Annotated in this window: 62 protein-coding genes, 4 tRNA genes and 1 riboswitch (1 of these 67 only partly in view); of the genes, 37 read left to right on the top strand and 29 right to left on the bottom strand. The window is 71.8% G+C overall.

The genetic code is table 11. The features are described from left to right. On the bottom strand, positions 1-1,640 hold a 1,640-nt coding region (gene treY, locus ACTHM3_RS02020), incomplete at its 3' end, for a malto-oligosyltrehalose synthase (RefSeq protein ID WP_440404419.1). Further along, positions 1,640-3,829 (bottom strand): glycogen debranching protein GlgX, encoded by a 2,190-nt coding sequence (glgX, locus tag ACTHM3_RS02025; protein WP_440404420.1) that lies wholly within the window; start codon positions 3,827-3,829, stop codon positions 1,640-1,642. The genes treY and glgX, both read right to left, overlap by 1 nt. A gap of 271 nt (positions 3,830-4,100) precedes the next feature. On the opposite strand from glgX, the gene ACTHM3_RS02030 reads away from it, so the two are divergent. The 7 genes from ACTHM3_RS02030 (at position 4,101) to ACTHM3_RS02060 (ending at position 9,727) form a co-directional block, all read left to right on the top strand. Further along, a complete protein-coding gene (locus tag ACTHM3_RS02030) occupies positions 4,101-4,763 on the top strand; it encodes a M23 family metallopeptidase (protein ID WP_440404421.1) in 663 nt (220 codons plus the stop codon). A gap of 58 nt (positions 4,764-4,821) precedes the next feature. Then, positions 4,822-5,658 carry a glycosyltransferase gene (locus ACTHM3_RS02035; protein ID WP_440404422.1) on the top strand — a complete coding sequence of 279 codons (837 nt, stop codon included), beginning with the start codon at positions 4,822-4,824 and terminating at the stop codon, positions 5,656-5,658. Between the two features lie 21 nt (positions 5,659-5,679). Continuing rightward, positions 5,680-6,093, top strand: coding sequence for a hypothetical protein (locus tag ACTHM3_RS02040; protein ID WP_440404423.1), 414 nt, complete (start codon positions 5,680-5,682; stop codon positions 6,091-6,093). A 118-nt stretch (positions 6,094-6,211) separates the two neighbouring features. After that, positions 6,212-6,313, top strand: a riboswitch (TPP riboswitch). A gap of 23 nt (positions 6,314-6,336) precedes the next feature. After that, positions 6,337-6,948: an ECF transporter S component gene (locus tag ACTHM3_RS02045; RefSeq protein WP_440404424.1), complete on the top strand. Its 612-nt coding sequence runs from the start codon at positions 6,337-6,339 to the stop codon at positions 6,946-6,948. After that, positions 6,938-8,428 carry an ABC transporter ATP-binding protein gene (locus ACTHM3_RS02050; RefSeq protein ID WP_440404482.1) on the top strand — a complete coding sequence of 497 codons (1,491 nt, stop codon included), beginning with the start codon at positions 6,938-6,940 and terminating at the stop codon, positions 8,426-8,428. Before ACTHM3_RS02045 ends, ACTHM3_RS02050 begins: the two co-directional genes overlap by 11 nt. Then, positions 8,425-9,222, top strand: coding sequence for an energy-coupling factor transporter transmembrane component T family protein (locus tag ACTHM3_RS02055; RefSeq protein WP_440404425.1), 798 nt, complete (start codon positions 8,425-8,427; stop codon positions 9,220-9,222). The genes ACTHM3_RS02050 and ACTHM3_RS02055 overlap by 4 nt, the downstream gene beginning before the upstream one ends. Then, positions 9,212-9,727, top strand: a complete 516-nt coding sequence (locus ACTHM3_RS02060; RefSeq protein WP_440404426.1) for a hypothetical protein — start codon at positions 9,212-9,214, stop codon at positions 9,725-9,727. The genes ACTHM3_RS02055 and ACTHM3_RS02060 overlap by 11 nt, the downstream gene beginning before the upstream one ends. Position 9,728: 1 nt before the next feature. On the opposite strand, the gene ACTHM3_RS02065 is transcribed toward ACTHM3_RS02060, so the two are convergent. The 8 genes from ACTHM3_RS02065 to ACTHM3_RS02100 form a co-directional block, all read right to left on the bottom strand. Next, on the bottom strand, positions 9,729-10,073 hold the full coding sequence (locus tag ACTHM3_RS02065) for a metallopeptidase family protein (RefSeq protein ID WP_440404483.1): 345 nt from the start codon (positions 10,071-10,073) through the stop codon (positions 9,729-9,731). A 16-nt stretch (positions 10,074-10,089) separates the two neighbouring features. Next, positions 10,090-10,545: a DUF2017 family protein gene (locus tag ACTHM3_RS02070; RefSeq protein ID WP_440404427.1), complete on the bottom strand. Its 456-nt coding sequence runs from the start codon at positions 10,543-10,545 to the stop codon at positions 10,090-10,092. Further along, the gene (gene clpS / locus ACTHM3_RS02075) at positions 10,542-10,826 is read right to left on the bottom strand and encodes an ATP-dependent Clp protease adapter ClpS (protein WP_440404428.1); all 285 of its coding nucleotides are present in this window, start codon (positions 10,824-10,826) and stop codon (positions 10,542-10,544) included. Before clpS ends, ACTHM3_RS02070 begins: the two co-directional genes overlap by 4 nt. Before the next feature lie 11 nt (positions 10,827-10,837). Continuing rightward, positions 10,838-10,913, bottom strand: a tRNA-His gene (locus ACTHM3_RS02080). Between the two features lie 79 nt (positions 10,914-10,992). Next, on the bottom strand, positions 10,993-11,649 hold the full coding sequence (gene orn, locus ACTHM3_RS02085; protein ID WP_440404429.1) for an oligoribonuclease: 657 nt from the start codon (positions 11,647-11,649) through the stop codon (positions 10,993-10,995). Positions 11,650-11,659: 10 nt separating this feature from the next. Continuing rightward, on the bottom strand, positions 11,660-12,517 hold the full coding sequence (locus tag ACTHM3_RS02090) for an SGNH/GDSL hydrolase family protein (RefSeq protein ID WP_440404484.1): 858 nt from the start codon (positions 12,515-12,517) through the stop codon (positions 11,660-11,662). A 93-nt stretch (positions 12,518-12,610) separates the two neighbouring features. Beyond that, positions 12,611-13,882 (bottom strand): MFS transporter, encoded by a 1,272-nt coding sequence (locus tag ACTHM3_RS02095; protein ID WP_440404430.1) that lies wholly within the window; start codon positions 13,880-13,882, stop codon positions 12,611-12,613. Next, the gene (locus tag ACTHM3_RS02100) at positions 13,879-14,319 is read right to left on the bottom strand and encodes a MarR family winged helix-turn-helix transcriptional regulator (protein ID WP_440404431.1); all 441 of its coding nucleotides are present in this window, start codon (positions 14,317-14,319) and stop codon (positions 13,879-13,881) included. The genes ACTHM3_RS02095 and ACTHM3_RS02100 overlap by 4 nt, the downstream gene beginning before the upstream one ends. Positions 14,320-14,395: 76 nt before the next feature. Here ACTHM3_RS02100 and ACTHM3_RS02105 point away from each other — a divergent pair, with 76 nt between their 5' ends. Together ACTHM3_RS02105 and ACTHM3_RS02110 are read left to right on the top strand one after the other, a co-directional pair. Continuing rightward, positions 14,396-14,656: a thioredoxin family protein gene (locus tag ACTHM3_RS02105; protein WP_440404432.1), complete on the top strand. Its 261-nt coding sequence runs from the start codon at positions 14,396-14,398 to the stop codon at positions 14,654-14,656. Between the two features lie 28 nt (positions 14,657-14,684). Next, positions 14,685-14,903, top strand: a complete 219-nt coding sequence (locus ACTHM3_RS02110; RefSeq protein WP_440404433.1) for an SCO4848 family membrane protein — start codon at positions 14,685-14,687, stop codon at positions 14,901-14,903. A gap of 3 nt (positions 14,904-14,906) precedes the next feature. Here ACTHM3_RS02110 and ACTHM3_RS02115 read toward each other — a convergent pair. The 3 genes from ACTHM3_RS02115 to ACTHM3_RS02125 all read right to left on the bottom strand — a co-directional run bounded on the left by ACTHM3_RS02115 (position 14,907) and on the right by ACTHM3_RS02125 (position 15,969). Next, a tRNA-Arg gene (locus ACTHM3_RS02115) sits at positions 14,907-14,979 on the bottom strand. 26 nt (positions 14,980-15,005) lie between these two features. After that, a complete protein-coding gene (locus ACTHM3_RS02120; RefSeq protein WP_440404434.1) occupies positions 15,006-15,659 on the bottom strand; it encodes a hypothetical protein in 654 nt (217 codons plus the stop codon). Positions 15,660-15,714: 55 nt separating this feature from the next. Further along, on the bottom strand, positions 15,715-15,969 hold the full coding sequence (locus tag ACTHM3_RS02125) for a hypothetical protein (protein ID WP_440404435.1): 255 nt from the start codon (positions 15,967-15,969) through the stop codon (positions 15,715-15,717). Between the two features lie 128 nt (positions 15,970-16,097). Between ACTHM3_RS02125 and ACTHM3_RS02130 the strand changes: the two genes are divergently transcribed. From ACTHM3_RS02130 to ACTHM3_RS02140, 3 genes are all read left to right on the top strand, one after another. Further along, on the top strand, positions 16,098-16,313 hold the full coding sequence (locus ACTHM3_RS02130) for a methyltransferase (RefSeq protein WP_440404436.1): 216 nt from the start codon (positions 16,098-16,100) through the stop codon (positions 16,311-16,313). Positions 16,314-16,479: 166 nt separating this feature from the next. Next, on the top strand, positions 16,480-16,986 hold the full coding sequence (ssb, locus tag ACTHM3_RS02135; protein ID WP_440404437.1) for a single-stranded DNA-binding protein: 507 nt from the start codon (positions 16,480-16,482) through the stop codon (positions 16,984-16,986). Between the two features lie 117 nt (positions 16,987-17,103). Further along, positions 17,104-17,520, top strand: a complete 417-nt coding sequence (locus tag ACTHM3_RS02140) for a DUF6993 domain-containing protein (protein WP_440404438.1) — start codon at positions 17,104-17,106, stop codon at positions 17,518-17,520. Here the strand turns inward: ACTHM3_RS02140 and ACTHM3_RS02145 are convergent, their stop codons facing one another. Then, the gene (locus tag ACTHM3_RS02145) at positions 17,521-17,895 is read right to left on the bottom strand and encodes a DUF5655 domain-containing protein (RefSeq protein ID WP_440404439.1); all 375 of its coding nucleotides are present in this window, start codon (positions 17,893-17,895) and stop codon (positions 17,521-17,523) included. It abuts the gene before it with no gap. 66 nt (positions 17,896-17,961) lie between these two features. On the opposite strand from ACTHM3_RS02145, the gene ettA reads away from it, so the two are divergent. Together ettA and ACTHM3_RS02155 are read left to right on the top strand one after the other, a co-directional pair. Then, positions 17,962-19,644: an energy-dependent translational throttle protein EttA gene (ettA, locus tag ACTHM3_RS02150; protein WP_440404440.1), complete on the top strand. Its 1,683-nt coding sequence runs from the start codon at positions 17,962-17,964 to the stop codon at positions 19,642-19,644. Between the two features lie 4 nt (positions 19,645-19,648). Next, positions 19,649-20,095: an acyl-CoA thioesterase gene (locus ACTHM3_RS02155; RefSeq protein ID WP_440404441.1), complete on the top strand. Its 447-nt coding sequence runs from the start codon at positions 19,649-19,651 to the stop codon at positions 20,093-20,095. A gap of 16 nt (positions 20,096-20,111) precedes the next feature. Here the strand turns inward: ACTHM3_RS02155 and ACTHM3_RS02160 are convergent, their stop codons facing one another. Further along, positions 20,112-20,996 carry an acyl-CoA thioesterase gene (locus ACTHM3_RS02160; protein WP_440404442.1) on the bottom strand — a complete coding sequence of 295 codons (885 nt, stop codon included), beginning with the start codon at positions 20,994-20,996 and terminating at the stop codon, positions 20,112-20,114. A 21-nt stretch (positions 20,997-21,017) separates the two neighbouring features. On the opposite strand from ACTHM3_RS02160, the gene ACTHM3_RS02165 reads away from it, so the two are divergent. After that, positions 21,018-21,731: a hypothetical protein gene (locus ACTHM3_RS02165; protein ID WP_440404443.1), complete on the top strand. Its 714-nt coding sequence runs from the start codon at positions 21,018-21,020 to the stop codon at positions 21,729-21,731. Positions 21,732-21,737: 6 nt separating this feature from the next. Here ACTHM3_RS02165 and ACTHM3_RS02170 read toward each other — a convergent pair whose 3' ends face one another. Further along, complete coding sequence (locus tag ACTHM3_RS02170) at positions 21,738-23,402, bottom strand: FAD-binding dehydrogenase (RefSeq protein ID WP_440404444.1); 1,665 nt, start codon at positions 23,400-23,402, stop codon at positions 21,738-21,740. Between the two features lie 133 nt (positions 23,403-23,535). Here ACTHM3_RS02170 and ACTHM3_RS02175 point away from each other — a divergent pair, with 133 nt between their 5' ends. The 5 genes from ACTHM3_RS02175 to ACTHM3_RS02195 all read left to right on the top strand — a co-directional run bounded on the left by ACTHM3_RS02175 (position 23,536) and on the right by ACTHM3_RS02195 (position 28,605). Then, positions 23,536-24,762, top strand: coding sequence for a branched-chain amino acid ABC transporter substrate-binding protein (locus tag ACTHM3_RS02175; RefSeq protein ID WP_440404445.1), 1,227 nt, complete (start codon positions 23,536-23,538; stop codon positions 24,760-24,762). Positions 24,763-24,829: 67 nt separating this feature from the next. Next, entirely contained in the window at positions 24,830-25,837 is a 1,008-nt protein-coding gene (locus tag ACTHM3_RS02180) for a branched-chain amino acid ABC transporter permease (protein WP_440404446.1), read from the top strand. After that, positions 25,834-27,039, top strand: a complete 1,206-nt coding sequence (locus tag ACTHM3_RS02185; protein WP_440404447.1) for a branched-chain amino acid ABC transporter permease — start codon at positions 25,834-25,836, stop codon at positions 27,037-27,039. The genes ACTHM3_RS02180 and ACTHM3_RS02185 overlap by 4 nt, the downstream gene beginning before the upstream one ends. After that, the gene (locus tag ACTHM3_RS02190; protein ID WP_440404448.1) at positions 27,036-27,905 is read left to right on the top strand and encodes an ABC transporter ATP-binding protein; all 870 of its coding nucleotides are present in this window, start codon (positions 27,036-27,038) and stop codon (positions 27,903-27,905) included. Before ACTHM3_RS02185 ends, ACTHM3_RS02190 begins: the two co-directional genes overlap by 4 nt. Further along, entirely contained in the window at positions 27,892-28,605 is a 714-nt protein-coding gene (locus ACTHM3_RS02195) for an ABC transporter ATP-binding protein (RefSeq protein WP_440404449.1), read from the top strand. The genes ACTHM3_RS02190 and ACTHM3_RS02195 overlap by 14 nt, the downstream gene beginning before the upstream one ends. A 78-nt stretch (positions 28,606-28,683) precedes the next feature. Here the strand turns inward: ACTHM3_RS02195 and ACTHM3_RS02200 are convergent, their stop codons facing one another. From ACTHM3_RS02200 to ACTHM3_RS02225, 6 genes are read right to left on the bottom strand one after another with little or no spacing between them, the layout of a single operon-like run. Further along, a complete protein-coding gene (locus tag ACTHM3_RS02200) occupies positions 28,684-29,115 on the bottom strand; it encodes a globin (RefSeq protein ID WP_440404450.1) in 432 nt (143 codons plus the stop codon). Then, positions 29,112-30,119, bottom strand: a complete 1,008-nt coding sequence (locus tag ACTHM3_RS02205) for a mechanosensitive ion channel family protein (protein WP_440404451.1) — start codon at positions 30,117-30,119, stop codon at positions 29,112-29,114. The genes ACTHM3_RS02200 and ACTHM3_RS02205 overlap by 4 nt, the downstream gene beginning before the upstream one ends. 42 nt (positions 30,120-30,161) lie before the next feature. Then, entirely contained in the window at positions 30,162-31,028 is an 867-nt protein-coding gene (locus tag ACTHM3_RS02210; RefSeq protein ID WP_440404452.1) for an ABC transporter permease subunit, read from the bottom strand. Further along, on the bottom strand, positions 31,025-32,005 hold the full coding sequence (locus ACTHM3_RS02215; protein ID WP_440404453.1) for an ABC transporter ATP-binding protein: 981 nt from the start codon (positions 32,003-32,005) through the stop codon (positions 31,025-31,027). Before ACTHM3_RS02215 ends, ACTHM3_RS02210 begins: the two co-directional genes overlap by 4 nt. Positions 32,006-32,063: 58 nt before the next feature. After that, a complete protein-coding gene (gene pepN / locus ACTHM3_RS02220) occupies positions 32,064-34,616 on the bottom strand; it encodes an aminopeptidase N (protein ID WP_440404454.1) in 2,553 nt (850 codons plus the stop codon). A 53-nt stretch (positions 34,617-34,669) separates the two neighbouring features. Further along, on the bottom strand, positions 34,670-35,362 hold the full coding sequence (locus ACTHM3_RS02225) for a hypothetical protein (RefSeq protein WP_440404455.1): 693 nt from the start codon (positions 35,360-35,362) through the stop codon (positions 34,670-34,672). A gap of 86 nt (positions 35,363-35,448) precedes the next feature. Here ACTHM3_RS02225 and ACTHM3_RS02230 point away from each other — a divergent pair, with 86 nt between their 5' ends. Genes ACTHM3_RS02230 through ACTHM3_RS02245 form a run of 4 tightly spaced genes read left to right on the top strand, consistent with a single transcriptional unit; the run spans position 35,449 to position 38,165 of the window. Continuing rightward, the gene (locus ACTHM3_RS02230; protein ID WP_440404456.1) at positions 35,449-36,042 is read left to right on the top strand and encodes a hypothetical protein; all 594 of its coding nucleotides are present in this window, start codon (positions 35,449-35,451) and stop codon (positions 36,040-36,042) included. Positions 36,043-36,074: 32 nt separating this feature from the next. Further along, positions 36,075-36,572 (top strand): ribose-5-phosphate isomerase, encoded by a 498-nt coding sequence (locus ACTHM3_RS02235; protein WP_440404457.1) that lies wholly within the window; start codon positions 36,075-36,077, stop codon positions 36,570-36,572. A gap of 8 nt (positions 36,573-36,580) precedes the next feature. After that, positions 36,581-37,552, top strand: coding sequence for an Fpg/Nei family DNA glycosylase (locus ACTHM3_RS02240; protein WP_440404458.1), 972 nt, complete (start codon positions 36,581-36,583; stop codon positions 37,550-37,552). 4 nt (positions 37,553-37,556) lie between these two features. Then, entirely contained in the window at positions 37,557-38,165 is a 609-nt protein-coding gene (locus ACTHM3_RS02245; protein WP_440404459.1) for an FMN-binding negative transcriptional regulator, read from the top strand. A 38-nt stretch (positions 38,166-38,203) separates the two neighbouring features. Here ACTHM3_RS02245 and ACTHM3_RS02250 read toward each other — a convergent pair whose 3' ends face one another. Next, positions 38,204-38,689 carry a Dps family protein gene (locus ACTHM3_RS02250; protein WP_440404460.1) on the bottom strand — a complete coding sequence of 162 codons (486 nt, stop codon included), beginning with the start codon at positions 38,687-38,689 and terminating at the stop codon, positions 38,204-38,206. A 135-nt stretch (positions 38,690-38,824) separates the two neighbouring features. Here ACTHM3_RS02250 and ACTHM3_RS02255 point away from each other — a divergent pair, with 135 nt between their 5' ends. The 3 genes from ACTHM3_RS02255 to ACTHM3_RS02265 all read left to right on the top strand — a co-directional run bounded on the left by ACTHM3_RS02255 (position 38,825) and on the right by ACTHM3_RS02265 (position 42,131). Next, the gene (locus ACTHM3_RS02255) at positions 38,825-39,994 is read left to right on the top strand and encodes a hypothetical protein (protein ID WP_440404485.1); all 1,170 of its coding nucleotides are present in this window, start codon (positions 38,825-38,827) and stop codon (positions 39,992-39,994) included. Between the two features lie 93 nt (positions 39,995-40,087). Continuing rightward, entirely contained in the window at positions 40,088-41,452 is a 1,365-nt protein-coding gene (locus ACTHM3_RS02260) for a sensor histidine kinase (protein WP_440404461.1), read from the top strand. Between the two features lie 28 nt (positions 41,453-41,480). Then, complete coding sequence (locus tag ACTHM3_RS02265) at positions 41,481-42,131, top strand: response regulator (RefSeq protein WP_440404462.1); 651 nt, start codon at positions 41,481-41,483, stop codon at positions 42,129-42,131. On the opposite strand, the gene ACTHM3_RS02270 is transcribed toward ACTHM3_RS02265, so the two are convergent. Next, positions 42,128-42,559, bottom strand: a complete 432-nt coding sequence (locus ACTHM3_RS02270; RefSeq protein WP_440404463.1) for an SRPBCC family protein — start codon at positions 42,557-42,559, stop codon at positions 42,128-42,130. The genes ACTHM3_RS02265 and ACTHM3_RS02270 overlap by 4 nt on opposite strands. 75 nt (positions 42,560-42,634) lie before the next feature. Between ACTHM3_RS02270 and ACTHM3_RS02275 the strand changes: the two genes are divergently transcribed. Further along, positions 42,635-43,045, top strand: coding sequence for a nitroreductase family deazaflavin-dependent oxidoreductase (locus ACTHM3_RS02275; protein WP_440404464.1), 411 nt, complete (start codon positions 42,635-42,637; stop codon positions 43,043-43,045). A 172-nt stretch (positions 43,046-43,217) separates the two neighbouring features. Here the strand turns inward: ACTHM3_RS02275 and ACTHM3_RS02280 are convergent. Together ACTHM3_RS02280 and ACTHM3_RS02285 are read right to left on the bottom strand one after the other, a co-directional pair. Further along, positions 43,218-43,288 (bottom strand) — tRNA-Gly (locus ACTHM3_RS02280). Between the two features lie 107 nt (positions 43,289-43,395). Further along, a complete protein-coding gene (locus tag ACTHM3_RS02285) occupies positions 43,396-43,569 on the bottom strand; it encodes a hypothetical protein (protein WP_440404465.1) in 174 nt (57 codons plus the stop codon). A 122-nt stretch (positions 43,570-43,691) separates the two neighbouring features. On the opposite strand from ACTHM3_RS02285, the gene ACTHM3_RS02290 reads away from it, so the two are divergent. The 6 genes from ACTHM3_RS02290 (at position 43,692) to ACTHM3_RS02315 (ending at position 48,062) form a co-directional block, all read left to right on the top strand. Then, positions 43,692-43,765, top strand: a tRNA-Pro gene (locus ACTHM3_RS02290). A 36-nt stretch (positions 43,766-43,801) separates the two neighbouring features. After that, positions 43,802-45,169 (top strand): trigger factor, encoded by a 1,368-nt coding sequence (tig, locus tag ACTHM3_RS02295; RefSeq protein ID WP_440404466.1) that lies wholly within the window; start codon positions 43,802-43,804, stop codon positions 45,167-45,169. A gap of 112 nt (positions 45,170-45,281) precedes the next feature. Next, positions 45,282-45,797 carry a DUF1697 domain-containing protein gene (locus ACTHM3_RS02300; protein ID WP_440404467.1) on the top strand — a complete coding sequence of 172 codons (516 nt, stop codon included), beginning with the start codon at positions 45,282-45,284 and terminating at the stop codon, positions 45,795-45,797. A 98-nt stretch (positions 45,798-45,895) separates the two neighbouring features. Then, complete coding sequence (locus tag ACTHM3_RS02305; protein WP_440404468.1) at positions 45,896-46,501, top strand: ATP-dependent Clp protease proteolytic subunit; 606 nt, start codon at positions 45,896-45,898, stop codon at positions 46,499-46,501. A gap of 11 nt (positions 46,502-46,512) precedes the next feature. Continuing rightward, positions 46,513-47,187: an ATP-dependent Clp protease proteolytic subunit gene (locus ACTHM3_RS02310; RefSeq protein ID WP_440404469.1), complete on the top strand. Its 675-nt coding sequence runs from the start codon at positions 46,513-46,515 to the stop codon at positions 47,185-47,187. Between the two features lie 68 nt (positions 47,188-47,255). Further along, entirely contained in the window at positions 47,256-48,062 is an 807-nt protein-coding gene (locus ACTHM3_RS02315; RefSeq protein ID WP_440404470.1) for a DUF1206 domain-containing protein, read from the top strand. Here the strand turns inward: ACTHM3_RS02315 and ACTHM3_RS02320 are convergent. Genes ACTHM3_RS02320 through ACTHM3_RS02330 form a run of 3 tightly spaced genes read right to left on the bottom strand, consistent with a single transcriptional unit; the run spans position 48,026 to position 50,025 of the window. Further along, positions 48,026-48,661 (bottom strand): copper resistance CopC family protein, encoded by a 636-nt coding sequence (locus ACTHM3_RS02320; protein WP_440404471.1) that lies wholly within the window; start codon positions 48,659-48,661, stop codon positions 48,026-48,028. The two genes, ACTHM3_RS02315 and ACTHM3_RS02320, sit on opposite strands and share 37 nt — an antisense overlap. Next, a complete protein-coding gene (locus ACTHM3_RS02325; protein WP_440404472.1) occupies positions 48,658-49,386 on the bottom strand; it encodes a YcnI family copper-binding membrane protein in 729 nt (242 codons plus the stop codon). Before ACTHM3_RS02325 ends, ACTHM3_RS02320 begins: the two co-directional genes overlap by 4 nt. Before the next feature lie 54 nt (positions 49,387-49,440). Beyond that, positions 49,441-50,025 carry a hypothetical protein gene (locus tag ACTHM3_RS02330; RefSeq protein ID WP_440404473.1) on the bottom strand — a complete coding sequence of 195 codons (585 nt, stop codon included), beginning with the start codon at positions 50,023-50,025 and terminating at the stop codon, positions 49,441-49,443. A gap of 125 nt (positions 50,026-50,150) precedes the next feature. Here ACTHM3_RS02330 and clpX point away from each other — a divergent pair, with 125 nt between their 5' ends. The 3 genes in view from clpX to ACTHM3_RS02345 are tightly spaced (at most 46 nt apart) and all read left to right on the top strand, a layout consistent with a single transcriptional unit that may run on beyond the window. Beyond that, positions 50,151-51,428: an ATP-dependent Clp protease ATP-binding subunit ClpX gene (clpX, locus tag ACTHM3_RS02335; protein WP_440404474.1), complete on the top strand. Its 1,278-nt coding sequence runs from the start codon at positions 50,151-50,153 to the stop codon at positions 51,426-51,428. A 46-nt stretch (positions 51,429-51,474) separates the two neighbouring features. After that, positions 51,475-52,746, top strand: coding sequence for an MFS transporter (locus tag ACTHM3_RS02340; protein WP_440404475.1), 1,272 nt, complete (start codon positions 51,475-51,477; stop codon positions 52,744-52,746). Further along, on the top strand, positions 52,746-53,145 hold the 5' end (the start) of the coding sequence (locus ACTHM3_RS02345) for an MFS transporter (RefSeq protein WP_440404476.1). Its footprint extends 920 nt past the window's final position; only the first 400 of its 1,320 coding nucleotides appear in the window; its start codon is at positions 52,746-52,748; the stop codon falls past the right edge of the window. The genes ACTHM3_RS02340 and ACTHM3_RS02345 overlap by 1 nt, the downstream gene beginning before the upstream one ends.

The following is a 53,145-nucleotide window of genomic DNA, read 5'->3' on the forward strand; positions in this document are numbered from 1 at the left end:
GGCTCGCCGCGCCCCCGCCCTCGAGGACGCCGCACCCCCCCCACGACACGACCCGCGGCTTGCACCCCCGGGCCCGCCGCCCGGCGATCGCGGGGGCGCCCGCGGAGGGGCGGGCGTCCGTGCGCGGGGGGCTGCAACGCCATCCACTCCGCGGGCGCCTCGGCGATCGCCGTGATGCGGGCCCGGGTGTCCTCGCCGCGCTTCGTGTCGTGCGTGGAGAGCGTGGTCATCGAGTGCGGGTGCTCGGCGAGCCGCTGCTGCTGGCGGGCGTGGAACTCGCCCACCCGGAGCGCGAACTCGTCGGGGTCGGCGCCCACCTCGGTGAGACTCGCGAGGCGCGAGACACGGTAGAAGGCGCTGTCCTCGACGCCCTTCGCCATGACCATGCCGCTCGTCTGCTGGAAGCGCACCGCGACCGGGTGGTCGGGGTCGGCGAGGAGCGGGCGCAGGTCGGCGATCGCATCCGTGAGGTCCGGGCGGCGGGCCGCCGCGTCCACGACCGCGGCGTCGAGGTGCTCGGCGCCGAACGGGAGGTAGCTGCGGTACACGGGGAAGCAGGCGAGGAGCTCGGCGATCGCGTCCTCCACCTCGGCGCCGCGGTCGGTGTCGAAGGCGGTCTCGCGGGCCAGCCGGGCGACCTCGGAGCGGAGGATGCCGTCCGCCACCGCGCGCTTCGTGTCGTGCGTGAGGTCGACCCAGGGCTCCGGCGGGTCGAGCCGGTCGAGCTCGGCGCGGCCGGCCGGGTCGACGAAGACGCGGTCGAGCTCGGCGAGGGCGTCGTACCCCGTCGTGCCCGCGGAGGCCCAGAACGGCGGCAGGGTCTCGCCGTGCTCGAGGATCTTCTCGACGAGCACGTAGGCGCCGCCCGTCGCCTCGGCGAGGACGTCGAGGTAGCCGCCCGGGTCGGCGAGGCCGTCGGGGTGGTCGACCCGGAGCCCGTCGACCAGGCCGTCCGCGATCCAGCGGACGATCTCGCGGTGCGAGGCGTCGAACACCTCCGGGTCCTCGACGCGGATGGCGGCGAGGTCGCTCACGGCGAAGAAGCGCCGGTAGTTCAGCTCCGAATCCGCGCGGCGCCAGTGGACGAGCTCGTAGTGCTGGTACCCGTGCGCGTGGAGCGCGTCGCCCGCGGGGGAGTCCTCGCGCAGCGGGTAGCGGTGCTCGTGGTAGCGCAGCTCGCCGTCCTCGACGCGGAGCGCGCCGCTCGCGGCCGCCTCCTCGAGCGTCTCGCCGAGCACCGGAACGCGCACCTTGCCGCCGCCGAAGTCCCAGTCGACGTCGAACCAGCGGGCGAAGATGGAGTCGCGGCCGCGCCGGAGCAGGTCCCACCAGGCCGCGTTCACCTCGGGGCGCGCGACGCCCATGTGGTTCGGCACGATGTCCGCGAGGACGAAGAGGCCGGCACCGTGCGCCGCGCCGGCGAGCTCGTCGAGCCCCTCGGCGCCGCCGCGCTCGCGGTCAACGGTCCCGTGGTCGACGACGTCGTAGCCGTGTCCCGACCCCGGCGTCGCCTGGAGGAGCGGCGACAGGTAGACGCCGTCCGCGCCGAGGTCCCGCAGGTAGCCCACGAGCCCCGCCGCGTCGCCGAGCGTCAGGTCCGCCGTGATCTGCAGCCGGTAGGTGGAGCGCGGCGTGCGCATCACGCGGTCCGGGTGGACGAGGCGATCGCCGCGAGCTCCGGGCTCACCGCGTCGTCGGTAGGCGCATCCGGGCGGTGCTCGCACAGGACGAGGATCGAGTGCGCGCCGACGTCGCAGGGCGCGCCCGCCATGAAGGTGTCGCCGCCGAGACGCTCGCCGGAGGTGTCGACCATGACGTCCCACTCCGCCGCGTAATCGGCGTCCGGCAGCGTCAGCTGCACGTCCTCGTCGTGCGCGGAGAAGTAGACGAGGAAGTGCCGGTCGACGATCCGCTGACCGCGCGCGTCCTTGCCGCGGATGCCCTGACCGTTCAGATAGACGCCGATCGTCCGGCCGAAGCCGGCCTCCCAGTCCTCCGGGGTCATGGGATCCGCGTCCGGCTTCAGCCAGACGATGTCCGGCACCGGCTCGCCCTCGCCGCGGCGCACCGGCCGCCCGTCGAAGAAGCGGCTGCGCCGGAAGGTCGGGTGCTCGCGCCGGAGCCCGACGAGCGCCGCCGTGAACTCGATGAGCGATTGGTCGGCCTGGTCCCAGTGCACCCAGGTGATCTCGCTGTCCTGCGCGTAGCCGTTGTTGTTGCCGTTCTGCGTGCGGCCGAGCTCGTCGCCGTGCAGGATCATCGGCACGCCCTGGCTGAGCAGCAGGGTGGCGAGGAAGTCGCGCTGCTGGCGGGCACGGAGCGCGTTGACTGCGGGGTCGTCGGTCGGGCCCTCGGCGCCGCTGTTCCACGAGCGGTTGTCGTCGGCGCCGTCCTTGCCGTCCTCGCCGTTCGCCTCGTTGTGCTTCTCGTTGTAGGAGACGAGGTCGCGCAGCGTGAACCCGTCGTGCGCGGTGACGAAGTTGATCGAGGCGACGGGGCGGCGCCCCGTCTGCTCGTAGAGGTCGCTCGAGCCGGTGATGCGGGAGGCGAACTCGCCGAGCGTGCCCGGCTCGCCGCGCCAGAAGTCGCGCACCGTGTCGCGGTACTTGCCGTTCCACTCCGCCCACTGGGGCGGGAAGTTGCCGACCTGGTAGCCGCCGGGGCCGACGTCCCACGGCTCGGCGATGAGCTTCACCTGCGAGACGATCGGATCCTGCTGCACGAGCTCGAAGAACGCCGACAGGCGGTCGACCTCGTAGAACTCGCGGGCGAGGGTGGCGGCGAGGTCGAAGCGGAAGCCGTCGACGTGCATCTCGGTCACCCAGTAGCGGAGGGAGTCCATGATCAGCTGCAGCGTGTGCGGGTCGCCCGCGTTGAGCGAGTTGCCGGTGCCCGTGTAGTCCATGTAGTACTCGGGCTGGTCGTCGACGAGGCGGTAGTAGGCCGCGTTGTCGATGCCCTTCATCGAGATGGTCGGCCCCAGGTGGTTGCCCTCCGCCGTGTGGTTGTAGACCACGTCGAGGATCACCTCGATGCCCGCGGTGTGGAGCGCCCGCACCATCCCCTTGAACTCCTGCACCTGCTGCCCGAGCCGCCCGGACGCCGCGTATCCGGCGTGCGGGGCGAAGAAGCCGATGGTGTTGTAGCCCCAGTAGTTGTGCAGGCCCTTCTGCTGGAGGCCGTCGTCGTCGACGAACTGGTGCACCGGCATGAGCTCGACGGCGGTGATGCCGAGCTTCTTCAGGTGCGCGATGACGCTCGGGTGCGCGAGCGCGTCGTAGGTGCCGCGCAGCTCCTCCGGAACGTCGGGGTGCAGCTTCGTCAGGCCCTTGACGTGGGCCTCGTAGATGACCGACTCGGCCAGCGGGGTGCGCGGGGCGCGGTCGCCGGTCCAGTCGAAGAACGGGTTGATGACGACGCCGTACATCGTGTCGGCGAGGTTGTCGCTGTCGTCGCGCTCGTCCTCCTTGCCGAAGGTGTACGAGAACATCGACTGGCCCCAGCGGATGTCGCCGGTGGTCGCCTTCGCGTAGGGGTCGAGCAGCAGCTTGTTCGGGTTGCAGCGCTGGCCGGCCGCCGGATCCCACGGCCCGGTCACCCGGTAGCCGTAGCGCTGACCGGGCTGCACCCCGGGCAGGTAGCCGTGCCAGACGTAGCCGTCGACCTCGGTGAGCGGGACGCGCGTCTCCGTGCCGTCGTCGTCGACGAGGCACAGCTCCACCTTCTCGGCGATCTCACTGAAGAGGGCGAAGTTGGTGCCGTTGCCGTCGAATGTCGCACCGAGGGGATACGCGGTGCCGGGCCAGACCTGAGGGGCGGATGCCTGCATTCCGGTCACGCTAGCCGCCGCACATGTCGCGAGCCGGGGACTTGTGCGAACGGGCCGGTGCTGCCAGGGACCGCTCAGAAACATCGTTTTACATGGATTGAGGCCCCGAAGGCTCCGGTGCGGTCCTGGATCGTGCTGTGCGCTGCCTCCTCGTGAGGGCCCGAACCCGACGCGTCGAACCCGAAGCACTACACGACGCACCCACCCGACGGCGCGCTCCGATGCGCGCGTCCGTGCCGCCGCGCACCCGACACCCGAAGGCTCTCCCCCCATGCCGCCCTTGCGCCTGCCCTCCGTCCGTCTGAGCATCGTCGCCGGATCCGCCGCTCTCGCCCTCGCGGGTGCGGGTGCCGCGATCGCCGTCCCCGCCTACGCGTCCGCCCTCCAGCAGGAGCGGTACGACGCCGCCTCTCAACACCTCGACCTGACGGCACGGACCGCGCCGATCACCATCGCGCCGCGCGACGGCGTCACCGTCACCCAGCTCACGCCGGTCCAGTGGCCCATCGACCCGGCCAGTCCGATCAGCAGCCCGTTCGGCCACCGCGTCGCGCCGTGCGGCGGATGCTCGACCGCGCACCAGGGCGTCGACCTCACGCCGGGCGCCGGCACGCCGGTCGCGGCGATCGCCGACGGCACCGTCGTCGAGGCCGGCGTCTACGGCGAGCTCGGCGAGCACGTCACGATCCGGAACGACGCGGACGGCGAGGTCGTCACGAGCGTCTACGGCCACCTCATCGCCGGGACGATGCCGCTCCACCCGGGCGACACGGTCGCGCGCGGCCAGATCCTCGGCCGGGTCGGCTCGACCGGCGAGAGCACCGGCACGCACCTGCACTTCGGCATCCTCGACGCCGGCGGCACCGCGATCGACCCGCTCGGCTGGATGCGCGCGCACGTGACGCAGACCTGGGGCGCGCCCGCCGCCGGTTGATCCACCGGCCCCGCCGCGTCCGGGCGTGTCCTGGGAACCAGCCGGATAGGGTGTGGCCATGGTCAGCGTCGGGCCGTCGGTCTCGATCGTCATCCCCGCCTTCAACGAGGAGAGCCGCATCCGCGCGTGCGTCGTCGCGGCCCTCGAGCAGACGGAGCCGGCCGACGAGATCCTCGTCGTCGACAACCGGTCCACCGACGCCACGGTCGCGGTCGTCGAGTCGCTCCGGCGCGAGTACCCGGAGGCGCCGCTGCGGATCCTCCGGCAGGACGAGGAGCAGGGCCTCGTGCCGACGCGGAACCTCGGCCTCGACAGCGCGATCGGCGAGGTGATCGGCCGGATCGACGCCGACACGGTCATCGAGCCGGGCTGGGTCCAGGAGGTCCGGCGCCTGTTCCGCGACGACGCGGTCGGCGCGGCCACCGGCCCGATGATCTACTACGACATGCCGCTGCGACGCTTCGGGGCGCAGGCCGACGACCGGCTGCGCCGCGCGATCCTGAAGCTCGCCCGCGACTACCACTTCGTCTTCGGCAGCAACATGGCGATCCGCGCGAGCGCCTGGCGCGACATCCGTCCGGTCGTGTGCCGCGATCTCGCCGACGAGATGCACGAGGACATCGACCTCAGCATCCACCTGCAGCGGCGCGGCCACCACGTGGTCTACAGCTCGGCGATGGTGGCCGGGATGAGCGCCCGCCGCATCGACGACAACCCCAAGGACTACACGAACTACGTCCTGCGCTGGGACCGCACCTACGACGCGCACGGGATCGCGAATCCGGCGCTCCGGGCGCCCATGGTGGTGTTCGCGGCGATCTACCCGATCGCCAAGGGCATGCGCTGGAGCGGGCGGGTGCGCCGACTCGGGGGATCTCTCGGCTTAGCCCGATAGAGGTCTGGCACAGTGATCCTCATGCCCGGTTTCGTCCTCACCCGACTCGACCTCGGACCCGCCGAGCTCGAGTCCGCGCTGCCCCTGCGTGCCGACGCCCTCCGCGTGATGCCCGGTTCCGACCGTCCCGACTACCTGCTCGCCCGGTTCGAGCGTCCGCTGAAGTACCGGACGCCCGTCGGCTTCGACATGGCGCGCGCCGATCCCGCGCTCCGCGGGCGCGACGAGCACGGCGACTTCGTGATCGTGCAGGGCATCGTCGTGTGCGCCCGCTTCGTCGGCCAGGGGTTCACCTCCGGCATGCGCGACCTCGCGATCAACATCGCCTACGTCATCGACAACTCCCTCGCGAACGACGCGAGCGTCGACTTCACGAAGCTGGAATACGTGGCGGTCGGGTTCATCGACGACGCCGAGGTCGCCGCCCCGGCCTGAGCCCGCGCCGACGACCGGGCCCGAAGAGTCGCCATGAGGGCTGAGGACCGCGCGGACCGACCGTCATGCGACTCCTCGCGGTTCCTGCGGCGTACCGGACGGTAAGGTGGGCGACGAACACGGGAGTCCGGTGTGCCGGGCTGAGAGGGAGCTGATCCAAGCTCCGACCGTCGAACCTGATCCGGATCATGCCGGCGCAGGGAGGCATCTCGAAACCCGTGCCGATCCGTTCCGGAGGCACGTATGACCGCAGTCCCCCTTTCCCGCCCTCGTCCCGTCCTGCGCTGGCGGGTCGTCGACATCGTCGTGGCCGCCGTGTTCGCGGTCGCGGGCGGTGTCGTCTTCTGGGCCTGGAACATCGGCTACCAGGTGCCGTCCGCGGCCCTCGAGGCCGCCGTCCCGGGTCTCGGCGCGCTCACCGGCGGCCTCTGGATGATGCCCGGCGTGCTGGCCGGGCTCGTGATCCGCAAGCCCGGCGCGGCGCTGTTCGTCGAGATCGTCGCGGCTTTCGTCTCGATGCTCATCGGCGCGCAGTGGGGAGCGGACACGCTGCTCTCCGGGCTGTTCCAGGGCATCGGCGCGGAGCTGGCGTTCGCGATCCTGCTCTACCGCCGCTTCGGCATCGCGGTGGCGGTCCTGTCCGGGGCGCTCGCGGCGCTCGCCGAGGTGCCGCACGAACTCATCGTCTACTACCCCGGGGTGTCGGCCTCCTACGTCGCGGTGTTCGTCGTCGCGCTGACCCTGTCGGGGGCCGTCCTCGCCGGGGTCCTCGGGTGGGTGCTCGCCCGGGGGCTCGCCGCGACCGGGGTGCTGAGCCGGTTCGCCGCGGGCCGGGAGCGTCGCGCTGAGGTCTGATCCGTCGTCGCCCGGCGGCGCACCGGTCGTCGCCCGCGGGTGGGGCTGGCGCCACGCCGGTCGGCGCGCGTGGGCGCTCGACGGGGTCGACCTCCGGATCGATCCGGGGGAGCGCGTGCTGCTGCTCGGGTCATCGGGGTCGGGCAAGTCGACGCTGCTGGCGGGGCTCGCCGGGGTGCTGGGGGACGCCGACGAGGGCGAGGAGCACGGCGAGCTGCTCGTCGACGGCGCCCCGGCCCAGCGGGCGCGCGGGCGCGTCGGACTCGTGCTCCAGGACCCGGAGTCGCAGGTCGTCATGAGCCGCGTCGGCGACGAGGTCGCCTTCGGCTGCGAGAACCTCGGCGTCGCGCGCGACGAGATCTGGCGCCGGGTGCCCGAGGCGCTCGCCGCCGTCGGCCTCGCGCTGCCGCTCGACCACCCGACGAAGCGGCTCTCGGGAGGGCAGAAGCAGCGGCTCGCGCTCGCCTGCGTGCTCGCGATGCGACCCCGGCTGATCCTCCTCGACGAGCCGACGGCCAACCTCGATCCCGACGGCGTGATCGAGGTCCGCGACGCGGTCGCCCGGCTCGCCGAGCACAGCGCCGCGACGCTCGTGGTCGTCGAGCACCGGGTCGCGGTGTGGCGCGACCTCGCGTCCCGGGTCCTCGTGCTCGAGGCGGGCGGCGGCATGCTCGCCGACGGCGCACCCGAGGAGGTGCTCGGCCGCGAGGGCGCGCGACTCGCGGAACTGGGCGTCTGGGTGCCGGGCTACGAGCCCGGGATCGCTCCGCCGACGACGACGACGGGCGCTCCCCTCCTCGGCGCGCGGGGGCTCTCCATCGCGCGCGACGGTCGACGCACCCGCGACGGCGGTGTGCGCGGCGGCACTCCGATCCGCTCCGGCCTCGAGCTGCAGGTCGCCGCGGGGGAGGCGCTCGCGATCCAGGGGGCGAACGGCACCGGCAAGTCGACGCTCGCGCTGACGCTCGCCGGGCTGCTCCCGCCCGCGGGCGGCGAGCTGCGGGCCGATCCGGCGCTCGCCGACGGACTCGGCGCCGCGCCGATCCGCTGGCGGAGCCGGGAGCTGCTCCCGCGCATTGGCACGGTCTTCCAGTCGCCCGAGCACCAGTTCGTCGCGCCGACGGTGCGCGAGGAGCTGCTCGTCGGACCGCGCGCGCTGCGCGACCCCCGGGCCGACGCGACCGTCGACGAGCTGCTCGAGGTGCTCGGACTGACCGCGGTGGCCGGCGCGAATCCGTTCACCCTCTCCGGCGGCCAGCAGCGGAGGCTGTCGGTCGGCACCGCGCTCGCGACCGCGCCGCGGCTCCTCGTGCTCGACGAGCCGACCTTCGGGCAGGACGCGCGCACCTGGCGCGGTCTCGTCGGGCTGCTCGGCCGCACGCGCGAGCGGGGGAGCGGGCTCGTCGTCGTCACGCACGACCCGCTCCTCCCGTCGGCGCTCGGCGCCGGGCGGCTCGTGCTGGACGGGGTCGCCGCGTGAGCGCCGGATCCGTCGTCGCCCCCGCCGCCCGCGGAGACGCGCACACGGCGCCCCGGATCAACCCGGTCGCCCGCATCGCGGCCGCGCTCGTCATCGCGATCGGGCTGGCGTGGTCGGTGGACACCGTGTCGGCCGGGGTCGCGCTCGTGCTGGAGCTCGCGCTGCTGCCGCTGCTGCGGATCCCGTGGCGGCGCTTCTGGGTCCGCACCGCCGCGGTGTGGATCGCCGCCCCGCTCGGGGCGCTCACGCTCGCGCTCTACGGTCGCCCGTCGGGGCACGTCTGGGCGCACTGGCTGCTCGTCGAGGTGAGCGACGGGTCGCTGCAGCTGGCGGCGGCGGCCGGCCTCCGCGTGCTCGCGATCGCGCTCCCGGCCGTCGCTCTGCTCGTCGGCGTCGACGCGACCGAACTCGCGGACGGGCTCGCGCAGGTCGCCCGCCTGCCCGCGCGGTTCGTGATCGGGTCGCTCGCCGCGTTCCGGATGCTGGGGGTGCTCGGTGCGGACCTCCGCAGCCTCGAGCTCGCCCGCCGCGCCCGCGGGATCGGCGACCGCGGCCGCGTCCGGCAGGTCTTCGGGCTGCTGTTCGCGACGCTCGTGCTCGCCGTCCGGCGGGGGAGCGCGCTCGCGACCGCGATGGAGGCGCGCGGCTTCGGCGCCCCTGGCGCGCGCACCTGGGCGCGCCCCTCGCCGTTCGGCCGGCGCGAGGTGCTCGTCGTCGCCGTCGCCGTCGCCGTCGTCGCGGTGGCCGTCGGCGCGGCCGTCGTCACGGGATGGTGGCACCCCGTTGTCGGCTGAGCTCAGGGATCTCCTCGACCGGATCCGGGCGGGCGCCGGCCGCCCGGTCGTGCTCGTCGACGGCGGCTCCGGCGCGGGCAAGACGAGCCTCGGACGGCTGCTCGCGCCCGCGCTCGACGCGCAGCTCGTGAGCCTCGACGCGCTCTACCCCGGATGGGACGGGCTGGAGGCGGGCAGCGCCGCGGTCGTGAGCGACGTGCTGCGCCCGCACGATCCCGGCTGGCGGGCGTGGGACTGGCGGGCCGAGCGGCCGGCGGAGTGGCACGCCCTCGATCCCGCGCGCCCGCTCGTCGTCGAGGGCTGCGGGGCGCTCAGCCGAGCCGCGCGCGGGCTCGCGACGTTCGGGGTCTGGGTCGAACTCGACGCGGCCGAGCGCAAGCGCCGCGCCCTCGCGCGCGACGGCGACGAATACGCGCCGCACTGGGACCGCTGGGCGCGCCAGGAGGCGGCGTTCTGGGCGCGCGACCACCCGTGGGAGCAGGCCGACGCGGTGTGGCGGGGTTGAGTCACGCCCAGCCGAGCCGGTGCAGCTCCTCGTCGTCGATCCCGTAGTAGTGGCCGATCTCGTGCACGAGGGTGATGTGCACCTCGTCGCGGAGCTCCTCCTCGTCGGCGCAGAGCCGCAGCAGCGGCTCGCGGAAGACGACGATCCGGTCCGGGAGCTCGCCGAAGCCGTAGCGGTCGCGCTCCGTGAGGGCGACGCCCTGGTACTCGCCGAGGATGTCGGATCCGTCCTCCGGCGCGTCCTCGCAGACGAAGGCGACGTTCTCGAGGCCGTCGACCATCTCGTCGGGGAGCGCGTCGAGCTCGTCGATCACCAGCCGCTCGAAGGCGTCGGCCTCCATCCGCATCGGCACGGCGGCCTCCTCAGCGCTCGAGGGCCTGGACGAGCCGCTCCTGCAGCTCGCCGAGCCACCAGTACACCGCACCGAGCTGATCGTCCGGCACCGGGTCGTCGTCGGACCGGATGCCGAGCCGCTCGGCCACCACGAGCCGGAGGTCGGTGAGCGCGGGCAGCCAGGCGTCGACCGATTCGCGGTCGAGCGGGATCCTCCCGTCGCGCGAGGCGGAGACGGCGGCCGCGACCCGTCCCGCGTTCGCGCTCTTGCGGTCCACGAGCCCCTCCGTCGTGTACCGGCGGAACTCGGCGTCGGCCTCCTCGTCGTCGCGGTACGCGGTGGGGAAGAGCCGCAGGTGGACGGGGTCGTCGCCGTCGTCGTCGTGCACGATGTCCTGGAACTGGGTGGTCAGCGACACGAGCAGGTCGCGCTCGGTGCCGTCGAGCGATACCAGGATCTCGCCGCGCCGGCGCTGCACCTTCACTGCTTCTCCACCGTGGCCCAGAGACCGAACTCGTGCATCGCCTCGGTGTGGCGCTCCATCTCCTCGCGCGGGCCGGAGGCGACGGTCGCGCGCCCCTCGCGATGCACCTGGAGCATGAGGCGCTCGGCCTCCGGCTTCGAGTAGCCGAAGTAGCTGCGGAAGACGTGCGTCACGTACGACATGAGGTTGACGGGATCGTTCCAGACGACCGTCGACCAGCCGCGGTCGAGTTCGACGACCTCGCGTTCCCGCAGGTCCTCGTCGGGTTGTGTGAGAGACATGCTGTTCACCGTGGGGTGGATGACGGGGCTCGAACCCGCGACCACCGGCACCACAAGCCAGTGCTCTACCAACTGAGCTACATCCACCATGCGCCCTTCCGGATGCGGCTGGGCAACTTGACGATTGTAGGGCACGACGCGCGCCTCGCGTGCGCGCGCCCGCGTTCTAGGAGACGGTGCCGTCCGTGGGGTGCGCGGCCATCGGCGGCATGCGGTCCGCCCACGCCGCGACGATCGCTGCCGAGGCCTCCTGCGCCTGCTCGCTCGACGGGCCGGGCTCCGCCGGGAAGAGTGCGCGGCGGTAGTAGTCCAGCTCGCGGATCGACTCGAGGATGTCGGCCAGCGCACGGTGGCCGCCGTTCTTGGCCGGCGCCTGGAAGTAGGCGCGCGGGTACCAGCGCCGGGCGAGCTCCTTGATCGACGACACGTCGACCGAGCGATAGTGCAGGTGCTGGTCGACGCGCGGCATGTACTTCGCGAGGAAGGAGCGGTCGGTGCCGATCGTGTTGCCCGCGAGCGGTGCGGTCTGCGCGTCCGGCGCGAACTTCAGGATGTACTCGAGGACCTCGTACTCGGCCTCGCCGAGGCTGGTGCCCTGCGGGATCTCGTCGATGAGGCCGCTCGTGGTGTGCATGGTGACGACGAACTCGCTCATGTGGGCGAAGGCCTCGGGGTCGGGCTTGATGACGATGTCGAAGCCGGGGTCGAGCGGCTTCAGGTCGTAGTCGGTGACGACCACCGCCACCTCGACGAGCTCGTCGATCGACAGATCGAGACCGGTCATCTCGCAGTCGATCCAGACGAGGACGTCGTGCGCAGCCATGCCCTCGACTCTACTGCCGCACCTCCGACGCCCGGCCCGACGCGGCGTCGGCGTGCAGCGGGGCCCCGATGGTGCCGACCTCGCGCGGCTCCGGGGACTTCGGGCCGCGTCCGTCGCCGCTGGAGACGCCGCGGACGCGCCGCGCCACCCAGGGGAGGGCGTGCTCCCGCAGCCAGACGACGGTCGGCAGCGCCGGTGCCGGTGCCGGGATCGCGTCGAGCTCGGGGGAGCCCGGAATGCCGAGCGCAGCGGCCGCCGCCTTCGTGATCACCAGGTGTCCGCGCGTCGACGGGTGCAGCCGGTCGGCCGACCAGGAGTCGAGGTGCCGCAGGTCGCCGATGCCCCACAGGTCGAGCGGGATGCAGCCGCGCCGGTGCGCGATCGACGCCAGGTTCGCGCTCAAGGTCGCCGCGCGGCCGCGGAAGGTCCGCAGGAACCGGAACGGGGTCATCCCGGGGTCGAAGCCGGTGGCGAGGAGGACGTCGGCTCCGCTCGCGCGGAGGGCCGCGATCCCGGCATCCAATCGGCTCGCGAGCTCGTCGGGATCCACGCGGAGCGACATGAGGTCGTTGCCGCCGACCATGACGGAGACGAGGTCGGCGCGCATCGCGATCGCGGCGGGGATCTGGTCCTCGACCACATGCCGGACGCACCGGCCGCGCACGGCGAGGTTCGCGAACTCGAGGTGTCGGCGCTGGGCGCCCGCCGCGGTCCGGCGGGCGTTCTGGTGCTCGTCGATGAGGACGGCGAGGCGGTCGGCCCAACCGAACCAGGGTTCGGCCGGATCGCCGGCGAGGTCGGTCATGACGGGGTCGCACCACCCCTCGGTGATCGAGTCGCCGAGGGCCGCGAACCGCATCCAGCGCATTGCGCTCACGGCCTCACCGTCGTGACGGCGGGTGTCGCGACGGTGACACGCGCGTGACGTGTCGCGGAGGAACCGGTGACGGGAGCCGACGGGTCAGGCCGCGTCGGCGACCGTCACGTCCTCGGCCTCCTCGCGCGGCGACTCCGCGCCCCCGTCGATCCGCCGCAGCTGCTTGCGGCCGGCGACGACGAGCACCGTCGCGACGAGCACCGAGATCCCGCCGACGTAGAAGGCGATCGACGGCTGCCCGGTCGCGGCGGCGATGGCCGCGGCGAGGGGCGGGGCCGCCGCGCCCCCGATGAAGCGCACGAACGAGTACGCCGACGACGCGACCGACCGCGGGAGGTCCGTGGCCTCCATGACCGACTCGGTGAGCACCGTGTTGAGCACGCCGAGGAACAGGCCGCCGACGACGATGCCGACGATCACGCCGACGGTGCTCGCGACGAAGACGCCGACGAGGATGAGGTCGAGCGCCAGGAGCGGCAGCACGATCGCGAGAACGGTGGAGCGGGGCAGCCGCGCCGTGAGGAGCGGCGCCGCCCAGACGCTCGTGATCGCGACCGCGAGACCCCAGCCGAAGAAGACGAACCCGAGGTTCAGGGCGCTGAACCCGTTGAGCCCGGGCGCGAACGGCGAGAACGCGAGCAGCGTGAAGAAGCCGATGTTGTAGAAGAGCGCCGCGACGGCGAGCACCAGCAGGGTGCGGTTCCCGAGGGCCCGCAGCGGGGCGCTCAGGCGCGTCTTCTCCCGCGCCGTGCCCTTCGGCTCGCGCGGCAGGAGGATCAGGATCGCGACGAACGCGATCGCCATGAGCACCGAGACGCCGTAGAACGGGCCCTGCCACGCGATCGAGCCGAGCAGACCCCCGACGAGCGGGCCGACGGCAATGCCGAGGCCGAGCGCGGCCTCGTACAGGATGATGGCCGAGCTCGTGCCGCCCGACGCCGCGCCCACGATCGTCGCGAGGGCCGTGGAGATGAAGAGCGCGTTGCCGAAGCCCCAGCCGGCGCGGAATCCGATGATCGCCTCCACCGACGGGCTGAGCGCCGCGAGCAGGGCGAAGACGACGATGAACGCGAGACCGATGAGGAGCGTCATCCGGGCCCCGATACGACTGGAGACGAAGCTCGTCACCAGCATCATGAGGCCGGTGATTGCCAGGTAGCTGGTGAACAGCAGCTCGGTCTCGGTCGCGGTCGCGTGCAGTTCGGTCGCGATGCCCTTGAGGATCGGATCCACGAGCCCGATGCCCATGAACGCGATGACGCACGCGAACGCGATCGCCCACACCGTGCGCGGCTGCTTGAGGATGCTGGCGGTCTCGCCCGCCGCGGCGCCGTGGCCGCTCTTGTCGTGAGTCACGACACCTTCTCCTTCTCGGCCGTCGTCCGGACGGCCATCAGTTGGGACGCGCGCTCGAGGACCCGCCAGTCGGCGTCGTCGAGGTCGCGGAAATAGGGCTCGAGCGCCGCGCCGATCTCGACCCGGTAGGCCTCGAGGGCGGCGGCGCCGCGCTCGGTGATGCGGATCAGCCATGCACGCGAGTCGGCGGTGTCGGCGATGCGCGACACCAGCTCCTCCTCGACCATCTGGCCGAGCGCCCGGGTCATCCCCGGCTGGGTCACGCGGACCGCCGCGGCGAGCTCGCCGACGCGCATCGGGCCCTCGGACTCGAGCACACCGAGCGCCCGCCAGACGGCGGAGGGGGTGCGGTTGCCGGTCGCCTGCGCCGCGATCCGCACCAGCCGGCTGCTCGCGACCAGGAGCGCGGACAGGGCCGCGCGTCGCTCTGAGGTCATATACCTAGTTTATATAACTTTGGTATGTATTGCATGCGCGCGGAATGGTCGACGGGCGCGGAGGGTTGGCCCTGTCGTGATCGTCGACCTCTACAGCTCGAGCTTCTGCGGGGCGTGCTCGGCGACGCGTGCGGTGCTCGACGAGGCGGCACGCCTCGTGCCCGCGGCGCGGGTCGTGGAGTGGAACGTCGCGCTCGATCCCGAGGCGGCCGAGGCGGAGCGCATCGCGTCGACGCCCACCGTGATCGTGCGCCGCGAGGACGGCACAGAGGTGTTCCGCGCGGAGGGTGTGCCGACGATCCAGCGAGTCCTCGGGGCCCTCGCGCTCGCCGTGTGATCAGGCGGGCTCTGCGAGGCTGGATCTCGTGACCATCCTCGCGGCGATCCTGCTGTTCGCGAACGCCCTGTTCAACCTCGTGGCCTGGCCGCGCTTCTACCCGCGCATCGCCGCGGATCCGCGCGCCCGCGACGCGAACGGCGCCCGCACGACGTTCTACCGGGTGCACCTCGTGCTGATCGTCATCGCCATCGTGCTGGGCGCGCTGTCGGCGATCGGCGGCGTCGCGCTGCTCGTCGTGGGCTGACAGCCCCCCCGGAGAGATTCGAACTCCCGACCAGCCGGGTAGAAACCGGATGCTCTATCCACTGAGCTACGGGGGGCGGCGAGCCCAGGGTAGCCGGAGCGCCTAACGCGCGGCGCTCTCCGCTGCCGGAAGCGCGGTCGTCGCGGGCTCGCCGTGACCGACGGGGAGCGAGGGCGCGTGCTCCGGCGCCTGGTGGTTGGTCGCCGTGACCTGCTCCTCGGCCCACTTCTGCTGCTCGACGACGAGCGGGTCGGGCCCGTTGTCGTCGTACTTCCAGCGCTGGAGGTCGGTCGCGAACAGCTTCTTGGCCTTGCCCGGCTTGTGCAGCCAGAGCACCAGGCGGTCGCGGTACTCGGCGAAGGTCTGGTCGGCCGCGTAGCTGTAGCTCACGGAGTTGGTGCGCATCTCGGCGAGCTGGTGCGTCGCCCAGTCGGCGGCGAGACCGGCCCCGGAGATCGGGAGCAGGCGGACCATGACGTCCGCCTCGCTCGCGAGGTGCGCGGCGTGCTCCTTCGCCGCGGCGGACTGGCTGTGCCACTTGGCGGCGTCCTGACCGGCCTGGATGAGTGCGGTCACGGCGGAGGCCCGCGTCTCGTGGTCGCGCTGGCCGACCAGGCGGCGCACCGCGCTGCGGCCGATCACGGCGCCGATGATCGCGCCGACGATGATCGCGACGAACGGGATGATCGCGCCGAGGATCAGCGTCCTCCCGCCCTCGGACCGGGCCCAGTCGATGAGGTCGTTCCACCACGTCATGCGCGCACGATAACCCCGCGGCCGTCCGGATCCGGGGTGACCCGCCGGGGGAGACTCAGGCGAAGCGGAGGGCGTCGAGTGCCTCGTCGGCGCTCCAAAACTCTCCGACGATCCGGAATCCGGCCGCCCGGGGGAGCATCCGCTTCGCCCGGAACCGCGTGCCCCCCTGCTCGTCCAGGGTCTCGACGTAGCCGATCACGCCGCCGTCGCTCTGGAGGACGCGGGTGAGCCCGCCGTGCAGCGCGACGAGCCGGAGGCCGGCGCGCGGCCGGACGACGGGGAGCGGAGCGCTGCGCGGAAGGAGGTCCATGGCTCGATGGTGCCGTGCACGACCGACATCCGTTCTCACTGGACGGTTGCCCGGAATCGGTGCCCGGCCGGCCCCTCCGGCGTAGCGTCGCGACCAGCTGACGACGGCTATCCGAAGGGAGTTCGACGATGAACGATCAGGAGACGCAGCAGCGCTGGGTGGCGTTCGGCCCGAACGGCGCGATCGGCTCGATCCTCCGATCCGACGACGGGTACACGGTGCGGGTGATCGACGACCCGGACGCCATGGACCGCGGCACCTTCGCGTCGCTCGACGTCGCGAAGAGCGCGCTCCACGCGGCGATGGGCCCGGGCGCGGAGTGGCCGGAGTTCCGGGAGCACTGACCCCACCCCAGCCCGCGCGCGAGGTCCGGTCTCCCCATTCCGAGAGGCGGGCTCTCGAGGTGGCGTGCGCTCTGGCGAGCATGGAGCCATCGGATGCCGGGCCGCGTCTCCCGGCACGAACCGCGGTCCGGCATCCGAGCCCACCATCCCGAAGGAGGAGCTCGCCATGTCCGACACCATCACCCTCACCGGCCTCGTGGCCACGACCCCGCGCCACCTCGTGACGAGCGAGGGGCTGCCGATCACCTCGTTCCGACTCGCCAGCACCGCTCGCCGCTACGACCGCGGCGAGGGCCGCTGGGTCGATGGCGACACGAACTGGTTCACGGTGACGGCGTTCCGGCACCTCGCGACCAACGCGGTGGGTTCGATCGCCAAGGGCCAACGCGTGCTCGTCACCGGACGGCTCCGGGTGCGCGAGTGGCAGACCGACGACAAGCGGGGCACGAACGTCGAGATCGACGCCGAGGCGCTCGGGCACGACCTGTCCTGGGGCACGGCGGTCTTCACGCGCACCATCGCCTCGTCGCTGGCCGAGCGGAGCACGGGCTCGTCCGACGCCGAGCCGAGCCCCGAGGGGTTCCCGGAGACGCCTGCTCCGGATGAGGCGCCCGCGGACGAGCTCGCCGCGGCCCGGGCCCAGCGCGCGGCGGAGCCGGCGCTGCCGTTCTGAGCGGAGGGGCGGTGCGACCCCCCTAGACTCGGCGCGACGAGGGGAGTCGACGTGTCGTCAGGATCGAGACGAGGCGCGGGCGTTGCCGCGGTGCTCGCGGCCGCTGCGATCGCTGTCGTGACGCTGCTGTCGGGCTGCACCCCGGCTCCCGCCGCGTCGCCGGCCCGCACCGCGACGGTCGCCCCCACGCCGACGCCGTCGGCGAGCGCGACCATCGACCCGACCGGCAACGCATCCGAGAACAAGCCGTACTTCGACGAGGTCAACAAGAAGCTCATCGCGCAGGGCGGCACCCTCGACGGGCGCGCGTTCATCGACAACCTCGTGGCAGCGGGCTACGCCAAGTCGGCGATGGAGGTCACCCCCGACAAGACCTCGGTCGGCCTCGACGCCGACAACATCGAGTTCTCCGTCCGGTTCGGCACCACCTGCCTCATCGGCGAGTACGGCAACATCGGCTACGCGAGCACCGCGCAGCGGGTGTTCTCGACCGGCCGGTGCCTCGCCGGCAAGACCCGCGCGATCGACTGGTAGTCAGCGGCCCTCGGCCGCGCGCGCGCCGGGACCGACAGTGTCCGCGGCCTCGCGGATCAGCTCGCGGATCCGCTCGTCGAAGTCCTCGAGTCGACGCAGGCTGTAGCGGTGCATCATGACCGTCTTCGAGGTCGGGAAGCTGGTGCGCGGCGCCGGCGTCGTGACGGTCCGCCGAAGCTCGATGCCGAGCTCGAGGTAGTGGCTCTTGACGTACGCGGAGGCGAACGACCGAGCGCGGGCGAAGGTGATGTCCGCCGAGTGGATGCGTTCCTCCATGTCGGGCAGGGCGCGACAGAACTCGCGGAAGGCGGTGAGCTTCGCGAGGTCGTCCTCGTCCAGCCCGTCGGTCAGCTCCTGCCAGGTCCCCGCGGCCATGCGCCGACCCTAGCGGGGTCCTCGCGGCGGCGGGCGGGGCTCGGAGCCGCTCCCTAGACTGGAGCCATGGCCGAGTACATCTATTCCATGGTGCGTGCCCGGAAGGCGGTGGGCGAGAAGCTCATCCTCGACGACGTCACGATGTCGTTCCTCCCCGGCGCGAAGATCGGCATGGTCGGCCCGAACGGCGCCGGCAAGTCGACGATCATCAAGATCATGGCGGGGCTCGACCAGCCCTCCAACGGCGAGGCCAAGCTCACCCCCGGCTACAGCGTCGGCATCCTCATGCAGGAGCCCGAGCTCGACGAGACGAAGACCGTCCTCGAGAACATCCAGGAGGGCGTCGCGATCAAGGCGAAGCTCGACCGCTTCAACGAGATCTCGGCGCTCATGGCCGAGCCCGACGCCGACTTCGACACGCTCCTCGCCGAGATGGGCACGCTTCAGGAGGAGATCGACGCCGCTGACGGCTGGGATCTCGACTCCCAGCTCGAGCAGGCCATGGACGCGCTGCGCACCCCGCCGGGCGACGCGCAGATCGCGCCGCTGTCCGGTGGGGAGAAGCGCCGCGTCGCGCTGGCGAAGCTGCTGCTGCAGAAGCCGGACCTGCTCCTGCTCGACGAGCCGACCAACCACCTCGACGCCGAGAGCGTGCTGTGGCTCGAGCAGCACCTGAGCTCCTACAAGGGCGCCGTCATCGCGATCACCCACGACCGGTACTTCCTCGACAACGTCGCGGAGTGGATCGCCGAGGTCGACCGCGGCCACCTCTACCCGTACGAGGGCAACTACTCCACCTACCTCGCCAAGAAGGCCGAGCGCCTGGAGGTGCAGGGCAAGAAGGACGCGAAGCTCGCGAAGCGCCTCGCCGACGAGCTCGACTGGGTCCGCAGCAACTCCAAGGGCCGGCAGGCGAAGTCGAAGGTGCGCCTCGCCCGCTACGAGGAGATGGCGGCGGAGGCGGACCGCACGAGGAAGCTGGACTTCGACGAGATCCAGATCCCGCCGGGCCCGCGTCTCGGCAACATCGTGATCGAGGCGAAGAAGCTGCAGAAGGGATTCGACGAGCGCGGGCAGCTCATCGACGGCCTCAGCTTCACGCTCCCGCCGAACGGCATCGTCGGGGTCATCGGCCCGAACGGTGTCGGCAAGACGACCCTGTTCAAGACGATCGTCGGGCTCGAGCCGCTCGACGGCGGGGAGCTCAAGGTCGGCGAGACGGTCAAGATCAGCTACGTCGACCAGACCCGCGCCAACATCGACCCGAACAAGACGCTCTGGGAGGTCGTCTCCGAGGGGCTCGACATCATCACGGTCGGCAAGACCGAGATCCCGAGCCGCGCCTACGTCAGCAAGTTCGGGTTCAAGGGGCCGGACCAGCAGAAGAAGGCGGGGGTGCTCTCCGGCGGCGAGCGCAACCGTCTGAACCTCGCGCTCACCCTCAAGGAGGGCGGCAACCTGCTGCTCCTCGACGAGCCGACCAACGACCTCGACGTCGAGACGCTGCAGTCGCTCGAGAACGCGCTCCTCGAGTTCCCGGGCTGCGCCGTCGTGATCACCCACGACCGGTGGTTCCTCGACCGGATCGCGACGCACATCCTCGCCTACGAGGGCACCGACGAGAACCCGGCGAGCTGGTACTGGTTCGAGGGCAACTTCGAGGCCTACGAGGCCAACAAGATCCAGCGCCTCGGCCCGGAGGCCGCGGCGCCGCACGCGAGCGTCCACCGTCGCCTGACGCGGAGCTGAGCGCGTGACCCGCCTCCACGTGCCGGTGCGCACGCGCTGGAACGACCTCGACGCCTACGGCCACGTGAACAACGCGGCCATGCTCGTGCTCCTCGAGGAGGCGCGCGTCCAGGGCTTCTGGGGCGCCGAGATCATCGCCTCGATCACCGACCCGACGACGCTGTGGCTCGTCGCCCGGCAGGAGGTCGAGTACGTGGCGCCGGTGCCGTACCTCTCGGAGCCTCTCGACGTGCAGATGTGGATCGGGCGCCTCGGCGGCGCGAGTCTCGAGATCTGCTACGAGGTCTGCTCCCCGGTCGGTGCCGCGCCCTTCACGCAGTACGCGCGCGCGGCGTCGACGATCGTGCTGGTCGACGCGGCGACGCAGCGCCCGCGCAAGATCACCGACGAGGAGCGCGCGAACTGGTCGGCGTGGACCGACGAGCCGCTCGTCTTCACCCGCCGCCCCTAGGCCCGGCAGCCGGCGCTCACGCGTCGAATGAAGCCGGATCCGGGACCCGGACCATGCCCTCCTGCGCCACGCTCGCGACGAGCGCGCCGTCGCGCCGGTAGATCCGGCCGAGCGCCAGCCCGCGCCCGCCCACGGCGGTCGGCGACTCCTGCACGTAGAGGAGCCACTCGTCGACCCGCGCGGGACGGTGCCACCACATCGCGTGGTCGAGGCTGGCCACCGAGAGGCGCGGCGTGGCCCACGAGACGCCGTGCGCCCGGAGGATCGGCTCGAGGATCGCGTAGTCGCTCGCGTAGGCGAGCGCGGCCCGGTGCAGGTCCGGGTCGTCCGGCATCGGGCCGATGGTCCGCATCCACATGGCCTGTCGCGATCGCCGGTCCGGGTCGGCGGCGGTGTACACGGGGCTGTCGATGTGCCGGATGTCGAACGCGCGCTGGTTCGCCCAGAACCGCGCACTCGGGTGGTCGATGCCGCTCAGCACGTCGGCGGCGCTCGGCAGGGTCTCGGGATCGGGCACGTCGGCGGGCATCGGCGCCTCGTGGTCGAGGCCGTCGTCCTCCGTCTGGAACGACGCGATCATCGAGAGGATCGGCCGGCCGGTCTGGTACGCCTGCGTGCGGCGGGTGCTGAAGGAGCGCCCGTCGTGGATGCGGTCGACCGAGAACGTGATCGGCAGCTCGATGTCGCCGGGCCGCAGGAAGTACCCGTGGATCGAGTGCACGGCGCGGTCGTCGGGCACCGTGCGCATGGCCGCGACGAGCGACTGGGCGAGCACCTGACCGCCGAACACACGGCCGGTCGGCATGAACAGGCTCGGGCCGGTGAAGATGTCCTCCGACGTGCGGGCACCGGTGTCGGCGAGGTCGAGGGCGGCCAGCAGGCCCGCCAGGGGGTCGCTCACCGATGTAGTCTAGGTCGCCGGATGAGCGGCTCCTTCACTCTCGGCGACGTCGCCTCCCTCGGCGATCTGCGCGTGTTCCTCGGTCGGGCGGCGCGCATCGAGGACGGCTCCGTGCGTCTCATCGCCGGCAGCGGCGTGCTGGCGGTGTACGCCGCCGTGCTGTACCCGGCGGGCCTGCTCGACGAGACGCCGACGGTGCTGGCGCTGCGCACCTTCGCGCTCGTGACGCCCGAGCTCGGCGAGCCCGACGCGTTCGACGAGGTCGTGCCGATCGCGTCGCTCGCGAGCCGACTCGACCGCGCCCGGGAGGGCCTCGGCGACATCGCCTCGGATGTCGAGCCGGGCGCGTCCCGGCCGGTCACCATCAGCCTCCCGATGTCGGTGGCGAGTGCGACCTGGGCGGCCATCTCGCCGCCGCGCGGCGGCTGGCGCGCGCACCCGTCGACGGAGGCGGCGCTCCTCGACGCCGCGGCACGCGCCGGCATCGACGAGATCGCGGCCGCCGTCCCGGAGGCGGTGGGGGAGTCGATCGTGCGCCGGGTGCGGACCGAGGTGTGGAGCCGGCCGATCCCGGGACTCGAGCACGTCCCCGCGGGCGCGGGGTTCGCCGCGCTCAGCATGGGGTTCCTCGGCGACGACGCCGTGCGCATCCTCGAGACCGGTCCGTGGACGCGGCTCACCACGGTGCGCGGGCACGTGCTCGTGCGCCGCAAGGCGTGGACCCTCGCCCGCTGAAGCGGATCAGAGGGCGGCGGCGATCGCGCGGCCCGCGGTGCGCCCGGTGAAGAGGCAGCCGCCGAGGAAGGTGCCCTCCAGTGCGCGGTAGCCGTGGATGCCGCCGCCGCCGAATCCCGCCGCCTCGCCGACCGCGTAGAGCCCCGGCACCGGCGCGCCGTCGGCCCCGAGCGCGCGGCCGCTCAGGTCGGTCTGGATGCCGCCGAGGCTCTTGCGGGTGAGGACGTGCAGCTTCACCGCGATGAGCGGACCGCGGCGGGGGTCGAGGATCCGGTGCGGCCACGCGACCCGGATGAGTTTGTCGCCGAGATAGCGCCGCGCCCCGCGGAGCGCGCTCACCTGCAGGTCCTTGCTGAAGGGATTGCGGATCTCGCGGTCGCGCGCCGCTAGTTCGTACGCGATCCCCGCGGTGTCGAGCTCGATCCCGTCGTTGCGCTCCCGCATCCCGGCGAGCAGCTCGTCGAGGTGCGACGCGACGACGAAGTCCGGCCCCTGCACCTTGAAGGCCTCGACCGCGTCGGTGGCGCCGTTGCCGAGACGCTGCCGGAGGAGCTCGCGCACGCTGCGGCCGGTGAGGTCCGGGTTCTGCTCGCTGCCGGAGAGCGCGAACTCCTTCTCGATGATCGCCTGGTCGAGCACGAACCAGGAGTGATCGTGGCCGGTCTCGCGCAGGTACTGCAGCGTGCCGAGCGTGTCGAAGCCGGGGAACAGGGGCACCGGCAGGCGCCGCCCCTCGGCGTCGAACCACATGCTCGACGGGCCGGGGAGGATGCGGATGCCGTGCCGCTCCCACACCGGCGCGAAGTTCTCGATCCCCTCGACGTAGTGCCACATCCGGTCGCCGTTGACCAGGCGCGCGCCCGCCGTCGCGCTGATGCCGAGCATGCGGCCGTCGACGTGCGCGGGGACGCCGCTCAGCATGCGCGTCGGGGGAGTGCCGAGCCACGCCGGCCACGCCGCGCGGACGAGATCGTGGTTGCCGCCGATGCCGCCGCTCGCGACGACGATCGCCTGGCCGCGCGCCTCGAAGTCGCCGACCACCTCGCGGTTGGAGGGGGCGCCGCGTTCGGCGGCATCGTCGGCGAGGACCGCGCCCCGCGCTCCGACGACCGCACCGCCCTCGACGATCAGCTCGTCGACGCGGTGCCGGAACCGCAGCTGCACGAGGCCGCGGGCGACCCCGTCGCGCACGGCGGCGACGAACGGCTCGAGGATGCCGGGTCCGGTGCCCCAGGTGATGTGGAAGCGGGGCACCGAGTTGCCGTGCGCCGACGCGGTGTAGCCGCCGCGCTCCGCCCACCCGACCACCGGGAAGAAGCGGACGCCGAGCCCGTGGAGCCAGGCCCGCTTCTCGCCCGAGGCGAACGCCAGGTACGCCTCGGCCCACGAGCGCCCCCAGGCGTCCTCGTCGCGATCCCACTCGGCGGAGCCGAACCAGTCCTGGCGTGCGAGCTCGAGCCCGTCGCGCACGCCCATCCGGCGCTGCTCGGGGGAGTCGACGAGGAAGAGGCCGCCGAACGACCACCACGCCTGCCCGCCGAAGGACGTCTCGGGTTCCTGCTCCAGCACGGTCACCCGGCGACCGGCGGCCACGAGCTCGGCGGTGGCCACGAGGCCGGCGAGACCCGCCCCGACGACGACGGCGTCCGCGTGGTCCTGGTTCTCGCTCATCGCTGTTTAACCTACGTAACACGTTGCCGGATCGTGCTCTGGCAGGCGCAGAGCGGGGGATAAGGTAGCCACTATTCGCCGGGCCAGGGCCGACTCGTCGTGCGCTCGTCCGGATCCACAGCAGGGAGACAACATGATCCAGAAGAGAGTTATCGCGGCGGTCTCCGCCGTGGCGGCCGCGGGCCTCCTGCTCGCCGGCTGCGCCAATCAGAGCTCGGGCGGCACGGGCGGCGGCCCGTCGTCGAGCAAGGTCGACATCCCCACCATCAGCTCGGTCGACGTCCCGAAGGACGCGGTCCTGCCCGCCGGCGACGGCAAGGCGACCTGCGCGGCGACGACGACCATCGGCTACGTCGGCGCCGAGACCGGCGCGAACGCGGCGCTCGGCATCAACATCTACAACGGTGTGCAGCTCGCGATCGACCAGCACAACAAGGCCAACCCGAACTGCCAGGTGCAGTTCCAGAAGTACGACACCGAGGGCGACCCGGCGAAGGCCACCGGCCCGACCACGCAGGCCGTCAGCAACTCGGCGATCGTCGGCGTCGTCGGCCTCCCGTTCTCGGGCGAGTCGAAGGCCACGGGCGGCATCTTCGAGGACTCCGGCCTCGTGCACATCACGCCGTCGGCCACCAACCCGACCCTGACGCAGAACGGCTGGAAGACCTTCTTCCGCGCGCTCGGCAACGACAGCATCCAGGGTCCGGCCGCCGCGAAGTTCGCGACCGACCAGCTCAAGGCCAAGAAGGTCTTCCTCGTGCAGGACGACTCCGACTACGGCATCGGCCTCGGCACCGCGACGAGCAAGGCCCTCGGGTCGGCGCTCGCCGGCACCGACAAGGTGACGACCGGCCAGAAGGACTTCTCGGCCACCGTGTCGAAGGTCATCAACTCGAAGGCCGACGCGGTCTACTACGCGGGCTACTACGCCGAGGGCGCGCCCTTCGACCAGCAGCTCGTCCAGAAGGGCTTCACCGGCACCTTCATCGGCCCGGACGGCGCGAAGGACGACCAGTTCATCAAGCAGGCGGGCTCGGCCTCGAAGAACGCCTACTTCACCTGCCCCTGCATCCCCGGCGAGCTGATCCCGGACTTCGAGAAGGCCTACAAGGCGGCCTTCAGCGCGGAGCCCGGCACCTACTCGATCGAGGGCTACGACGCCACGACCGTGCTGCTCGCGGGCATCGACAAGGGCAACACCGACCGGGCCAAGCTGCTCGACTGGGTGAAGAACTACGACGCCGACGGCCTGAGCAAGCACTACAAGTGGGACTCGACCGGTGAGCTGCAGGCCCCGGCGGTCTACGGCTACAAGGTCGCGGACGGCAAGATCCAGCCCATCGGCGAGATCGGCAAGTAGTCCACCTCCCCACGTCCGGGGCGGGCGCTCAGCCCGCCCCGGACGTCTCGACCCGCGAGGACCCCACGTGCTCGATCTCGTCCTTCAGGCCGTCCCCACCGACGACTCCTGGATCAACCTCGACTTCACCGCCTTCGTTCAGGGCTTCTGGAGCAACACCTTCGGCGGCCTGACCTACGGCGCCGTCTACGGGCTCATCGCCCTCGGGTACACGCTCGTCTACGGCGTGCTCAACCTCATCAACTTCGCGCACTCCGAGGTCTTCATCTCGGGCGTGTACGCGGTCGTGTTCACCCTCACCGGCCTCGGGTTCAACGGCGACCCGCCCGGTCTCGCGTGGCCGGCCCTCATCGGTGACCTGCTGCTCGCCCTGCTCGCCGGCATGATCGCCTCGGCGGTCGTCGCGTTCCTCGTCGAACGGGTCGCCTACCGCACGCTGCGGCGCAAGAACCCGCCCCGGCTCGTGTACCTGATCACCGCGATCGGCGTCTCGTTCACGATCCAGTACCTGTTCTTCCTCTGGCGCGGCGCCCAGCCCGAGCCGAGCGTGATCCTGCTGCCCACGGTGCCGGTCTTCGACATCTTCGGCGGGATCGTCTACAACTTCCAGATCGTCATCATCGTCGCGGCGATCGTCACGATGATCGCGGTCGACCAGTTCATCCGGCGCTCCCGGACAGGGCGCGGCATCCGCGCCGTCGCCCAGGATCCGGACACCGCGACGCTCATGGGCGTGAACCGCGAGCGGATCATCGTCATCACCTTCATCATCGGCGGTCTGGTCGCCGGCGTCGGGGCGATCGCGTGGATCATGCTCGTGCCGCAGGGCGCGCAGTACAACGGCGGCTTCATCCTCGGCGTCAAGGCGTTCGCGGCCGCGGTGCTCGGCGGCATCGGCAACGTGCGCGGCGCCCTGCTCGGCGGTCTGCTGATCGGACTGATCGGCAACTACGGGCAGACACTGCTCGGAGCGTCGGAGTGGTCGGACGTCGTCGCCTTCGTCGTGCTGGTGGTCGTGCTGATCGTCCGGCCGACCGGCATCCTCGGACAGTCGATGGGAAGGAGCCGCGCATGAGCACGGTCAACGGCCCCACCCTCCAGCCGGACCCCCAGGCGGAGCAGGACGAGCTGAACCGCGAGGCGCGCCCGCCGCGCGGCGGCGCGATGTCGCGCTGGAACACGCTCAGCCGCCCCGCGCAGTGGGGCATCCTGATCCCCGTCGTGATCCTGGCCTACGCCGCGCCGGCGCTGAACCTGCCGATCCTCTCGACCGAGACCGGGGGAGGCGGCGGCACCAACTGGGACATCAACCTGTTCCAGATGTCGTACTACGCGCTCATCGCGGTCGGCCTCAACGTCGTCGTCGGCTACGCGGGCCTGCTCGACCTCGGCTACGTCGCGTTCTTCGCCGTCGGCTCCTACGTCGCCGCGATGTTCACGAGTCCGGACTCGCCGTTCTTCAAGATCCCGTACCTCTGGACGCTGCCGCTCGCGATGGCCGTCACGATGTTCTTCGGCGTGATCCTCGGCGTGCCCACTCTGCGTCTGCGCGGCGATTACCTCGCGATCGTGACGCTCGGCTTCGGCGAGATCATCCGCCTGCTGGCGACGATCATCCCCGCGGTGAAGGGGCAGGTCGGATTCCAGAACGTCGGCCGTCCGCCGGGCTCGATCATCGGCGAGGACGGCGTCGCGAGACCGCTGTTCTCCGCCTCGAACGGCGCTCCGTGGTACTGGCTGACGATCACGATCATCATCGTCGTGCTGCTTCTGGTCGGGAACCTCGAGCGCTCCCGCGTGGGACGCGCCTGGGTCGCGATCCGCGAGGACGAGGACGCCGCCGAGATCATGGGCGTGCCGGTCTTCAAGTTCAAGGTGTGGGCGTTCGCGATCGGCGCCGCGGTCGGCGGCCTCACCGGCGCCCTCGCCGGTGGCCAGGTCGGCTTCGTCAACAACCAGAGCTTCACGGTGCAGCAGTCGATCCTGTTCCTCGCCGCCGTCGTCCTCGGCGGCGCCGGCAACAAGGTCGGCGCGATCATCGGCGGGGCGCTCGTGGCGTACATCCCGAACCGCTTCACCGCGATCGCGGACTACAAGTACCTGATCTTCGGTGTCGCGCTCGTCGTCCTCATGATCTTCCGCTCCGGCGGGATCCTGGCGGCGCGGCAGAAGCTGCTCGCCTTCTCGCGCAAGGCGTACTCGTTCCTGCGCCAGAGTCCGGGGACCTCCGCCGACCGTCAACGGGTCGAGGCGCAGCGGAGCGGGGTGAAGCGATGAGCGCCCCCGAGATCCCGGCGACGCCGGACGACGTGCCGGAGGAGGTCGCCGAGGCGGCCGCGCCGGAGCGCGAGATCGTGACGCCGATCGGCGAGCCGATCGTGCAGGTGCAGAACCTGACCGTGAAGTTCGGCGGTCTGGCCGCGCTCGAGGACGTGTCGTTCGAGATCCGCCGCGGCGAGATCCTGGGCCTCATCGGGCCGAACGGCGCGGGAAAGACGACGTGCTTCAACGCGATGACCGGCGTCTACAGGCCGTCGAGCGGCAAGGTGCTGCTCGAGGGCAGATCCATCACCGGCAAGCAGCGGCACCAGATCACCCGGCTCGGGCTCGCGCGCACGTTCCAGAACATCCGCCTGTTCGGCGAGATGACCGCCCTCGAGAACGTCGTCGTCGGTCTCGACGCCCGGCACAAGACCGGCGTCATCGGGGCCCTGCTCCGGCTGCCGCGGCACTGGCGCGAGGAGCGCACAGCGATCGACCGCGCGCAGGCGCTGCTCGACTTCGTCGGGATCGGCGACACCGCAGGCACCCTGGCGCGCAACCTGCCCTACGGCAGCCAGCGCCGTCTCGAGATCGCGCGCGCCCTCGCGACCGATCCGAAGGTGCTGTGCCTCGACGAGCCGGCGGCCGGCTTCAACCCGGCGGAGAAGGAGGAGCTCATGGCTCTCATCCGCCGGATCCGCGACGACGGCTACACCGTGCTCCTCATCGAGCACGACATGAAGCTCGTCATGGGGCTCACGGATCGCATCGTCGTGCTCGAGTTCGGCAAGAAGCTGGCCGACGGACTGCCGGCCGAGATCCGCGAGGATCCGCGCGTGATCGCCGCCTATCTGGGAGAGCCCGAAGATGACGCTGCTTGAGCTCGAGGGGCTGAAGGTGCGCTACGGGCGCATCGAGGCCATCCACGACATGTCGATCACCGTCGAGAAAGGCGAGGTCGTCAGCCTCATCGGCGCCAACGGCGCCGGCAAGACGACCACGATGCGCACGATCTCGGGCCTGCTGACGCCGTCGGCCGGGACGATCCGTTTCGACGGCGAGGACATCACCAAGCTCGCCGCCCACAAGCGCGTCTCGCTCGGCATCTCGCAGGCGCCGGAGGGGCGCGGGGTCTTCCCGGGCATGACGGTCGCCGAGAACCTCGACATGGGCACCTTCGGCCGCAAGGACCGCAGCGGCATCGCCGCGGACCTGGAGCGGGTCTTCACCCTGTTCCCGCGCCTCAAGGAGCGCCGCACGCAGGTCGGCGGCACGATGTCCGGCGGCGAGCAGCAGATGCTGGCCATCGGCCGGTCGCTCATGTCGTCGCCGCGCCTGCTGCTGCTCGACGAGCCGTCGATGGGACTCGCGCCGCAGTTCATCCGGCAGATCTTCACGATCATCGCCGAGATCGCCAAGCAGGGCACGACGATCCTGCTCGTCGAGCAGAACGCGAACCAGGCGCTCGCCCGGTCGGATCGGGCCTACGTGCTCGAGACCGGGACGATCACCAAGACGGGCCCGGGGCGCGAGCTGATGGCGGATCCCGCCATCAAGGAGGCGTACCTCGGCGTCGCCTGAGCGGACCGAGCAGCCGGCGAGGCCGGCGTATCGAGGTCTCGCGGTGTCGGGGCGAGGTCTCGATACGCGGCGTCGCCGCTACTCGACCCGCTCACCGGCGGTGTTGACCATCGCGTGCGCCGCGCGCTCGAAATAGTCGCGGAGCATCGTCTCGTGCAGGGGCGACAGCTCCAGCGTGTCGATCGCGGCGCTCATGTGCTGCAGCCACCGGTCGCGGGCGAGCGGCGTCACCGGGAACGGCATGTGCCGCATCCGCAGCCGCGGGTGCCCGCGCTGCTCGCTGTAGGTGGCGGGGCCGCCCCAGTACTGCTCGAGGAAGCCGGTCAGCCGCTGGATCGCGCCCTCCAGGTCGTCCTCCGGGTACATCGGCCACAGCACGTCGTCCTCGCGCACGCCCGCGTAGAACGCGCGGACCAGCTTCTCGAACGTCGGCCGCCCGCCGACGGCGGCCCAGAACGACCCGCCGACCGGGTCGCCGCCCTGGCCCCTCCGCAGGGTGAGATCGCTCATGCGCCGGCCTTCCCGCCGTTGGCCGCGCTCGGCTTGGTGGGGGCACCCGCCGGGCTCGTCGCGGCGGGCTTCGGGGCCGGCTTCGCACCCGGCAGCGGGCCGCCCGGCCCCGGCCGCAGCGCGATGGAGTTGAGCGGCGGCAGCTGCACGCCGAGCTCGTCGATCGCCGCCTTGAGGCGCAGGCGCAGGGCGCGCGCGACCTGATCCTTGACCCCGGAGCGCGTCTTGACGACCAGCCGGATGACGATGGCCTCCGCCGACACCGACTCGATGCCCCAGAGCTCCGGCTTCTCGAGGATGAGCCGCTTCCACTTGCTCTCGCCGGCGAACGCGGTCGCCGCGTCGAGGAGCTTCTGCTGCACGCCCTCGACGTCCGAGTCATACGGCACGGCCAGGTCGATGATGACGCGCGCCCAGCCCTGCGACATGTTGCCGACGCGCAGGATCTCGCCGTTGCGCACGTACCAGAGGGTGCCGTTGACGTCGCGCACCTGGGTGATCCGGATCCCGACCTGCTCGACCACGCCGGTCGCGAACCCCGTGTCGACGACGTCGCCGACGCCGAGCTGGTCCTCGGCGACCATGAACAGGCCGTTGAGCACGTCTTTGACGATGTTCTGCGCGCCGAAGCCGAGGCCCGCGCCGAGCGCCGCGGTGATGAGGCTGAACGCGCCGGCGGCACCCGGGGCGGCGATCGAGACGATCCAGATCAGGGCGACGATCACCACCACCGTCGTCACCACGCTGGAGAGGACGCCACCCAGGGCGCGGGTGCGCTGCACGACGCGCATCGCCGCCAGGGGAGACGCGGCGATCAGGGTCGTGTCGTCGACGCCGGCACGCTTCTTGGCGCCCGTGATGACGCGGTTCACGAGCCGCCGGATGACGAACTGCAGGATGAGCCGGACGACGACGGCGCCCAGGACGATGAGGAGGACCCACACCGGCCGACTCCAGCCGGAGTTCAGGAAGTCGCCGAGATTCATGCGCAGCCGTCCATGCATCCAGCCTAGAAGCGGGCGACTGGACGCCCCGTCACCGCAGCGTCACACGTCGCGCCGCCGCACCAGGACGGCCCCGACCACCCCGAGCACCACGACCCACGCCATCAGCACGAGCAGCCCCTGCCACGGCTCCAGGGCGATCGCTCCCGGCGCCTGCACCTGTTGGGCGGCCGCGTCGAGCTCGGCGGAACGGTAGGCGAACATCCGGCTGCCCGCCGTCGACGGGAGGAACTCGCCGACGTTCTGCAGCCAGGTGACGCGAGCCAGCGCGGAGACGAGGCTCGCGACGTTCGGCAGCACCAGGATGAGCCCGACCATGGTCGCGATCGCACCCGCGGTGTTGCGGATGATCGCGCCGACCGCGAGCGCCATGAGGCCGATGAGGGCGAGGTAGCCGGCGTCGCCGACCAGCGCGAGCCAGAACGCGCCGTCGAGGTTCAGGTCGAGTCCGCGGCCGGAGGCCTGAGCGAGCACGATGAGGGTCGAGAACACGACCGACACGGCGGCGACGACGAAGACCGCGAGGCCCAGCACGATCGCCTTGCCCGCCAGGACCGGCAGGCGCTTCGGAACGGCCGCGAACGTCGAGCGGATCATCCCGGTGCCGAATTCGCCCGTGATCGTGAGCGCGCCGATGACGGCGGCGGCGAGGGAGGTGAACCCCGTACCCACGGTGATGGCGCTCACCGCGAGCGACGTCGCCGCCGATCCCGAGGTGAGCCGGTCCGAGGGCAGGACGGCGAGCAGGAGGGGGGAGACGGCCACGTTGAGCACGAGGATGATGACGGCGCACCAGAACGTGGAGCGCAGGCTCCGCAGCTTGATCCATTCGGAGACGAGGACGCCCCCGAAGCTCACGCGGTGGGCTCCGGCGAGGCTCGCCGGAGGGGTCAGGGCGGCGGCGGTCATCGCGGGTCTCCGTTCGAGGTCGGCGTCGAGATGGGGGCGCCGGTGGGCGGCGGGGGTGCGGAGGCTCCCGGTTCGCCGCCGGAGACGTACTCGGCCTCGCCCTGGGTGAGCTCCATGTAGGCCTGCTCGAGCGATCCGGCCACGGGTGTGAGCTCATGGAGCACGATGCGGTCCTGCGCGGCGAGCTCACCGATCCGCGGCGCCGGCACGCCGGTGACGACGAGGGCGCCGTCAGGGTTGGTCGACACGGTGCCGCCGGCGGCGGTGAGTGCGACGGTGAGCTCCGGCGCCTGCGGGGAGCGCACGCTCACGGCCCCGCCGGTCGAGCGCGCCACGATCTCGGCGACCGGCGCATCGGCGATGACCCGGCCGCGGCCGAGCACGACGATGCGATCGGCCGTCTGCGCCATCTCGCTCATGAGGTGCGAGGAGAGGAACACCGTGCGCCCCTCGGCGGCGAGGTGCCGCGCCAGGGTGCGCACCCACACGACGCCCTCGGGGTCGAGGCCGTTGACCGGCTCGTCGAGGATCAGCGTCTGCGGGTCGCCGAGGAGGGCGGCGGCGATGCCGAGCCGCTGCCCCATCCCGAGCGAGAAGCCTCCGACCCGCTTGCGGGCGACGCTCTGCAGCCCGGTCAGCGCGATGACCTCGTCGACGCGCTTCCGGCCGATGCCGTGGGTCGCGCCGAGGGCGGCCAGGTGGTCGCGGGCGCTCCGGCCGGTGTGCACCGCCTTCGCGTCGAGCAGGATTCCGACCTGCCGCAGCGGGTCGCGGAGCTGCCGGTACGGCACGCCGTCGATGCGCGCCTCCCCGGCGGTCGGGCGGTCGAGTCCCACGATCATGCGCATCGTCGTCGACTTGCCGGCGCCGTTCGGGCCGAGGAAGCCGGTCACCATCCCGGGACGGACGGTGAAGCTGACGTGGTCGACGGCGGTCGTGGAGCCGAAGGTCTTGGTGAGGTCGGTGACGTCGATCATCGCGTTCGACCCTACGGAACCTTTGCTCAGAAAGGCAGGGGGGCGAACCCCCGGATGCTCACCCCTCCAGGTCGCGGTGCTGGGCCGCCGTCGCCCGCTCGACCTCGGCGAGGTCCTCGATGATCAGGCGACGCAGCGCCGGGTAGGCGGGGTGGTCGGCGAGCCACTCACGGGAGGCCTCGACGAGCGCGTGCGAGGCCAGCGGCCACGGGTAGAAGCCGTTGATGATGTACCGCGCGACCTTGAAGGCCCGGTTCGTCCAGACGCCCTCGAGCATCTCGAAATACGGCGCCACGAGCGCCTCGAGCGACGTCGGGTCGGTCACGTGGGTGTAGCCGAGGCCGGTGTAGCGGGCGACGGCGTTCGTGACCCGGTCGCCGTCGACGACGAGGTCGAACGCGGCGCGCTTGGCGTCGGGGGTCGGGATCGTCGCCCGCGCGCGGGCCGCCGACTGCTGCCCGTTGGCGGTGTTGTCGGCCTCCAGCGCGGCCCGGATCTCGGCCTCGCCCGCGCGGCCCGTGAGAACGAGCCCGTCGAGCAGGTTCCACGCGAGGTCGGTGTCGATCTCGAGGCCCTCGAGCGTCGTGCGCCCGTCGCGGAGGGCGGCGAGCGTGGCGGCGTGAGCCGGTGTCGACGCGATGGCCGCGAACGCGAGCGCGAACTGGAACTGGCGGTCGGATCCGGCCGGCGCTCCCTGCACGAGCTCCCACAGCGCGTCGCCGACCTTCTCGATCGTGGCGCGGCGCCGGTTCGGCGCGACGTAGGTGCGGGATGCCACCGCCAGGTGCGCGAGGATCAGGCGCAGCGAGGTGGCCTGGTCCTCGATCGCGACGTGGTCGAGCACGAGCTGCACGTAGGCGCTCGGGGCGAGCTCGGCGTCCCGGGTCGCGTCCCACATCGAGTCCCAGATCAGGCCGCGGACCAGCGAGTCGGGGATCGCCGAGAGCTTGGTCTGCGCGGTCTGCAGCGACTCCGGGTCGAAGCGGATCTTCGCGTAGGTGAGGTCCTCGTCGTTGACGAGCACGAGCTCCGGGCGCTTGCGACCCACGAGCTCCGGCACGTCGGTCGACGCCTCGGCGGCGACGTCCATCTCGTGCCGGAAGGTGCGCACGAGGCGTCCCTCGGCATCCGTGTCGTAGAAGCCGACGACGAGGCGGTGCGGGCGCAGGGTCGGGAACCCGGGCAGCGAGGTCTGCGCGATCCGGAAGGCGGTGATGGTGCCGTCCGCATCGGTCCCGAGCTCGGGCGTGAGGATGTTGAGACTGGCCGTCTCGAGCCACACCTTCGACCACGCGGAGAGGTCGCGGCCGCTCGTCGCCTCCAGCTCGGCGAGCAGGTCGGCGAGCACGGTGTTGCCGAACGCGTACTTGTGGAAGTAGTTCGACAGCCCCGCGAAGAAGTCCTCGAGCCCGACGAACGCGGCGAGCTGCTTGAGCGCCGAGCCGCCCTTGCCGTAGGTGATGTGGTCGAAGTTGACCTCGACGTCCTCGATGTCGCGGATGTCGGCGACGATCGGGTGCGTGGAGGGCAGCTGGTCCTGCGTGTAGGCGCTGCCCTTCTCCATCGAGAGGAAGGTCGTCCAGCCCTCGGTCCACTCGGACGTCTCGACCGTGGCGACCGTCGACGCCCACTCGGCGAACGACTCGTTGAGCCACAGGTCGTCCCACCACTTCATGGTCACGAGGTCGCCGAACCACATGTGCGCGAGCTCGTGCAGCACGGTGACGACGCGGCGCTCGGCGATCGCGCCGGTGACCTTCGAGCGGAAGACGTAGGTCTCGGTGATCGTCACCGCACCCGCGTTCTCCATGGCGCCCTCGTTGTACTCGGGGGCGAAGATCTGGTCGTACTTGGTGAACGGGTACGGGTAGGCGAACTTCTCCTCGTAGAAGGCGAAGCCCTTCTTGGTGACGTCGAAGAGGTAGTCGGCGTCGAGGTGCTCGAGCAGCGATTCGCGCACGTAGATGCCGAGCGGCACCACGCGGCCGTCCTCGGCGCGGTACTCGTCGTGCACGGAGGCGTACGGTCCCGCGATGATCGCGGTGACGTAGCTCGACAGCCGCGGGGTCGGGGCGAAGGCGAAGGTGTGCGCGCCGTCGTGGGCGGGCGCCGGCTCCGGGGTCGGCTCGTTGGAGACGACGGTCCAGTCGGCGGGGGCTGTCACGGTGAAGCGGAACGTGCCCTTGAGGTCCGGCTGCTCGAAGACCGCGAAGACGCGGCGGCTGTCCGGCACCTCGAACTGCGAGTAGAGGTAGGTCTGCCCGTCGGCCGGGTCGACGAACCGGTGCAGGCCCTGCCCGGTGTTGACGTAGGCGAAGTCGGCGACGACGGTGAGCTCGTTCTGCTCGCGCAGCTCCGGCAGCTGGATCCGGATGCCGTCCGAGACCTCCGCGACGTCGAGGTCGACGTCGTTGAGCCGCACGCCGATGAGGTCGGCCGTGATCGCGTCGATGAACGTGCTCGCGCCGTCCTTCGCCGCGAAGCGCACCGTCGTGATCGAGCGGAAGCGCTCGTCACCGGTCGTGAGGTCGAGGTGGATGTCGTACGAGTCGACCTGGACGAGGGAGCTGCGCTCCTCGGCCTCGAGTCGCGTCAGGTTCAGTCCGGGCACCGGACCAGCTTAGGACGGGTCCGCCGGAGGCGGCCCGTCCGCCGGGGGAGCGTCTAGGCCGGCACGACCACCGCGTCGTGCGGCGTGGGGGCGTCGACGAGCGTGCGCGGCGCCGCGGTGCGTCCGAGGAACAACTCGGCGTCGGCGATCGCCGTGCGCAGCATGGCGATGAGCCGGTCATCGGCGTCGTCGACGCACGCCTGGGCGAGGCCGATGGCGGCGGCGCGGACGATGGCGTCGCATCCGTGCCGCACGAGCTCGGGTGCGCGCACCTGCCAGACGGCGAGGTGGGCGGCGGCCCAGGCGGCGGAGTCCGGCACCTGCTCGAGCACCCGCAGCGCGTCCGCGCGCGGCCCCGGCTCGTTGAGGCCGTGCAGCGCGAGCGCCTCGAGCGTCGCGAGGACCGCGACCGCGAGGGCGCGCTGGCGGTCCATGCTCGAGACCGGCAGGGCGCAGGTCGCGGCGCGGAGCGCGACGATCAGGCCGAGGCGGGCGTCGTCGCCGCGCAGGCCGATGACGCGCGGGATGTCGGGCACGAGCTCCGAGCGCCGCGCGTCGCGCACGGTGTCGTTGACGGCCCGCGCGAGCGCCGCGAGCGTCGGATCGGTGCAGCGCGGATGGTCGCTCCACCGCTCACCCGCGAGGTACGAGGCGAACTCCATGAAGCAGGCGCCACGCTTAGGCGACCGGTGCCGGCCGGCGGACAGCGTCGGCAGCAGCTGGGGGACGGACGATCGGGAGTTCATGGCGGCCTCGCAATGCGTAGTCCCCCCATCCTCCCGCGGCGTCCCCGGCCGGACAAGATGTCGGCGCCCGCTGTTACCGTCCCGACATGACGCGATTCCCGGAGCAGGAACTCTTCCTCCGCGCCGACGCCGAGCTGTTCGGCGTCCTCGACCGGCTCACGCCCGCGCAGCTCGCCGTTCCCGCCCCGGAGGACTGGACGCGTCGCTTCGACGACCCCACCCTCCGCGAGATCGTGCTCGTCCACGCGCACGACGAGGCGTTCGTTCCCGACGTCCTCGCCGGCCGTGCCCTCGACGAGATCGGCGACCGCTGGGAGGGTGTCCTGCAGGACGGCGACGCGCTGCTCGCCTACCGCACCGCGCAGCAGGCCGCGCACGAGGCGGCCTCCGCCGAGCTCGACCCCGACGCGATCGCGCACTTCAGCTACGGCGACTACCCCTTGCGTGACGCGCTCACTCACCTCGCGATGTACCGCGGCTTCCAGTCCTGGCAGATCGCGCGCCTCGCCGGATTCGACCACCACATGTCGCCGGAGCTCGTCGCGGGGCTCGACGCCTACGTCATGCTCCACGCCGAGGAGTGGCGCCAGTGGGGCGTCTTCCCGCCCGCTCAGGAGCCGCCGGCCGTCGCGGATGCCGAGGTGCGGCTGCTGTGCGCGGCCGGCTACTGGGTGCCGTGAGCCGCCGGCTCCGCACGCCCTAGCCTGAGCACATGCGCATCCACGTCGGAACGGACCACGCCGGCCTCGAGTTCAGCCGCGATCTCCAGCAGCACCTCCGCGACGCGGGGCACGAGGTCGTCGACCACGGCCCGCAGAGCTACGACCCGGTCGACGACTACCCGAGCTTCTGCATCAACACCGCGCTCGCCGTGGTCCACGATCAGCAGCACGGCATCGAGACGCTCGGCGTCGTCTTCGGGGGATCGGGCAACGGCGAGCAGATGGCCGCCAACAAGGTCCGCGGAGCCCGTGCCGCGCTGGTCTGGAACCACGACACCGCGCTCCTGGCCCGCCAGCACAACGACGCGAACCTCATCGCCATCGGCGCGCGGCAGCACTCCGCCGAAGTCGTGCTCTCGCTCGTCGACGCGTTCATCGCGGAGCCGTTCAGCGGCGAGGAGCGCCACGCGCGCCGGATCGCCCAGCTCGCGGAGTACGAGCTGACCGGCGGCATCGCCGGGCACGTGATCGACGTCTACCCGAGCTAGGAGCCGCTTTGCCCGAGGGTCACAGCATCCACCGGATCGCGCGCCAGTTCGCGCGGCACTTCGAGCACGCGCCCGTCACGGTCAGCTCGCCGCAGGGGCGGTTCGCGGCCGGGGCGAAGGAGCTCGACGGGCACGAGATCGTCGACGCGTTCGCGGTCGGCAAGCAGATGTTCCTGGAGTTCGACCACGGGCTCTTCCTCCGCGTGCACCTCGGGCTCTACGGCGCGTGGGACTTCGCCGGCGACATCACCGTCGACGCGGCGACCGCGTCGTCGAACGGGCGGATGGGGCAGACCAACCAGCGCGGCACCGACCTCGCCGCGTACGAGGACTCGCCGTGGTCGATGGGCGCGCCGCGGCGCGCCCGGCTGCGGATGAGCGAGCAGGAGAAGGTCGAGGAGGCGCCCGACCAGTGGCCGCCGGAGCCGGTGGGGCAGGTGCGCGTGCGGCTGCTCACCGAGAACGCCGTGGCGGATCTGCGCGGGCCGACGGTGTGCGAGGTCGCCACCCCGGAGCAGGCGCAGGCGCAGATCGCGAGGCTGGGGCCGGATCCGATGGTCGGCGACCCCGTCGAGAACGAGGAGCGCTTCGTCGCCACGGTGCGCAAGAAGAACGTCGCGATCGCGCTGCTCCTCATGGATCAGGCGGTCGTCAGCGGGATCGGCAACGTCTACCGCGCGGAGCTGCTGTTCCGCGCGCGGCAGAACCCGTTCACCCCGGGCAAGCAGCTCCCGGAGGACGTGGTCCGCGGTCTGTGGCGCGACTGGGTGCACCTCATGGGCATCGGCGTCGACACCGGCCAGATGCTCACGATGGACGACCTCTCGGAGGACGAGCTCCGCAGGGCGATGGCGAACCGCGACGACCGTCACTGGGTCTACCACCGCACGGGCGAGCCGTGCCGGGTCTGCGGCACCCCGATCCTCATGCAGGAGCTCAACGGTCGGAAGCTCTACTGGTGCCCGACGGATCAGGCCTAGCGCCGTGAGGAACACGCCGCACTACGTCACGACGGACGACGAGGTCGTCAAGCGCCTCATCCGCGAGAACCCGTGGTGCACCTACGTCTCGAGCACCGCGAACGGGCTGGTCGCCTCGCACTACGCGACGCTCCTCGAGGAGGATGCCGACGGCATCTCGATCGTGAGCCACTTCGGTCGGCCGGACGAGAAGCTGCACGAGCTGGGCGAGCACGAGATCCTCGTGATCGTGCAGGGCCCGCACGGCTACATCTCCCCGGGCTGGTACGCCGAGGGCGACATCGTCCCGACCTGGAACCACGTCACCGCCCACCTGTACGGAACGCCCGAGATCCTGTCGGACGAGGAGAACTACGCCGTGCTCCGTCGGCTCGTGGATCACTTCGAGCGCGGGATGCCGGAGCCGCATTCGCTCGACGAGGATCCGGAGCGGATGCGCCGGGTCGCGCTCGGCACAGTCGGCCTCCGGCTGCGCGTCACGCGTTTCGACGCGCGCCGGAAGCTCAGCCAGAACAAGCCGTCCGAGGTCCGCGAGCGGATCGTGTCCGCGCTCCGCGGCGACGGTCCGTACGCGCACCCGGCTCTCGCCGACGAGATGCAGCGGGTCGAGTAGCGCCCCAGGCGCGTATCGAGACCTCCTGGTGAGACGCGTTACGCCGCGAGGTGCGCGAAGAGGAACCAGCGGTCCTTCTCGAGCCCGCGCGCGATCTCGATCACGACGTCCTGGCTGACGGCGTCGAGCTCGGCGAGCTCGTCGACCGCGGTGCGGACCGTCACGAGCGCGGCGTCGATCCCCGCGATCACCTGCGCGATGGTCTGGTCGGCCTGCTGGAAGCCCTCGTCCATGACGGGGGTCGTGGTCTTCGCCGCGACGGTCCGGATGCGGGCGTCGACCGGCAGCCCGAGGGCGACGACGCGTTCCGCCGCGAGGTCGGCGTAGTCGTGCGCGTGGTCGACGACCGTGTCGAGCAGTTCGTGCACGGCCTGGAAGTTGGCGCCGCGCACGTGCCAGTGCGCCTGCTTGCCGTCGACGGCCAGCGCCTGGAGGTCGAGCACGACGGGGCTGAGGAACTGGGCCACGCCGGCGGCCACGTCGGCGTCGACTCCGGTTAGGGGAACGGACTTCACATCGGTCATGAGAGATGCCTCCTCGTCGTCAAGACCAACGGTGGTCGCCCGCTGAGCATTCCGCAAGCGAGCGAAGGCTCGCCTTGCCCCCGGACGCGGTGCTTGCCGTTCGTGTGACTCATGGGGACAATGTGAGTCGTGGGGATGATGTCGCGTTTCCGCGCGCCCGTCGCCGGCGTCGCGTTCGCGGTCGCGCTCGCGGCCGCCGTGGGCCTGGCGACCCCGGCCGACGCCACGTCCGCCGCGCGCCAGGACGATCCGAGCTGGGCCGACGTGCTCGCCGCGCGCGGCAACGCCGCCGCCGCGCAGGCGCAGCTCCAGCGGATCGCCGCCGCGGTCGCCGCGCTGCAGACGCAGGAGGATGCGGCGACGGCCGCCCAGCTCCGTGCCGCGTCCGACGCGAGTGCCGCGGCCGACGCCCTCGCCGCGGCGCAGGCCAAGCTCGACGGCCTCGACCAGCAGCTCGATGCGGCGAAGAAGGAGTCGACCGCGGCCAGTGCGCGCTTCGTCGCGACCGCCGTCCAGATGTCGCGCACCCCCGGCGGCAACGACCTGACCGCACAGCTCATCGCCGCGACCGGTGGGTCCTCCGACCTGCTCGGCAAGCTCAGCTCCCTCGACCAGCTCGGGCGACGATCCGCTCAGCTCGAGGCGACGGCCCGGCAGAAGAAGAACCTCGTCTCCTCGCTCGAGGCACAGGCCGCCACGACGCAGAAGCTCCGTGCGTCGCTCAAGGCGGACGCCGACACCAAGCTCGCCGCCGCCCAGGCCGCGCAGGCCGCCGCGCAGCAGGCCGTCGCGGCCGGAGAGGCGCAGCGGGCCGACCTGCAGCAGAAGGCGGCGCAGCTGGGCAACGCGGCGGTCGCGGTCGCGAACACCTACGCGCAGAACCATCCCCCTGCCAGCTCGTCGAGCAGCGGTGGCAAGGGCGGCGGCTCGGGGGGCTCGTCGGGCGGTGGGTCGTCGGGCGGCGGCGCCCTCGACACGTCGGGCGTCGTCGCCGACCCGGCGGGAGCGAAGGCCTATGCGCGCTCGGCGATCGGGCGCTACGGCTGGGGCGGCGACCAGTTCGAGTGCCTCGTCCAGCTCTGGAACATCGAGTCGGGCTGGCGCGCGAACGCGTACAACCGCTCGAGCGGGGCCTACGGCATCCCCCAGGCGCTGCCGGCGAACAAGATGGCGTCCGCCGGCGCGGACTGGCTGACGAACGGCGACACGCAGATCGACTGGGGGCTCGGCTACATCAATGCGGCGTACGGAACCCCGTGCAAGGCGCTGTCGTTCGAGACCTCGCACGTGCCGTACTGGTACTGAGCCCGGCGCCGCTCATGACCGGGGGTTGACCCCCGCCCCGATCGGGACGTCCGCCGGATGCCCCCGGGGGCCGCGCCTCGCGAGGGTGGACTCATGAGCACTGACACCATGTCGGACATGACCTCGACGCCCGCGACCCCGGCCGCCGCGCCGCGGAGTCCGCTCGCACGCTATGGGCGGCTGTGGGCCGAGGCGCCGCGCGCCCTCCTCTACCTCCTCATCGCCTTCCCGATCGGCGTGGTCGGCTTCGGGGTCACCCTCGCTCTCCTGAACGCGGGGATCGGCACGCTCGTCACGTTCTTCATCGGCGTGGTCCTCCTCATCGCCGCCCTCTACGTGGCCCGCGGGCTCGGCACCCTGGAGCTCGCGCTGCTCCGGTTCACGAAGCTGCCGCCCATCCCGCGCCCCGACTGGCGCGACGACCGGGCCCGCAACGGCTTCCTCGGCTGGATCGGCGCCGTGCTCGGCAACGGGCACTACTGGCTCCACCTGCTGTGGTCGGCGGTCGTCAACTTCATCGTCACGACCGTGACGTTCTCGATCGCGGTGACCTGGACGGCGACCGCGCTCGGCGGCCTCAGCTACGGCATCTGGGGTCGGTTCACCTCACCCGGCGACGTCTTCCCGGCGTTCTGGCTGCTCCGCGTCATCGGCCTGCCGGTCGAGGGCACCGACCCGAACGTCGTCGAGGTGATCGCGTACCTCGTGACCGGCGTCGTCTTCGCCGTGACGCTGCCGCTCGTGCTGCGCGGCCTGGTCTGGGCGCACTGGGGCGTGGCCCGCGGGATGCTGGGCGCCTTCCGCTCGGACGCCCTCCGCCGGCAGGTCACCGACCTCACCGCCTCCCGCACCGCCGCGGCCGCCGCCGAGGGCACCGCGCTCCGCCGGCTCGAGCGCGACATCCACGACGGCCCGCAACAGCGCCTCGTGCGCCTGCAGATGGACCTCGCCGCCGCCGACCGGCAGCTCGACAGCGACCCGGAGGCCGCCCGCCGTCTGCTGGGGGAGGCCCTGACGCAGTCGAAGGACGCCCTCGACGAGCTCCGTGCCCTGTCCCGCGGATTCGCCCCGCCGATCCTGCTGGATCGCGGGCTCGTCGCCGCGCTGGAGTCGCTCGCCGCGCGCGGAGCGGTGCCGATCGGGCTGCGATCCTCCGTTCCCGCGGGCACGGTGCTGCCGCCGGAGCTCGAGCGGAACGCCTATTTCATCGTCGCGGAGGCGGTCACCAACGCCGCCAAGCACGCGGGCGCGACCCGCGTCGACGTCGCGGTGGACGTCGCCGACGGCCGGCTCGATCTCACGGTGACCGACGACGGGCGCGGGGGAGCGACCGTGCAGCCCGGGCACGGCATCGCGAACCTGCTGGAGCGGGTCCAGGGCCTCGGCGGCACGCTCGCTTTGACGAGCCCGGCCGGCGGCCCGACCATCGTCGCGGCCTCCCTGCCGGTGGTCGGCTGACGCCGGCCGCCCCGCTAGCGTCGGAGTCATGGGAGTGCGCGTCGCCGTCGCCGACGATTCGGTCCTGCTGCGGGAGGGTCTCGTCCGCGTGCTGGAGGAGGCCGGCCACGAGGTGGTCGGCGCCGTCGGCGACGCGGACTCGCTCCTCGTCGCGGTGCCCGAGCTCCGGCCCGAGCTCGTCGTGCTCGACGTGCGGATGCCGCCGACCTTCCGCGACGAGGGCGTGCGCGCCGCGATCGAGCTGCGTCGTCGTGAGCCGTCGATCGGGATCCTGCTGCTCTCGCAGTACGTCGAGGTCGCCTACGCGCAGGAGCTGCTGGGCGCCGGCCGCGGCTCGATCGGCTACCTGTTGAAGGACCGGGTGGTGTCGCTCGCGGAGCTCGACGACGCGATCCAGCGCATCGCCGCCGGCGGCACCGTGCTCGATCCGGAGGTGGTGAGCCAGCTCATCGGCCGTCGCCACGACCCCCTCGCGCGCCTCACCCCGCGCGAGAGCGAGGTCCTGCAGCTGATGGCGGAGGGGCGCACCAACGCGGGCATCGCGGCCGCCCTCTTCATCGGAGTCGGCGCCGTCGAGAAGAACGTGACGTCGATCTTCGGCAAGCTCGGTCTCGAGGACTCCGGCGCCGACCACCGCCGCGTGCTCGCCGTCATCGCCTGGCTGCAGGCGGGGGCCTAGCCCTCCGGGATCGATGCGGCGATCTGCGGGAGCCGGTCGAGCGTCTCGCGGAGCGCCTGCGTGATCGGGCCCTCCATGAGCCGCAGCAGGCCCCCGGTCGGCGCGTCGAGCGCGACGCTCAGTTCGGAGTCCTCGCCGTGGTCCTCGATCGAGACGACGGCATCGATGCGGAGCGGGGTCGCGTGGATCCGGGCGCGCATCCCGCTGGGCGGGTCGAGGCTCACGATCTCGAGCCGACCCTCCCGCGTCGTTCCGCCGACCGCGACGGCGGCGTCGTACTCCGCGCCGACCGCCCCGGCGGTGCCGTGCACGAGGTCCAGGCGGCGGATCGCCGGGATCCAGGTGGGCATGTTGTCGAGATCGGCGAGGTAGGCGTACACGGCCGCCCCGGATCGCGGAACGGAGATCTGCTTCTCGACGTGGGCCATGCTGCGACGCTAACGCGGTCGCGCGGCGAGACGAGGGGGCTGGCGCGCGAGGCCGTGCATCGGCATCCTGTCGCCATGGATCAGAAGGCGATGAATGCCCGGGTCATCGAGAGGTTCCGTGCGGGCGACGAGATCGAGGGGATGCACCGCGACCGCCTGCTGCTGCTGACGACGACGGGGCGCCGGAGCGGCGACCGCCGCACGACGCCGATGATGCGCGTCCCGATCGACGGCACGACCCACGTGGTCGCGTCGAACAACGGTGCGGCGGACGATCCGGCCTGGGTGCGCGACCTCGAGGCCGACCCGCGCGCGCACGTCGAGGAGGACGGCGCCGAGTACGACGCGACGGCCCGCGTGCTCCGGGGCGAGGATCGCGCGGCGGTGTGGCCGGCGCTCGTCGAGCGGGCGCCGTTCTTCGCCGAGCACGAGGAGCGCGCGGGGCGCGAGATCCCGGTCGTGAAGCTGCTCCGCGCCGACGGGTGACCTGGGCGCGCCCTGGACATCCGGGGGTAGAAGTCTTGGTCGGAGGCGGCGACGGGGCCATCGTGGGGCCTGGTCGCGTAGCGCTGCGCGGCGGGCCACCCCGGTGGATCCCCCGCCCCGGGGTGGCCAATCCGCCGAAGTCCCGAGAATTGCAGAGCTCACGCTGGATCGGAGGGGCGGACGGGAATCGAACCCGCGTAATCAGTTTGGAAGACTGAGGCTCTACCATTGAGCTACCGCCCCGAAGGTGCGCCGCGAGTCTAGCGGGGTCTCGGGGCGTCGTTCGTTTCGGGGATGCGCGAGAAGGTCTCGATACGCCGGCGGAGCCGGCTACTCGACCCGCGAGCGGGTCAGGAGGCGACGCGGAGGTCCGGGGTCTCGGTGCCGATGCGCACGGCGGCGCACACGTGCGCTTCCTCCCACGCCATCGCGAAGAAGACGCTCGACTCGATCGGACCGACCTCGCCGCACCCGAGGCAGCGCGGCTCGTAGGCCCGCACCTCCATGATCTCGATGTCCGCCATGCCGACAGTGTGCGCGCCGCCGCCGACATCGCCGGGGAGACACCCCGGAGCGGCCGCGCATCCCCACCCCCTAGAATCGTCGGGGCCTCACCGAGGGGCACGCCCGCGGAGGCCGGCAGGCCCGGGGCGTAGCTCAGCTTGGTAGAGCGCCCGCTTTGGGAGCGGGAGGTCGCAGGTTCAAATCCTGTCGCCCCGACAGCACGACCCCCACCGAATTACAGGAGACATCCCCATGGTCCAGGCGACCGTCGAGAAGCTCTCGCCCACGCGCGTGAAGCTGACCATCACCGTGACGCCGGAGGAGCTGAAGCCCTCGATCGATCACGCCTACTCGCACATCGCGGAGCAGGTGAACATCCCCGGCTTCCGCAAGGGCAAGGTGCCGCCGCCCATCATCGACCAGCGGGTCGGTCGGGCCGAGGTGCTGAACCACGCCGTCAGCGACGGCCTCGACCGCTTCTACCGCGAGGCGGCTGACGCGGAGAAGATCCGCCCGCTCGGCCGCCCCGAGGCCGACATCACCCAGTGGCCGGACGAGAAGACGTTCACGGGCGACCTGCACGTCACCGTCGAGGTCGACGTGCGCCCCGACTTCACGATGCCGAAGTACGACGGCATGAAGATCGAGGTGGAGCCGGTGGCCGTGTCGCCGGACGACGTCGAGAACGAGCTCGACAACCTGCGCACCCGGTTCGGCACCCTCGTGACCGTCGACCGCCCCGCCAAGAAGGGCGACTTCGTCACCCTCGACCTCACCGCCACCATCGGCGACGAGGAGGTCGACACCGCGAGCAACGTCTCCTACGAGCTCGGATCCGGCGAGCTCATCGAGGGCATCGACGACGCGCTCGACACCCTCACCGCCGGCGAGTCGACGACCTTCGAGTCGGAGCTGCTCGGCGGCGACCACGAGGGCGAGAAGGCCCAGGTCGCGGTGACGCTCCTCTCGGTGAAGGAGCGCGAGCTCCCCGAGGCCGACGACGAGTTCGCGCAGATCGCCAGCCAGTTCGACACGATCGGCGAGCTCCGCTCCGACCTGCGCGAGCAGCTCGCGAAGCAGAAGGAGTTCGGCCAGGGCGTCGAGGCGCGCGACAAGATCGTCGACACGCTCCTCGCCCAGACCGAGATCCCGGTGCCGCAGCAGCTCATCGACGACGAGGTGACCCGTCACCTTGAGGCCGAGAACCGCGTCGGCGACGAGGAGCACGGCAAGGAGGTCGCCGAGTCGAGCGAGAAGACCTTCCGCTCGCAGATCCTCCTCGATGCGATCGCCGAGAAGGAGGAGATCAAGGTCGGCCAGAACGAGCTGACGACCTACCTCGTCCAGTCGGCGGCGCAGTACGGCATGGAGCCGGGCGAGTTCATCAAGGTGCTCGACGAGAACGGCCAGCTGCCCGCCATGATCGGCGAGGTCGCGCGCTCGAAGACGCTCGCCGTCATCCTCAGCCGCGCGAAGGTCGTCGACACCGCGGGCAAGAAGGTCGACGTGTCGGCCTTCACCGCCGGCGCCCTCGGCGACCCGGACGACGAGCCGGCGGTCGTCGCCTCGGGCGACGACCACGAGGGTCACGATCACGAGCACGAGGGTCACGAGCACTGAACCCACCCGAGCGGGTCGAGTAGCCGACGCAGTCGGCGCATCGAGGCCTCCCTCGAAGGGTCTCGATACGCGCCTGCGGCGCTACTCGACCCGCTCTCGGCATGATGGGCGCATGACGCGTTTCGTGGCGCTGCTGCGCGGGGTCAACGTCGGCGGCGTGACCATGACGTCCGTCGATCTGGCCGAGACCGTGTCGAATCTCGGCTACGACGACGTGCGGACGGTGCTCGCCAGCGGCAACGTGCTGTTCACAACGGGGGAGTCCGCCGCCACCGCGAAGAAGCGCCTGGAGGCGGCGCTCGGCGACCGCTTCGGCTACGAGGCCTGGGTCCACGTGCTCACCACCGCGGCGGTCGAGAGGATCGTCGCGTCCTTCCCGTTCGAGCGGAGCGGTGAGCGGCACGCCTACGTCGTCGTCGTCGTGAAGCCGGAGGTGCGGCGCGAGCTGCTCGCGACCGAGCTCGACCCGTCGGTGGAGGAGGTCGCCGAGGGCGACGGGGTCCTCTACTGGAGCGTGCCGAAGGGCTCGACGCTCGACAGCGCCTTCGGCCGGGCGCAGTCGGCCGCCCGTCACAAGCCGTGGCTGACGACCCGCAACCTCAACACCCTCGAGAAGCTCGCGCGCTGACCCGACGCGCCGCCTCTGCCCACGGCGAACACCCCCACGGGCGGCCGCGCGCCCTCGATAGATTCGACGCAGTCATCAACCGAACAGGAGCACCCTCCATGGCCGACACGGCATTCCAGCCGAGCGTCTTCGACCGACTGCTGAAGGATCGCATCATCTGGCTCGGCAGCGAGGTGCGCGACGACAACGCGAACGAGATCGCGGCGAAGCTCCTCCTCCTCGCAGCCGAGGACCCGCACAAGGACATCTACCTCTACATCAACTCGCCCGGCGGCTCGATCACGGCCGGCATGGCGATCTACGACACCATGCAGTTCGTGCCGAACGACATCGTGACGGTCGGCATCGGCATGGCCGCGTCGATGGGGCAGCTGCTCCTCACCGCGGGCACCAAGGGCAAGCGCTACATCACGCCCAACGCGCGCGTGCTGCTGCACCAGCCGCACGGCGGATTCGGCGGCACCTCGTCCGACATCCAGACGCAGGCGGCGCTCATCATCGACATGAAGAACCGCCTCGCCGAGATCACGGCCGCGCAGACCGGCAAGTCGGTCGAGCAGGTCAACGCCGACGGCGACCGCGACCGCTGGTTCACCGCCCAGGAGGCGCTGGAGTACGGCTTCGTCGACCACATCCGGGAGTCGGCGGCCGACGTGGTCGGCGGCGCGGGCACCGGCGAGACCAACAGCGCCGAGAGCAAGTAAGGACGATACGGATGGACACCCCCACCTTCATGAGCGGCGGCGACCTGGCGTCGCGGATGCCGCAGTCGCGCTACATCCTCCCGAGCTTCGAGGAGCGCACGGCCTACGGCTTCAAGCGCCAGGACCCGTACGCGAAGCTCTTCGAGGACCGCATCATCTTCCTCGGTGTGCAGGTCGACGACGCGTCGGCCGACGACGTCATGGCCCAGCTGCTCGTGCTCGAGTCGCAGGACCCGGACCGCGACATCGTCATGTACATCAACAGCCCCGGCGGCTCGTTCACGGCCATGACCGCGATCTACGACACGATGCAGTACATCCGTCCGCGCATCCAGACGGTCGTGCTCGGCCAGGCGGCCTCGGCCGCCGCGACGATCCTCGCCGCGGGCACCACGGGCATGCGACTCGCCCTCCCCAACGCGCGCGTGCTGATCCACCAGCCGGCGGTCGGCGAGGCCGGGCGCGGGCAGGCGTCGGACATCGAGATCCAGGCGAAGGAGATCCTGCGCCTGCGCACCTGGATCGAGGACACGCTCTCCAAGCACTCCAAGAAGACGCAGGAGGAGATCCACGACGCCATCGAGCGCGACACGATCCTCTCCGCCGAGGAGGCGCTCGAGTACGGCCTGATCGACCAGGTCCTCACGAGCCGCAAGAACGTGCCGGTCGCCGCGATCGGCCAGTAGCACCCCGCAACATCCGCAGCGCCTGGGATTCCGGTCCCGGGCGCTGCGGCGTCTCTAGCGTCGTCGGCATGGCTGGGACACCATCGCGGGAGGCCGAGCGCGCCGCCTCCCGACTGGAGCGCACGCGCCCCTTCCGCATCGCCGCGCGCGCCGGGTACGCGATCGCGGGACTGCTGCACGTCATCATCGGCGTGCTCGCGATCTCGATCGGGCTGCACGCGCACGGGCAGAACGCCGATCAGACCGGCGCGCTCCGTTCGGTCGCCGCGGCGCCGGGCGGTCTGCTCCTGCTCGTGCTGATGATCGCGGGGCTCCTCGCGCTCGGTGTCTGGCAGATCCTCCGGAGCATCACCGCGGAGCAGCGCGACGAGAAGGTGAAGTGGCGCACGCGGATGGCGGCTTGGGGGCAGGCGGTCGGCTACCTGTTCCTCGCGGGCCTCGGGATCTCGGTCGTGGTCGGTGGCGGCTCGACCTCGGGCGGCACGCCCCTCACCGCGCGCGTCCTGTCGGTGCCGGGCGGGGTGGTGCTCGTCGTGGCGGTGGGCCTCGGCGTGTTCGCCGGGGGCGTCTGGTTCGTCGTCAAGGGCGTGACGCGGAAGTTCCTCGACGACCTGCGACCCGGACGGCTCCGCGGCGCGGTCGAGACCGTGGGCGTGGGAGGGCACGTCGCCGAGGGCCTGGCGCTCGCCGTGCTCGGCGTGCTCGTGGTGATCGCGGCCGTGACGACCGACCCCGATCAGGCGGAGGGTCTCGACGGGGCGTTCCAGGCGATCGCCCGGGTGCCCTTCGGCGAGGCCGTCGTGATCCTGATCGGGGTCGGCTTCATCGCCTACGGCGTCTACTCCGGATTCCGGGCGCGCTTCGCCCGGCTCTGACCGGAGCGCCCCCGGCGTGACAGGAGCACGATCGCGATGACGGCCGCGAGCGCGACCGCGACGAGCGCGCCACCGATCCACAGCACGTCGGCGACCGGCACCGTCTGCGAGCGCTCCGCATCCGGGTCGCCCGGCGCGGCGGTCGACGCCGCGCGCGGTGCCCTCCCGCAGTTCTGCGGATCGGCGTAGGCCTTCGAGGGCGTGAAGCCCGCCGGCGGCTGCCAGGTGAAGGAGTACGACCCGCTGACGGTGTGACCGTCCTGCGAGACCAGCTGCCAGATCACCCGGTACGACCCGGCCGGGCCGAGCGCCGGGGTGGTCGACATGGTCGCGTCGACGATCGAGAGGCAGCCGTCGCCGTAGTACTTCCCGGCGCTGCTGCGCACCTCGAACGCGAACCCCGCCCCGTCGCCGCTCACGTCGAGCAACGGCAGGTTGGTGGTCACGTCGAACCGCGCCGGGAGCTCGGTGAGCGTCGCGTTCGCGGCCGGTGTCGTCGAGACCACCTGGTTGTGGGCCGAGGCGGGGGCCGCGACGCCGAGGACGACGGCCGCGACGAGCGCAGCCACCGCGGCGCCGGCGGCGAGGGCGCGTCTCACGAGTCGGTGCCGGCGGCGGCGCGGCGTCGGAATCCGGCGATCCCGACGATGAGGCCCACGACCCCGACCACGAGCCCGGTGACGCCGAAGGCCCGCGCGACGACGTCGGACGAGGACGTCGTGGTCGTCGTGGTCACCGGCGTCGCGGTCGCGGTCGGAGCCGACCCGGAGTGGGCCGCGGCGGGCGGTGCGTCGTTGACGTACAGCACGGGAGCGGGATGCTCGGCGTCGGCGCCCTTCTGGCTCCAGGAGACGACGGAGCCGTCGCTGTAGGTCTGCTCGGCCGGCAGCGCGATGCTCCCGACGGACGGCACGGGGCCGACCGACAGCTGGAACAGGCCGAGGGCCCCCTGCGGGATGCCCTGGCCGGCGTCGGCTGTCCAGGTGATCTTCGTGACCGCCTCGGTGAGGGTGCTGTCGCCGTTGACGATCGGCTTCGGCAGCTTCTCGCGGGTGACGGTGGCGGTCCACCCGGGCACGGGCACGTACGACGCGCTCACGAACGGGTGGTCGGTGGGCAGGCTGATCGTCAGGCGATCGGTGGTCGCGCCGGTCGACTCCTCGTTCGGCACCTTGAAGGTGAGGAGCGTGTAGGAGCCGGCGGCGGCGGTGTTGCCCTGGAGCGTCACGTGGGCGCTCGCCGCGAGCGGGGCGGCGACGGCCAGCAGGGCGCCGGCGCCGAGGGCGATGGTCGTCGCGAGGGTGCGACGGACATGGGTGTGCATGGAGAGTCCTTCTCGTCGTTCTGAGCTGCGCCGGAGACCCCGGCGCGGGTGTGGTCAGGGCGAGGGGAGAAGGGGCGGACCGCGGAGCGGCAGCGCGCCGACGTGGCGTCCCGGCCGCAGCACCCGCGGACGGGCGAGCGGCGGCGCGGCCGGACGGGCGACCGGCACCGGCCGCACGACGACGAGGAGCCGGACGACGAGCCGGCAGAGCATCCCCCACACCGCTCGCTCGGCGCGGCGGAGGAACCAGATGGTGAGCACGCCCGCGACGACGTGCGCGAGCCACATCCCGGGGTCGGTCAGATGGTCGAGATGGTCGCTCGGAGCGCCGGGGGCGGCGACGGCCGTCTCCATGTGCATGCCCGGCATGGTCGGCGCGGAGGCTCCCCCCGAGCGGAGCAGCGTGAAGACCAGGTGGAAGGCCAGCTGCGCGAGCGTCACGACGAGGGCGAGACGGGGAAGGCTCGGCCGGCGTCCGATCGCCAGCGTCCCGAGCATCCCGGCGAACACGACCGCCGCGACCAGGCCGAGTGGATCGGGCCGGTAGCCGCCGGCCAGCGTGTGCGACACCGCGGCGACCCCGGTCGCGAACGCGCCGACGAGCCAGCCGCGGGCCAGCCGCTCGCCGCGCGTGTGCACGGATCCAGGGTATCCGCCACGCCGTGCGCGGTTGTCCCCACGGTACGGGCCGCCGAGGGTGGTTCGGGTTAGGCTCGGTCTACCGCAGCGGGGAGGGATCCCCATGCACGGGAGGAGACCGTCGGATGGCACGCATCGGTGAGAGCGCCGACCTGCTGAAGTGCTCCTTCTGCGGCAAGAGCCAGAAGCAGGTGCAGCAGTTGATCGCCGGTCCCGGCGTCTACATCTGCGACGAGTGCGTCGAGCTCTGCAACGAGATCATCGAGGAGCGCCTGGCCGAGTCGGGCGAGGAGCCCTCGGGCGAGTTCGACCTCCCGAAGCCGCGCGAGATCTTCGACTTCCTCGAGGAGTACGTGATCGGTCAGGAGCCCGCCAAGCGCGCGCTCTCCGTCGCGGTCTACAACCACTACAAGCGCATCCGGGCCCGGCAGACCGTGGCCGCCGCCGACGCGGTCATCGACGACGTCGAGATCCAGAAGTCGAACATCCTGCTCATCGGCCCCACCGGCTGCGGCAAGACCTACCTCGCCCAGACCCTGGCCAAGCGGCTCAACGTGCCGTTCGCGGTCGCCGACGCCACGGCGCTGACGGAGGCCGGCTATGTCGGCGAGGACGTGGAGAACATCCTCCTCAAGCTCATCCAGGCCGCCGACTACGACGTCAAGCGGGCCGAGACCGGCATCATCATGATCGACGAGGTCGACAAGATCGCGCGCAAGGCCGAGAACCCGTCGATCACGCGCGACGTCTCGGGCGAGGGCGTCCAGCAGGCGTTGTTGAAGATCCTCGAGGGCACGGTCGCCAGCGTTCCTCCCCAGGGGGGGCGCAAGCACCCGCATCAGGAGTTCATCCAGATCGACACGACGAACGTGCTGTTCATCGTGGCGGGGGCGTTCGCCGGGCTCGAGGACATCATCTCCTCGCGCGTCGGCAAGCGCGGCATCGGCTTCGGCGCCCCGCTGCACTCGAAGCGCGACGAGGCCGAGCTGATGGGCGAGGTGCTGCCGGAGGACCTGCACAAGTTCGGGCTCATCCCCGAGTTCATCGGGCGCCTCCCCGTCGTCACGACGGTCGCCCCGCTCGACCAGCAGGCGCTCATCAAGATCCTCACCGAGCCGAAGAACGCGTTCGTGCGGCAGTACCAGCGCATGTTCCAGATCGACGGCGTCGAGCTGGAGTTCGAGCGCGACGCGCTGGAAGCGATCGCCGACCTCGCCGTGCTCCGTCAGACGGGTGCACGCGGCCTCCGCGCGATCCTCGAGGAGGTCCTCGGGCCGATCATGTTCGACGTGCCGTCGAACGACGACGTCGCCCGCGTGGTGGTCACCCGCGAGGCCGTGCTCGAGAACGCGGCGCCGACGATCGTGCCGCACGCCCCGCGGCGCGCGGAGAAGTCCGCCTAGCGCGTCGGAATCGCATTTATCTTGATATCAAGATAAATTCGGCCGCATGACGTCGATGCTGCAGCGCCTCCGCGACGTCGACCCGGTGCTCCGGATCCTCGCCACGACGACGCTCGTCGCAACCCTCGGCCGCGGCGTCTTCGCGACGATCACGGTGCTGTTCCTGGGGTTCGCGGTCCACCTGACCCCGGGCCAGATCGCGTTCATCCTCGGCGCGGGAGCCGTCGTCGCGATCGGCTGCACGCTCGCGGGCGGCCACCTCGCCGACCGGGTCAGTGCCCGGCGGCTGGCCCTGGTCGCGATGATCGTGACCAGCCTGTCGCTCACCGCGTACTCGCTCATCGGCGACTTCTGGTCGGCCCTCGTCATCGTCGCCGTGCAGGAGGCCGCGATCAGCGTCGGGCAGTCGGCCCGGTCGGCGATCATCGGCCGGGCCTTCGGCGCGGAGTCGCGGGTGCGTGCCCGCGCGATCCTCCGCACCGTGACCAACGTCGGCATCGCGGTCGGATCGGGGCTCGGCGGGATCGCCCTCGCGCTCGACACCGCCACGGCGTACCGGATCGCGCTCGCCATCGCGGGCGGCGTCTTCCTGCTCGCGCAGCTCAACCTCGCCCGCCTCCCCGCACGGGTGGACGCCCCGCCAGCCCCGACCGCCGAGCCGGGTGTGCGGCGGGTCCGCACCCCGCGCCCCGGCCGCTCGCCCTGGCGCGACCCGCGCTACCTCGCGCTCTCCGCGCTCAGCGGCCTGTTCGCGGTGCAGTTCGCGGTGGGGGAGTTCGGGGTGCCGCTCTGGGTCGCCCGCGACACCGCGGCGCCCCGACCGGTCATCTCGGCCCTCCTCATCGTCAACACGGTGCTCGTCATCGTCTTCATGGTGCCGCTCTCGCGCGGCACCCACCGGATCCGCACGGCCGGGCGGCTCACCGTCGTCGCCGGGCTCCTCATGGCCGCGGCGTGCGCGATCTACGCGGTCGCCGGAGCGGTTCCCGCGCTCGCGGCGGTCGTCGTGCTCGTCGCGGCGGCCGCGGTCCACGCCTTCGCCGAGATCCTGTCGCAGGCGGGCGGCTGGGGGCTCAGCTTCGAGCTCGCCGACCCGGATCGCATGGGCGCCTACCAGGGCGTGTTCGGCACCGCCTATGCGGTCGGCGCGGCGGTCGGGCCGGCCCTCATCACGCTCACCGCCATCCAGCACGGGGGAGCGGGGTGGGCGGCGCTCGGCGGGATCCTCCTCGCCGCGGCTCTCGGGATCGGGCTCATCGCGCGCCGCGCCGCCCCCGCGCAGGAGGCGGCGTCGGAGGCCTCCGCCAGGATGGGGTGATGGCCGCGCGGATTCTCGAACGCTGGACCGCGGCCGATCCGGTGCTCCGGATCCTCGCGATCACGACGCTCATCGCGACCCTCGGGCGCGGCATCTTCCTCCCGATGACGACGCTCTACCTGAGCTTCGTCGTCCACCTGCCCGCGGCGCAGATCGCGCTCGTGCTGGCGGCCGGCAGCATCACGTCGATCGTGTCGTCGGTGATCGGCGGCCATCTCGCCGACCGGTTCAGCGCGCGGCGGCTGAGCTTCGTCGGCCTCGTGGTGGCCAGCGTGGGGCTCATCTCGTACGCCGCCGTCTCGGAGCTGGTCTGGGCGCTCGTCGTGGCCGTCGTCGAGTCGGCGGCGCTCGGCATCGGCTTCTCGGCGCGCGGAGCGATCATCGGCCGCGCGTTCGACG

This window comes from Pseudolysinimonas sp. (assembly GCF_051954455.1).
Taxonomy (GTDB): domain Bacteria; phylum Actinomycetota; class Actinomycetes; order Actinomycetales; family Microbacteriaceae; genus Pseudolysinimonas.

Excerpts from the sequence above, each read along its gene's own strand:
- glgX (WP_440404420.1), bottom strand. The coding sequence starts at position 3,829 with ATGCAGGCATCCGCCCCTCAGGTCTGGCCCGGCACCGCGTATCCCCTC.
- ACTHM3_RS02030 (WP_440404421.1), top strand. The coding sequence starts at position 4,101 with ATGCCGCCCTTGCGCCTGCCCTCCGTCCGTCTGAGCATCGTCGCCGGA.
- ACTHM3_RS02035 (WP_440404422.1), top strand. The coding sequence starts at position 4,822 with ATGGTCAGCGTCGGGCCGTCGGTCTCGATCGTCATCCCCGCCTTCAAC.
- ACTHM3_RS02040 (WP_440404423.1), top strand. The coding sequence starts at position 5,680 with ATGCCCGGTTTCGTCCTCACCCGACTCGACCTCGGACCCGCCGAGCTC.
- ACTHM3_RS02045 (WP_440404424.1), top strand. The coding sequence starts at position 6,337 with ATGACCGCAGTCCCCCTTTCCCGCCCTCGTCCCGTCCTGCGCTGGCGG.
- ACTHM3_RS02065 (WP_440404483.1), bottom strand. The coding sequence starts at position 10,073 with ATGCGGATGGAGGCCGACGCCTTCGAGCGGCTGGTGATCGACGAGCTC.
- clpS (WP_440404428.1), bottom strand. The coding sequence starts at position 10,826 with ATGTCTCTCACACAACCCGACGAGGACCTGCGGGAACGCGAGGTCGTC.
- orn (WP_440404429.1), bottom strand. The coding sequence starts at position 11,649 with ATGGCTGCGCACGACGTCCTCGTCTGGATCGACTGCGAGATGACCGGT.
- ACTHM3_RS02090 (WP_440404484.1), bottom strand. The coding sequence starts at position 12,517 with ATGCGCTGGATGCGGTTCGCGGCCCTCGGCGACTCGATCACCGAGGGG.
- ACTHM3_RS02100 (WP_440404431.1), bottom strand. The coding sequence starts at position 14,319 with ATGACCTCAGAGCGACGCGCGGCCCTGTCCGCGCTCCTGGTCGCGAGC.
- ACTHM3_RS02120 (WP_440404434.1), bottom strand. The coding sequence starts at position 15,659 with ATGACGTGGTGGAACGACCTCATCGACTGGGCCCGGTCCGAGGGCGGG.
- ACTHM3_RS02125 (WP_440404435.1), bottom strand. The coding sequence starts at position 15,969 with ATGGACCTCCTTCCGCGCAGCGCTCCGCTCCCCGTCGTCCGGCCGCGC.
- ACTHM3_RS02130 (WP_440404436.1), top strand. The coding sequence starts at position 16,098 with ATGAACGATCAGGAGACGCAGCAGCGCTGGGTGGCGTTCGGCCCGAAC.
- ssb (WP_440404437.1), top strand. The coding sequence starts at position 16,480 with ATGTCCGACACCATCACCCTCACCGGCCTCGTGGCCACGACCCCGCGC.
- ACTHM3_RS02145 (WP_440404439.1), bottom strand. The coding sequence starts at position 17,895 with ATGGCCGCGGGGACCTGGCAGGAGCTGACCGACGGGCTGGACGAGGAC.
- ettA (WP_440404440.1), top strand. The coding sequence starts at position 17,962 with ATGGCCGAGTACATCTATTCCATGGTGCGTGCCCGGAAGGCGGTGGGC.
- ACTHM3_RS02165 (WP_440404443.1), top strand. The coding sequence starts at position 21,018 with ATGAGCGGCTCCTTCACTCTCGGCGACGTCGCCTCCCTCGGCGATCTG.
- ACTHM3_RS02170 (WP_440404444.1), bottom strand. The coding sequence starts at position 23,402 with ATGAGCGAGAACCAGGACCACGCGGACGCCGTCGTCGTCGGGGCGGGT.
- ACTHM3_RS02175 (WP_440404445.1), top strand. The coding sequence starts at position 23,536 with ATGATCCAGAAGAGAGTTATCGCGGCGGTCTCCGCCGTGGCGGCCGCG.
- ACTHM3_RS02185 (WP_440404447.1), top strand. The coding sequence starts at position 25,834 with ATGAGCACGGTCAACGGCCCCACCCTCCAGCCGGACCCCCAGGCGGAG.
- ACTHM3_RS02190 (WP_440404448.1), top strand. The coding sequence starts at position 27,036 with ATGAGCGCCCCCGAGATCCCGGCGACGCCGGACGACGTGCCGGAGGAG.
- ACTHM3_RS02195 (WP_440404449.1), top strand. The coding sequence starts at position 27,892 with ATGACGCTGCTTGAGCTCGAGGGGCTGAAGGTGCGCTACGGGCGCATC.
- ACTHM3_RS02200 (WP_440404450.1), bottom strand. The coding sequence starts at position 29,115 with ATGAGCGATCTCACCCTGCGGAGGGGCCAGGGCGGCGACCCGGTCGGC.
- ACTHM3_RS02205 (WP_440404451.1), bottom strand. The coding sequence starts at position 30,119 with ATGCATGGACGGCTGCGCATGAATCTCGGCGACTTCCTGAACTCCGGC.
- ACTHM3_RS02210 (WP_440404452.1), bottom strand. The coding sequence starts at position 31,028 with ATGACCGCCGCCGCCCTGACCCCTCCGGCGAGCCTCGCCGGAGCCCAC.
- ACTHM3_RS02215 (WP_440404453.1), bottom strand. The coding sequence starts at position 32,005 with ATGATCGACGTCACCGACCTCACCAAGACCTTCGGCTCCACGACCGCC.
- ACTHM3_RS02225 (WP_440404455.1), bottom strand. The coding sequence starts at position 35,362 with ATGAACTCCCGATCGTCCGTCCCCCAGCTGCTGCCGACGCTGTCCGCC.
- ACTHM3_RS02230 (WP_440404456.1), top strand. The coding sequence starts at position 35,449 with ATGACGCGATTCCCGGAGCAGGAACTCTTCCTCCGCGCCGACGCCGAG.
- ACTHM3_RS02235 (WP_440404457.1), top strand. The coding sequence starts at position 36,075 with ATGCGCATCCACGTCGGAACGGACCACGCCGGCCTCGAGTTCAGCCGC.
- ACTHM3_RS02250 (WP_440404460.1), bottom strand. The coding sequence starts at position 38,689 with ATGACCGATGTGAAGTCCGTTCCCCTAACCGGAGTCGACGCCGACGTG.
- ACTHM3_RS02255 (WP_440404485.1), top strand. The coding sequence starts at position 38,825 with ATGATGTCGCGTTTCCGCGCGCCCGTCGCCGGCGTCGCGTTCGCGGTC.
- ACTHM3_RS02260 (WP_440404461.1), top strand. The coding sequence starts at position 40,088 with ATGAGCACTGACACCATGTCGGACATGACCTCGACGCCCGCGACCCCG.
- ACTHM3_RS02265 (WP_440404462.1), top strand. The coding sequence starts at position 41,481 with ATGGGAGTGCGCGTCGCCGTCGCCGACGATTCGGTCCTGCTGCGGGAG.
- ACTHM3_RS02270 (WP_440404463.1), bottom strand. The coding sequence starts at position 42,559 with ATGGCCCACGTCGAGAAGCAGATCTCCGTTCCGCGATCCGGGGCGGCC.
- ACTHM3_RS02275 (WP_440404464.1), top strand. The coding sequence starts at position 42,635 with ATGGATCAGAAGGCGATGAATGCCCGGGTCATCGAGAGGTTCCGTGCG.
- ACTHM3_RS02285 (WP_440404465.1), bottom strand. The coding sequence starts at position 43,569 with ATGGCGGACATCGAGATCATGGAGGTGCGGGCCTACGAGCCGCGCTGC.
- tig (WP_440404466.1), top strand. The coding sequence starts at position 43,802 with ATGGTCCAGGCGACCGTCGAGAAGCTCTCGCCCACGCGCGTGAAGCTG.
- ACTHM3_RS02300 (WP_440404467.1), top strand. The coding sequence starts at position 45,282 with ATGACGCGTTTCGTGGCGCTGCTGCGCGGGGTCAACGTCGGCGGCGTG.
- ACTHM3_RS02305 (WP_440404468.1), top strand. The coding sequence starts at position 45,896 with ATGGCCGACACGGCATTCCAGCCGAGCGTCTTCGACCGACTGCTGAAG.
- ACTHM3_RS02310 (WP_440404469.1), top strand. The coding sequence starts at position 46,513 with ATGGACACCCCCACCTTCATGAGCGGCGGCGACCTGGCGTCGCGGATG.
- ACTHM3_RS02315 (WP_440404470.1), top strand. The coding sequence starts at position 47,256 with ATGGCTGGGACACCATCGCGGGAGGCCGAGCGCGCCGCCTCCCGACTG.
- ACTHM3_RS02325 (WP_440404472.1), bottom strand. The coding sequence starts at position 49,386 with ATGCACACCCATGTCCGTCGCACCCTCGCGACGACCATCGCCCTCGGC.
- clpX (WP_440404474.1), top strand. The coding sequence starts at position 50,151 with ATGGCACGCATCGGTGAGAGCGCCGACCTGCTGAAGTGCTCCTTCTGC.
- ACTHM3_RS02340 (WP_440404475.1), top strand. The coding sequence starts at position 51,475 with ATGACGTCGATGCTGCAGCGCCTCCGCGACGTCGACCCGGTGCTCCGG.